The sequence below is a fragment of the Nocardia sp. NPDC041819 genome (genome assembly GCF_055590505.1).
The window spans coordinates 1-55,507 of the sequence record NZ_JBVJAP010000008.1 but is presented as its reverse complement, the minus strand read 5'-3'; the positions used below and the strand labels follow the sequence as shown (position 1 = coordinate 55,507).

General features: G+C 68.2%; 56 protein-coding genes and 1 pseudogene (1 of these 57 cut by a window edge). 21 read left to right on the top strand and 36 right to left on the bottom strand.

Annotated elements, in window-relative coordinates:
- The 6 genes from ACZ6DL_RS22585 to ACZ6DL_RS22560 all read right to left on the bottom strand — a co-directional run.
- Window positions 1-157, bottom strand: partial view of a 4Fe-4S dicluster domain-containing protein gene (locus ACZ6DL_RS22585; protein WP_043690033.1) — the 5' portion only. 71 nt of this gene lie to the left of the window's left edge; the window shows 157 of its 228 coding nt (coding positions 1-157); the start codon lies at window positions 155-157; its stop codon lies off the left edge, out of view.
- Window positions 158-913 (bottom strand): GntR family transcriptional regulator, encoded by a 756-nt coding sequence (locus ACZ6DL_RS22580; RefSeq protein WP_466053892.1) that lies wholly within the window; start codon window positions 911-913, stop codon window positions 158-160. It abuts the gene before it with no gap.
- A gap of 236 nt (window positions 914-1,149) precedes the next feature.
- A complete protein-coding gene (locus ACZ6DL_RS22575) occupies window positions 1,150-2,145 on the bottom strand; it encodes a 1-aminocyclopropane-1-carboxylate deaminase/D-cysteine desulfhydrase (RefSeq protein ID WP_466053891.1) in 996 nt (331 codons plus the stop codon).
- The gene (locus tag ACZ6DL_RS22570; RefSeq protein ID WP_466053889.1) at window positions 2,142-2,753 is read right to left on the bottom strand and encodes a QsdR family transcriptional regulator; all 612 of its coding nucleotides are present in this window, start codon (window positions 2,751-2,753) and stop codon (window positions 2,142-2,144) included. Before ACZ6DL_RS22570 ends, ACZ6DL_RS22575 begins: the two co-directional genes overlap by 4 nt.
- Window positions 2,754-2,799: 46 nt before the next feature.
- Window positions 2,800-4,593 (bottom strand): acyl-CoA dehydrogenase, encoded by a 1,794-nt coding sequence (locus ACZ6DL_RS22565; protein ID WP_466054319.1) that lies wholly within the window; start codon window positions 4,591-4,593, stop codon window positions 2,800-2,802.
- Window positions 4,594-4,764: 171 nt separating this feature from the next.
- Window positions 4,765-7,722, bottom strand: a complete 2,958-nt coding sequence (locus ACZ6DL_RS22560; RefSeq protein WP_466053887.1) for a helix-turn-helix transcriptional regulator — start codon at window positions 7,720-7,722, stop codon at window positions 4,765-4,767.
- A 424-nt stretch (window positions 7,723-8,146) separates the two neighbouring features.
- On the opposite strand from ACZ6DL_RS22560, the gene ACZ6DL_RS22555 reads away from it, so the two are divergent.
- Window positions 8,147-9,304, top strand: a complete 1,158-nt coding sequence (locus ACZ6DL_RS22555) for an epoxide hydrolase family protein (RefSeq protein ID WP_466053885.1) — start codon at window positions 8,147-8,149, stop codon at window positions 9,302-9,304.
- A 150-nt stretch (window positions 9,305-9,454) separates the two neighbouring features.
- On the opposite strand, the gene ACZ6DL_RS22550 is transcribed toward ACZ6DL_RS22555, so the two are convergent.
- Both ACZ6DL_RS22550 and ACZ6DL_RS22545 read right to left on the bottom strand, forming a co-directional pair.
- Window positions 9,455-10,030: a GNAT family N-acetyltransferase gene (locus tag ACZ6DL_RS22550; RefSeq protein ID WP_466053883.1), complete on the bottom strand. Its 576-nt coding sequence runs from the start codon at window positions 10,028-10,030 to the stop codon at window positions 9,455-9,457.
- A gap of 143 nt (window positions 10,031-10,173) precedes the next feature.
- Window positions 10,174-11,385 carry a helix-turn-helix domain-containing protein gene (locus tag ACZ6DL_RS22545; RefSeq protein ID WP_466053882.1) on the bottom strand — a complete coding sequence of 404 codons (1,212 nt, stop codon included), beginning with the start codon at window positions 11,383-11,385 and terminating at the stop codon, window positions 10,174-10,176.
- Between the two features lie 199 nt (window positions 11,386-11,584).
- On the opposite strand from ACZ6DL_RS22545, the gene ACZ6DL_RS22540 reads away from it, so the two are divergent.
- On the top strand, window positions 11,585-11,926 hold the full coding sequence (locus tag ACZ6DL_RS22540; protein WP_466053880.1) for a hypothetical protein: 342 nt from the start codon (window positions 11,585-11,587) through the stop codon (window positions 11,924-11,926).
- A complete protein-coding gene (locus ACZ6DL_RS22535; protein WP_466053878.1) occupies window positions 11,926-12,318 on the top strand; it encodes a hypothetical protein in 393 nt (130 codons plus the stop codon). The genes ACZ6DL_RS22540 and ACZ6DL_RS22535 overlap by 1 nt, the downstream gene beginning before the upstream one ends.
- 112 nt (window positions 12,319-12,430) lie before the next feature.
- On the opposite strand, the gene ACZ6DL_RS22530 is transcribed toward ACZ6DL_RS22535, so the two are convergent.
- A complete protein-coding gene (locus tag ACZ6DL_RS22530) occupies window positions 12,431-13,327 on the bottom strand; it encodes an SDR family oxidoreductase (RefSeq protein WP_466053877.1) in 897 nt (298 codons plus the stop codon).
- A 216-nt stretch (window positions 13,328-13,543) separates the two neighbouring features.
- Here ACZ6DL_RS22530 and ACZ6DL_RS22525 point away from each other — a divergent pair, with 216 nt between their 5' ends.
- Window positions 13,544-13,834, top strand: coding sequence for a hypothetical protein (locus ACZ6DL_RS22525; RefSeq protein ID WP_466053875.1), 291 nt, complete (start codon window positions 13,544-13,546; stop codon window positions 13,832-13,834).
- Here ACZ6DL_RS22525 and ACZ6DL_RS22520 read toward each other — a convergent pair whose 3' ends face one another.
- A complete protein-coding gene (locus ACZ6DL_RS22520; RefSeq protein ID WP_466053874.1) occupies window positions 13,835-15,355 on the bottom strand; it encodes an MFS transporter in 1,521 nt (506 codons plus the stop codon). It abuts the gene before it with no gap.
- Between the two features lie 75 nt (window positions 15,356-15,430).
- On the opposite strand from ACZ6DL_RS22520, the gene ACZ6DL_RS22515 reads away from it, so the two are divergent.
- From ACZ6DL_RS22515 to ACZ6DL_RS22500, 4 genes are all read left to right on the top strand, one after another.
- Entirely contained in the window at window positions 15,431-16,372 is a 942-nt protein-coding gene (locus ACZ6DL_RS22515; protein ID WP_466053872.1) for a LysR family transcriptional regulator, read from the top strand.
- A 278-nt stretch (window positions 16,373-16,650) separates the two neighbouring features.
- Window positions 16,651-17,205 (top strand): M48 family metalloprotease, encoded by a 555-nt coding sequence (locus ACZ6DL_RS22510; protein ID WP_466053871.1) that lies wholly within the window; start codon window positions 16,651-16,653, stop codon window positions 17,203-17,205.
- Complete coding sequence (locus ACZ6DL_RS22505; RefSeq protein WP_466053869.1) at window positions 17,202-18,338, top strand: hypothetical protein; 1,137 nt, start codon at window positions 17,202-17,204, stop codon at window positions 18,336-18,338. The genes ACZ6DL_RS22510 and ACZ6DL_RS22505 overlap by 4 nt, the downstream gene beginning before the upstream one ends.
- Before the next feature lie 4 nt (window positions 18,339-18,342).
- A complete protein-coding gene (locus ACZ6DL_RS22500; protein WP_466053867.1) occupies window positions 18,343-19,329 on the top strand; it encodes an FAD-dependent monooxygenase in 987 nt (328 codons plus the stop codon).
- A 19-nt stretch (window positions 19,330-19,348) separates the two neighbouring features.
- On the opposite strand, the gene ACZ6DL_RS22495 is transcribed toward ACZ6DL_RS22500, so the two are convergent.
- The 7 genes and pseudogenes from ACZ6DL_RS22495 to ACZ6DL_RS22465 all read right to left on the bottom strand — a co-directional run bounded on the left by ACZ6DL_RS22495 (window position 19,349) and on the right by ACZ6DL_RS22465 (window position 24,220).
- On the bottom strand, window positions 19,349-19,858 hold the full coding sequence (locus ACZ6DL_RS22495) for a helix-turn-helix domain-containing protein (protein ID WP_466053866.1): 510 nt from the start codon (window positions 19,856-19,858) through the stop codon (window positions 19,349-19,351).
- 228 nt (window positions 19,859-20,086) lie between these two features.
- Window positions 20,087-20,326: pseudogene (locus ACZ6DL_RS22490) on the bottom strand (adenylyl-sulfate kinase); the annotation flags it as partial.
- A gap of 76 nt (window positions 20,327-20,402) precedes the next feature.
- Window positions 20,403-20,837 carry a hypothetical protein gene (locus ACZ6DL_RS22485; protein ID WP_466053864.1) on the bottom strand — a complete coding sequence of 145 codons (435 nt, stop codon included), beginning with the start codon at window positions 20,835-20,837 and terminating at the stop codon, window positions 20,403-20,405.
- Window positions 20,838-20,900: 63 nt separating this feature from the next.
- The gene (locus ACZ6DL_RS22480; RefSeq protein ID WP_396985143.1) at window positions 20,901-21,233 is read right to left on the bottom strand and encodes a hypothetical protein; all 333 of its coding nucleotides are present in this window, start codon (window positions 21,231-21,233) and stop codon (window positions 20,901-20,903) included.
- A gap of 295 nt (window positions 21,234-21,528) precedes the next feature.
- Complete coding sequence (locus tag ACZ6DL_RS22475) at window positions 21,529-22,128, bottom strand: hypothetical protein (RefSeq protein WP_396985145.1); 600 nt, start codon at window positions 22,126-22,128, stop codon at window positions 21,529-21,531.
- 23 nt (window positions 22,129-22,151) lie between these two features.
- A complete protein-coding gene (locus tag ACZ6DL_RS22470) occupies window positions 22,152-23,483 on the bottom strand; it encodes a hypothetical protein (protein ID WP_466053861.1) in 1,332 nt (443 codons plus the stop codon).
- A complete protein-coding gene (locus tag ACZ6DL_RS22465) occupies window positions 23,480-24,220 on the bottom strand; it encodes an ABC transporter ATP-binding protein (RefSeq protein ID WP_466053859.1) in 741 nt (246 codons plus the stop codon). The genes ACZ6DL_RS22470 and ACZ6DL_RS22465 overlap by 4 nt, the downstream gene beginning before the upstream one ends.
- 203 nt (window positions 24,221-24,423) lie before the next feature.
- On the opposite strand from ACZ6DL_RS22465, the gene ACZ6DL_RS22460 reads away from it, so the two are divergent.
- Window positions 24,424-24,711: a hypothetical protein gene (locus ACZ6DL_RS22460; protein ID WP_466053857.1), complete on the top strand. Its 288-nt coding sequence runs from the start codon at window positions 24,424-24,426 to the stop codon at window positions 24,709-24,711.
- A 97-nt stretch (window positions 24,712-24,808) separates the two neighbouring features.
- On the opposite strand, the gene cysC is transcribed toward ACZ6DL_RS22460, so the two are convergent.
- The 3 genes from cysC to ACZ6DL_RS22445 are packed head-to-tail and all read right to left on the bottom strand — an operon-like array spanning window position 24,809 to window position 28,485.
- Window positions 24,809-26,644 carry an adenylyl-sulfate kinase gene (gene cysC, locus ACZ6DL_RS22455; RefSeq protein ID WP_466053855.1) on the bottom strand — a complete coding sequence of 612 codons (1,836 nt, stop codon included), beginning with the start codon at window positions 26,642-26,644 and terminating at the stop codon, window positions 24,809-24,811.
- Complete coding sequence (gene cysD / locus ACZ6DL_RS22450; RefSeq protein ID WP_393236120.1) at window positions 26,644-27,576, bottom strand: sulfate adenylyltransferase subunit CysD; 933 nt, start codon at window positions 27,574-27,576, stop codon at window positions 26,644-26,646. The genes cysC and cysD overlap by 1 nt, the downstream gene beginning before the upstream one ends.
- A 9-nt stretch (window positions 27,577-27,585) precedes the next feature.
- Window positions 27,586-28,485, bottom strand: a complete 900-nt coding sequence (locus ACZ6DL_RS22445) for a helix-turn-helix domain-containing protein (protein ID WP_466053854.1) — start codon at window positions 28,483-28,485, stop codon at window positions 27,586-27,588.
- Between the two features lie 84 nt (window positions 28,486-28,569).
- Between ACZ6DL_RS22445 and ACZ6DL_RS22440 the strand changes: the two genes are divergently transcribed.
- The 3 genes from ACZ6DL_RS22440 to ACZ6DL_RS22430 are packed head-to-tail and all read left to right on the top strand — an operon-like array spanning window position 28,570 to window position 31,682.
- Window positions 28,570-29,733 carry a hypothetical protein gene (locus ACZ6DL_RS22440; protein ID WP_466053853.1) on the top strand — a complete coding sequence of 388 codons (1,164 nt, stop codon included), beginning with the start codon at window positions 28,570-28,572 and terminating at the stop codon, window positions 29,731-29,733.
- Window positions 29,733-30,509, top strand: a complete 777-nt coding sequence (locus ACZ6DL_RS22435; RefSeq protein ID WP_040866449.1) for an SDR family oxidoreductase — start codon at window positions 29,733-29,735, stop codon at window positions 30,507-30,509. The genes ACZ6DL_RS22440 and ACZ6DL_RS22435 overlap by 1 nt, the downstream gene beginning before the upstream one ends.
- A gap of 9 nt (window positions 30,510-30,518) precedes the next feature.
- Entirely contained in the window at window positions 30,519-31,682 is a 1,164-nt protein-coding gene (locus ACZ6DL_RS22430) for a sulfotransferase family protein (RefSeq protein ID WP_466053852.1), read from the top strand.
- 91 nt (window positions 31,683-31,773) lie between these two features.
- Here ACZ6DL_RS22430 and ACZ6DL_RS22425 read toward each other — a convergent pair whose 3' ends face one another.
- Both ACZ6DL_RS22425 and ACZ6DL_RS22420 read right to left on the bottom strand, forming a co-directional pair.
- Window positions 31,774-32,532 (bottom strand): DUF899 domain-containing protein, encoded by a 759-nt coding sequence (locus ACZ6DL_RS22425; protein WP_466053850.1) that lies wholly within the window; start codon window positions 32,530-32,532, stop codon window positions 31,774-31,776.
- Between the two features lie 29 nt (window positions 32,533-32,561).
- The gene (locus ACZ6DL_RS22420) at window positions 32,562-33,326 is read right to left on the bottom strand and encodes an SDR family NAD(P)-dependent oxidoreductase (RefSeq protein ID WP_466053848.1); all 765 of its coding nucleotides are present in this window, start codon (window positions 33,324-33,326) and stop codon (window positions 32,562-32,564) included.
- Window positions 33,327-33,555: 229 nt separating this feature from the next.
- Here ACZ6DL_RS22420 and ACZ6DL_RS22415 point away from each other — a divergent pair, with 229 nt between their 5' ends.
- A complete protein-coding gene (locus ACZ6DL_RS22415) occupies window positions 33,556-34,524 on the top strand; it encodes an RNA polymerase subunit sigma-70 (RefSeq protein ID WP_466053847.1) in 969 nt (322 codons plus the stop codon).
- Between the two features lie 21 nt (window positions 34,525-34,545).
- Here the strand turns inward: ACZ6DL_RS22415 and ACZ6DL_RS22410 are convergent, their stop codons facing one another.
- Entirely contained in the window at window positions 34,546-35,223 is a 678-nt protein-coding gene (locus ACZ6DL_RS22410) for a PaaI family thioesterase (protein WP_466053846.1), read from the bottom strand.
- 200 nt (window positions 35,224-35,423) lie between these two features.
- Between ACZ6DL_RS22410 and ACZ6DL_RS22405 the strand changes: the two genes are divergently transcribed.
- On the top strand, window positions 35,424-36,074 hold the full coding sequence (locus ACZ6DL_RS22405; protein WP_040866452.1) for an HAD family hydrolase: 651 nt from the start codon (window positions 35,424-35,426) through the stop codon (window positions 36,072-36,074).
- Window positions 36,075-36,084: 10 nt separating this feature from the next.
- Here ACZ6DL_RS22405 and ACZ6DL_RS22400 read toward each other — a convergent pair whose 3' ends face one another.
- Entirely contained in the window at window positions 36,085-36,678 is a 594-nt protein-coding gene (locus ACZ6DL_RS22400; protein ID WP_466053844.1) for a TetR/AcrR family transcriptional regulator, read from the bottom strand.
- 21 nt (window positions 36,679-36,699) lie between these two features.
- On the opposite strand from ACZ6DL_RS22400, the gene ACZ6DL_RS22395 reads away from it, so the two are divergent.
- The gene (locus ACZ6DL_RS22395; RefSeq protein ID WP_466053842.1) at window positions 36,700-37,065 is read left to right on the top strand and encodes a hypothetical protein; all 366 of its coding nucleotides are present in this window, start codon (window positions 36,700-36,702) and stop codon (window positions 37,063-37,065) included.
- The gene (locus ACZ6DL_RS22390; RefSeq protein WP_466053840.1) at window positions 37,062-37,562 is read left to right on the top strand and encodes a hypothetical protein; all 501 of its coding nucleotides are present in this window, start codon (window positions 37,062-37,064) and stop codon (window positions 37,560-37,562) included. The genes ACZ6DL_RS22395 and ACZ6DL_RS22390 overlap by 4 nt, the downstream gene beginning before the upstream one ends.
- A 213-nt stretch (window positions 37,563-37,775) precedes the next feature.
- On the opposite strand, the gene ACZ6DL_RS22385 is transcribed toward ACZ6DL_RS22390, so the two are convergent.
- The 3 genes from ACZ6DL_RS22385 to ACZ6DL_RS22375 form a co-directional block, all read right to left on the bottom strand.
- On the bottom strand, window positions 37,776-38,273 hold the full coding sequence (locus ACZ6DL_RS22385) for a hypothetical protein (RefSeq protein ID WP_466053838.1): 498 nt from the start codon (window positions 38,271-38,273) through the stop codon (window positions 37,776-37,778).
- A 133-nt stretch (window positions 38,274-38,406) separates the two neighbouring features.
- Window positions 38,407-39,216, bottom strand: a complete 810-nt coding sequence (locus tag ACZ6DL_RS22380) for an ABC transporter ATP-binding protein (protein ID WP_466053837.1) — start codon at window positions 39,214-39,216, stop codon at window positions 38,407-38,409.
- The gene (locus ACZ6DL_RS22375; protein WP_466053835.1) at window positions 39,213-39,884 is read right to left on the bottom strand and encodes a FadR/GntR family transcriptional regulator; all 672 of its coding nucleotides are present in this window, start codon (window positions 39,882-39,884) and stop codon (window positions 39,213-39,215) included. Before ACZ6DL_RS22375 ends, ACZ6DL_RS22380 begins: the two co-directional genes overlap by 4 nt.
- Window positions 39,885-40,140: 256 nt before the next feature.
- On the opposite strand from ACZ6DL_RS22375, the gene ACZ6DL_RS22370 reads away from it, so the two are divergent.
- On the top strand, window positions 40,141-41,817 hold the full coding sequence (locus ACZ6DL_RS22370; protein WP_466054317.1) for a 2-isopropylmalate synthase: 1,677 nt from the start codon (window positions 40,141-40,143) through the stop codon (window positions 41,815-41,817).
- Between the two features lie 144 nt (window positions 41,818-41,961).
- On the opposite strand, the gene ACZ6DL_RS22365 is transcribed toward ACZ6DL_RS22370, so the two are convergent.
- Window positions 41,962-42,345, bottom strand: a complete 384-nt coding sequence (locus tag ACZ6DL_RS22365) for a nuclear transport factor 2 family protein (protein WP_466053833.1) — start codon at window positions 42,343-42,345, stop codon at window positions 41,962-41,964.
- An 88-nt stretch (window positions 42,346-42,433) separates the two neighbouring features.
- Here ACZ6DL_RS22365 and ACZ6DL_RS22360 point away from each other — a divergent pair, with 88 nt between their 5' ends.
- Window positions 42,434-43,219, top strand: coding sequence for a helix-turn-helix domain-containing protein (locus tag ACZ6DL_RS22360; protein WP_466053831.1), 786 nt, complete (start codon window positions 42,434-42,436; stop codon window positions 43,217-43,219).
- A 14-nt stretch (window positions 43,220-43,233) separates the two neighbouring features.
- Here ACZ6DL_RS22360 and ACZ6DL_RS22355 read toward each other — a convergent pair whose 3' ends face one another.
- Complete coding sequence (locus ACZ6DL_RS22355; RefSeq protein ID WP_466053829.1) at window positions 43,234-43,863, bottom strand: maleylpyruvate isomerase family mycothiol-dependent enzyme; 630 nt, start codon at window positions 43,861-43,863, stop codon at window positions 43,234-43,236.
- A 154-nt stretch (window positions 43,864-44,017) separates the two neighbouring features.
- Window positions 44,018-45,424, bottom strand: a complete 1,407-nt coding sequence (gene xylB, locus ACZ6DL_RS22350; protein WP_466053827.1) for a xylulokinase — start codon at window positions 45,422-45,424, stop codon at window positions 44,018-44,020.
- Between the two features lie 107 nt (window positions 45,425-45,531).
- Between xylB and ACZ6DL_RS22345 the strand changes: the two genes are divergently transcribed.
- Window positions 45,532-46,023, top strand: a complete 492-nt coding sequence (locus ACZ6DL_RS22345; protein WP_466053825.1) for a hypothetical protein — start codon at window positions 45,532-45,534, stop codon at window positions 46,021-46,023.
- On the opposite strand, the gene ACZ6DL_RS22340 is transcribed toward ACZ6DL_RS22345, so the two are convergent.
- The 6 genes from ACZ6DL_RS22340 to ACZ6DL_RS22315 form a co-directional block, all read right to left on the bottom strand.
- Window positions 46,014-47,024: a glycoside hydrolase family 172 protein gene (locus tag ACZ6DL_RS22340; protein WP_466053823.1), complete on the bottom strand. Its 1,011-nt coding sequence runs from the start codon at window positions 47,022-47,024 to the stop codon at window positions 46,014-46,016. The two genes, ACZ6DL_RS22345 and ACZ6DL_RS22340, sit on opposite strands and share 10 nt — an antisense overlap.
- Entirely contained in the window at window positions 47,021-47,413 is a 393-nt protein-coding gene (locus ACZ6DL_RS22335) for a thioredoxin family protein (RefSeq protein ID WP_466053821.1), read from the bottom strand. The genes ACZ6DL_RS22340 and ACZ6DL_RS22335 overlap by 4 nt, the downstream gene beginning before the upstream one ends.
- Window positions 47,414-47,463: 50 nt before the next feature.
- Window positions 47,464-48,945, bottom strand: a complete 1,482-nt coding sequence (locus ACZ6DL_RS22330) for an FGGY-family carbohydrate kinase (RefSeq protein WP_466054315.1) — start codon at window positions 48,943-48,945, stop codon at window positions 47,464-47,466.
- Between the two features lie 2 nt (window positions 48,946-48,947).
- Window positions 48,948-50,360 carry an L-fucose/L-arabinose isomerase family protein gene (locus ACZ6DL_RS22325; RefSeq protein ID WP_466053819.1) on the bottom strand — a complete coding sequence of 471 codons (1,413 nt, stop codon included), beginning with the start codon at window positions 50,358-50,360 and terminating at the stop codon, window positions 48,948-48,950.
- A gap of 120 nt (window positions 50,361-50,480) precedes the next feature.
- A complete protein-coding gene (locus tag ACZ6DL_RS22320) occupies window positions 50,481-51,359 on the bottom strand; it encodes a glycoside hydrolase family 32 protein (RefSeq protein ID WP_466053817.1) in 879 nt (292 codons plus the stop codon).
- A gap of 120 nt (window positions 51,360-51,479) precedes the next feature.
- A complete protein-coding gene (locus ACZ6DL_RS22315; RefSeq protein WP_466053815.1) occupies window positions 51,480-53,771 on the bottom strand; it encodes an ATP-binding cassette domain-containing protein in 2,292 nt (763 codons plus the stop codon).
- Window positions 53,772-53,834: 63 nt separating this feature from the next.
- Between ACZ6DL_RS22315 and ACZ6DL_RS22310 the strand changes: the two genes are divergently transcribed.
- Both ACZ6DL_RS22310 and ACZ6DL_RS22305 read left to right on the top strand, forming a co-directional pair.
- Window positions 53,835-54,803, top strand: a complete 969-nt coding sequence (locus ACZ6DL_RS22310) for a helix-turn-helix transcriptional regulator (RefSeq protein WP_466053813.1) — start codon at window positions 53,835-53,837, stop codon at window positions 54,801-54,803.
- A 111-nt stretch (window positions 54,804-54,914) separates the two neighbouring features.
- On the top strand, window positions 54,915-55,064 hold the full coding sequence (locus ACZ6DL_RS22305; RefSeq protein WP_466053811.1) for a hypothetical protein: 150 nt from the start codon (window positions 54,915-54,917) through the stop codon (window positions 55,062-55,064).
- Window positions 55,065-55,507: the final 443 nt, after the last annotated feature.

Genomic DNA, 55,507 nt, shown 5'->3' with positions numbered 1-55,507 from the left:
ACCAGCACTCGTCCACGTGCATGAAGGCCTTGCCGTTGTCGGGGTTGATGGCCAGGGAGTCGAGCGGGCAGATCTCGACGCACAGCGTGCAGCCCTGGATACACAGCGACTCGTCGATGGTGACGGGGATGTCGGCGCGCTGGTTCACGAGTGCCATCTAGAGGACCTTCCATTCGGGGGTGCTGCGGGTCAGGCTGCCGCGCATGGTGATGCGGTCGCCGCGCATACGGATGTACTCCAGATCGACCGGGCGGCCGTCGTCCAGCCGGGTCAGCCGTTCCAGCATCAGCAGCGGCGCGCCGCCGGGGACGTCGAGGGTGGAGGCGGTGTGCGGGTCGGCGGGCACCGCCTCCAGGGTGAGATCGGCCGAGCCGAGCGAGCGGCCGCTGATGCGTTCCAGCAGCACGAAGATGTCGGTGTGCTCGAGATCGTGGCCGAGCACCTCGGTGCCGATGTCGGGCACGAGGTAGGTGAGGTCCAGGCTCAACGGCAGATCCGCAAGGTAGCGCAGCCGCTCGAGATAGACCACCCGCTCGCCCGGCGCCAGACCGAGCCTGCGCGCGACAGCCGGCGGCGCGGCGACGTGCATCGCCGCGCGCACCTCGTTGCGCACGGTGCCGTGGCCTTTGAAGGTCTCCTGCAATCCGAGCAGGGCGTCGAGCCCGTGGTCGTACTTGCGGGTGGCCACGCGGGTGCCCACCTTGGGCGCCCGGTCGATCAAGCCCTCATCCTTCAACAGCGCCAAGGCGTCGCGGACGGTATTGCGCGAGGCGCCGTACTCGGCGGCCAGGTCCTGTTCGCTCGGCAGCGCGCCGTCGAACGCGCCCGCGTGCAGTTGGTGGCGCAGGATGTCGGCCACCCGCCGCGCCTGATCGGCGCGCAACTGCCGCACCGGCGTGGGTTCCGCTGCCACCGTTTCCGCCTTTCCATCGCTGACCTGCACGAATAGCGACGATAATGCGGATTGGGCGGCGTTTTCGCCCGCGCCGCCGCCGGGAAAAATCAGGGGATGTTATTGCGCCGGGTGTCCCGCCGCCCGACCTGGCGATATGCCCGGTTGTCCGGGCAATACGCCACGTCGGGCGCCGACGGTCGAATTTCGATCACGGCGATTCGAACGCGGCGGCGACCAGGCTTCGGCGCACCGATCTATGGTCGTGGGCCGTAGGTATTGAGGAACAGCACCGGTTCCGCGCCGAAGGCGCCCGCGCCGTCCATCGCGAGCAGCGCCGCGAGCGCTTTGGCGGTGTAGACGGTCTCCAGGCCCAATCCGCTCGCTTCGGCGCGCTGTTCGGCGTCTTGGGCGGCGGGCGTGGTGTGGCCGTAGCCGGGGCCGAGCCAGTCGGTCGTCATCGTGATGTCCTCGGGCCGAAGTCCGGTCGGCGCGAAGCGCGCTCCGCGCGTACGGAGCAGGCGTTCGGTCCGTTCGGCGAGGCGGACGATGTGCTTCGCGTCGAGGGGAAGCGTGTCGTTGACGACGACTCCGACGACGCGCGTACGCAGCCCGGCGAGCCGCAGGCCGAGCGCGAGGCCGGCCGCGGTGCCGCCGGATCCGACCGCGGTGACGAGGTAACCGGGCTCGGGAAGCTCACCCGCGGCGACCTGGGCCGCGAGTTCGCACGCCGCTTCGACATAGCCCAGCGCGCCGACCGGTGACGACCCGCCCGCGGGGAGGAAGTACGGACGCCTGCCGCCACGGATCCGGCGCAGATACAGCCACGGCGCCGCGAGGATCGTGCGCAGTTTGCTGTGCGTGTAATACAAAGCGGCGCCGGAATTCTCCAGTCGCCGCAGTTGTGCGCGCACGTGGTCGTCGACCGGCTGGTCCAGCAGCGCGAGAACGGTATCGATGCCGTGGGCGCGCCCGTACAAGGCCGTGGCCAGGCCCCAGTTGGTCCCCGTGCCGCCGACCGTGAGGATAGTGCGCGCACCGCGCCGTCGTGCCTCGGGCAGCAGCCATTCCAGCTTGCGGACCTTGTTGCCGCCCCATCCGCCGTCGCCGTATCCGCTCTCGTCCTTGCACCACAGCTCGGCGGCGGTGTCGAGGTCACAGCGGCGCACAGGCGTCGGAGCGGTGCCGAGCCGGAGGAACGGCAACGTGTCGGCCACCTCGGGAAAGCGCGCGTGCAGCAGCGCTCCGGTCACGGCGTGATCGCCTCGGGGATGCCCAGCAGCGCCGCCTGCACCTCGTGCAGCCGGTCCACGTCGCCGCGGATACCCGCGACGTTGTCGTTGTACAGGAACGCCTCGCCGAGCCGGACCAGTGCGTAAGCGAGCAGCGCCGGCTCCAGCGGCGGGTCGTAGCCGTCCTCCTCCGTGGCCCGGATGATCAGCTCCTGGACGGTGCCCACGACCAGCGGCTGTACCGGCCCGTCGCTCCCGGTGAGGATACGCAGCCCGGACAGCGGCTCGTTCTCGAAATAGCGCCGGAACGGTTCGTTGTCGGTCATCCACCGGTTGACCCGGTACAGCACGTCCAGGATGCGCCGCGCTCCGGTGGAGCGGCGGCGGGCGTCCGCCCGGCTGAGCAGCGCCTCGAACTCCCCGGCCAGGACCGCACCGAGCACTCCGTCGCGGGAGCCGAACCAGCGATAGACCGACGCGCGGCTGAGCCCGAGCTGTCCGGCGATCGCCTGGATGTCCACGCGCTCACCGGACAAGAACGCCCGGCGAGCGTGCTCGATGACCTGTTCCCTGGTCGCGGAGGCCGGTCGGCCGGGAGGGCGGGTGGTCCGCTGACTGGAATCGATCACCGCGGAATGATACATCTTCTGAGAAGTGTATCGAAACGGGCGGTGTTCAGAACCAGGCGTCGCGCATCCGCAGAGTAGTCGTGTCCAGGCTGGCGAGCAGATCCAGTGCCGGTGCTGTCTTGGGCAATTCGAAACGATAGAAGAACCGGGCCGCGTGCCGCTTGCCATCGTAGAAATCGCCCGCACGGTCCGCGGTGGCGAGGAACTGCTCGAGCCAGATCCAGGCCAGCACGGTGTGCCCGAAGGCTTCCAGGTACACCGAGCTGTTGGCCAGCGCGGCCTCGAAATCGCCGGAGGCGAACAGCCCCGCGGTGACCTCGACCAGCCGCCGCCACGCCGAATCCAGTTGTGCGGCCAGCTCGGCCGCCTCGCCGCCCGCCGCGCGAGCGGCGGTGATGGTCGCGTCGATCCGGGACCCGAGTGCGAGCAGGCTCGCGCCGCCCTGCTGGGTCACTTTGCGCCCGAGCAGATCCAGGCCCTGGATGCCGTGCGTGCCCTCGTGGATCGGGTTGAGCCGGTTGTCCCGATAGTGCTGCTCGACGTTGTATTCGCGGGTGTAGCCGTAGCCGCCGAGCACTTGGATGGCGAGGCTGTTGGCCTCCAGGCACCACTGCGAGGGCCAGCTCTTGGCGATCGGGGTCAGGATGTCCAGCAGTTGGGTGACCGCGCGGCGGTCGTCGTCGGACTCGGCGGTGCGCTGCTCGTCGACCAGCTGCGCGCAGTAGAGCACCAGCGCCAGCGCCCCTTCGGCGTACGCCTTCTGCGCCAGCAGCATTCGCTTCACGTCGGCGTGCTCGATGATCGGCCGCTGCGGCGCGGACGGGTCGGCGGGAAGCTTGGCCCGGCCCTGCGTGCGGGTGCGGGCGTAGTCCAGCGACTCGAGGTATCCCGTGTACCCGAGCGCGGTGGCGACCAGGCCGACGCCGATGCGCGCCTCGTTCATCATGTGGAACATGTAGGTCAAGCCGCGATGCGGTTCCCCGACCAGGTAGCCGACCGCGCCCGGCGCGCCGCCCGGCGTCCAGCGGCCCTCGCCGAAATTCAGCACGGTGTTCACCGTGCCGCGGAAGCCCATTTTGTGGTTGAGCCCGGCCAGGGCGACGTCGTTGCGTTCGCCGATCGCGCCGTCGTCGCCGACCAGGAAGCGGGGCACCACGAACAGCGAGATGCCCTTGGTGCCCGCGGGCCCACCGGGGATCTTGGCCAGCACCAGGTGCACGATGTTCTCGCCGAGCTCGTGGTCGCCGCCCGAGATCCACATCTTCGTGCCGAACAGGCGATAGCTGCCGTCGTCCTGCGGTTCGGCGCGGGTGACGATGTCGGCCAGCGACGAGCCTGCCTGCGGCTCCGATAGGCACATGGTGCCGAAGAAGCGGCCCGCGAGCATGGGCTTGACGAACTTCTCGACGTGCTCCGGGCCGTGGGCGAGGAGCAGATTCGCGTTGGCCACGGTGAGGAACGGGTAGCCCGCGGTGCCCGGGTTGGCCGCCTGGAACCAGGCGTAGCTCGCCTGCGCGACGGTCGCGGGCAGCTGTGCGCCACCGAGTTCGTAATCCATTGCCGCCGAAGGCAATCCGGCCTTGGCGAAGGCTTCCAGCGCCTGCCCGACCTCCGGGATGATGGTCACGCGCTCGCCGTCGAAGGTGGGTTCGTTGGCGTCGTTGAGCTTGTTGTGCGGCGCGAAGTATTTGGTCGCGAGCTGCTCGCTGAGGTCGAGCACGGCATCGAAGGTGTCGCGCGAGTGCTCGGCGTACCGCTCGCGTTTGGTGAGCCGCTCGACGTCCAGCCACTCGTAGAGCAGGAAATCGAGATCGCGCCGGGACAGCAAGGTCGACCGCATCAGCCCGTCCTTTCGAGACATGTTCGACGTACTGTATCTTACGGGTCGGTGGTCCGGTATCCACGGCCATCCCACCGTTCGGCCGCTGCGGAGTATGCCTGGTGGGTCGCGGCCGTTCTGCACACGCGGCGGTGCCGGACGATGCCGATCACGTCGCCCGCCGGTGGTCGGTCATCCGTCGGCGACGAGCACCCCGCGTTTCCGCGCCGTCGCGGCCGCTTCGGTGCGGCTGGACGCGCCGAGCTTGGCGAGGATCCGCGAGACGTGCACACCGGCGGTGTTGGCGCTGATGAAAAGCTCGGCCGCGATCTGACGGTTGCTCGCTCCCGTCGCCACCAGACGCAGCACATCGAGTTCCCGGGGGGTCAGGCCCGCGGTGTCCGGGCGTGAGGTCGTGGCAGGCCGGTTGCCGGATTGGGCGAGATCGATCCCGGCGCGGTCGGCCAGCTGCCTGGCTTGCTCGGCGAGTGGCACGGCCGCCAACTCGTCGGCCAGCTTCAGAACGGAACGCAGTGCGCCGCGTGCTGCCGCGCGATCACCCGCCGCCAATTCCGCGTCGCCGGATTCGAGCAGGCTGCGCGCGAGCTCGTACGGTCGGCCCAGGGCTCGCCAAGAGGAAACCGCCGCGGCCCAATCGGCGGGACGGCCACTGCGCACGGCGTGGCAGGAATTCCGATACGCGGTGTCGACGGCCGACGTCACCGGCAACTTCGCCGTGACGGAGTCGAGAACCAGTGGGGCGCGACGAGTTCGGGCGATCGCCTCGGCCAGTGCCCATGCCTCGTGGTGGTGCGCGGCCAGGTCGTCCGCGCTCAATGTCGCGGCGCCGATCTCGGCGGCGCGCTGTGGGTTGCCCGCCGCGTGCGCGATCTCGGCCTGCACGGTGTGCAGTTGGATCTGGTATTGCCTGGCCCAGCGGCGGTCTCCGAGCAAGGGCTGCGCGGTGGCCGCGCTCGTCGCCGCGGCCTGCTCGTCCCCACGCGCCAGCATGATCCGCGCGTGACACAGCAGCAGCGCGGCGGTGCTCAACGGGGTCAGCTGCTCGGTGAGCGATTCGTCGATCAGCTCGAGCGCTTCGTTCCAGCGGCCCAGCGCGGTGAGCGCCTGTGCCCATTTGACCAGCAGGATCGGTGCCGCCTCGGCGAATCGGTAGGTCTCGTGCGCGGCGCGCAGCCCCTGCTGGATCGCGGTGATGGCAGCCTCGTCGGCGCCCGCCGACACCAGCAGCGCCGATTCCCACAGCACCACCGTGAGCAAGGTGCCCGGATCTTGCGCGGCCTTCGCGATCGCATGCGCCTGTTCGAAGTGGGTCATGGCGGCCTCCGGCCGGTCCGCGGTTGCCAGCCCGAGATAGGCGTAGGCGCGCGCGGCCAGCGCCCCGGCGCGCCGATCGTCGCGTAAGACGCTCGAACGCGGCCACGCGGACGCGGCATCCGCACCGGCGGCCTCCGCGAGCGCACGCGGCGCAGCCATGACCGGAGATGTGTCGTCGGTGTTCGGCAGACTGCGTAACCGTTCGGCCACCTCGACGGCGGCACGCGCGTCGTTCTCGGCCGCGGCCGCCGCACCGCTGAACACCCGCGCCGCGGCGAGTTCGGCGAGCACTTCGCCGCGCAACAGGGTGGGCCGGTCCGAAGGAAGATAGGCCAGCGCCGCGAGCAGGTCGTCTTCACCGCCGCCGCTGCTCTGATTGCGCAGTCCCGCGCGGTAGTAGTGCAACCGGGCCGCGCGCTCCGGGTCGCTTCCCGCATCGATGACGGCCAGCGCCTCGTCGGCCGCCGCGATCCCGCGCTCGACGACACCGCCCCGGTAGCACGCGGCCACCACCGCTTCCACCACATCGATCCGGTCGGCGTCCACCCGGCTCGCCGCTTCCGGCACCCGCTCCCACGATTCGAGCACCTGGTCCAGGTAGTGCACGCGGACACGATGCGCCCCAACGTTTTCCGCTTCGGCCGCGGCTTCCCAGGCGGCCTCGAGTGCCAGCGGCAACTCTCCGGCGGCATGCGCGTGGTAGGCCAGCTCGCCGGAGGGGCATTCGTCCGGTTCCTGCTTGCGGAGCGCGGCCAGTGCGCGACAAAGATTGCGGTGCAGTGCTTTTCGCTCTGCCGGTAGGAGATCGTCGTACACGGCGTCGCGGATCAGCACGTGGCGGAACTGATAGCCGGTGTCGGTGGGCACCAAGAGCTGCTGGTCGATCAGCTGATGCAAAGCCGCGGTGAGCGCGTCCTCGGCGAGATCGGACGCGGACGCCAGCGGGGTGTGCCGGACCGGTGACCCGGCCGCCGCCGCGAGCCGCAGTACCGACGCGGTTTGATCGGGCAGGTCGGACAGGTGGCCGAGCAACAGCTCCGACAGCTCGGCGGGCGTATCCTCGGGTGCGGGACCGAGCGCCTCGACGAACAACGGGATTCCCTTGCTGCGCTCGAAGATTCGCCCGATCGTCCCTGGTTCCGGCTCCCGGCCGCGCAGCGCCGCCAGCTGTCTGCCCACCTCGTGCCTGGTCAGCGGCGCCGGAGAAAGCAGGCGGACACCCGGGTCGCGGCGCAGGCCCGCGACCAGCTTGCGCAACGGTCCGGAATCGGCCGGCCGGTAGGTGCCGACCAAGAACAGATCGCCTTCGGCGATGTTGGCCACCAGGAAGGCGAGCAATTCCAGGCCGGCCTCGTCGGCCCAGTGCAGATCCTCCAGCACCACCACCAGCGGTCTGGTCATCGAGCACTGTTCCAGCACGGTCAGGATCTCGCCGAACAACCGGATCCGATCGGTGTCGATCTCCGCCGCGCCGGACCGCGCCGCCAGTTCCGGAAGCCAGCGCGCCAGCGCGGGTTTCGCCGGGAGCAGCGCCGCTAGCACCGCCACGCCCTGCTCGCGCAGCAGTGCGCGCATGACCGCGACGAACGGAGTGAACGGCACCCCCTTCGCGCCGAATTCCGGGCACCGCCCGGACAGCACCGCCGTGCCGGCCCCCAGCCGCGTCCCGAACTCCGCGACCAGCCGCGACTTACCGATCCCCGCTTCGCCCCCGACCAGCACGGTATGCACCGCCGGGTCCCCATGGGCATCCTGCAATGCCGCAAGCTCAGCGGCCCGCCCCACGAAGGCGCCGCATACCGGAAGGCTGACCACGGCGCGATCATGCCCCTACCGCGAGGTCGGCGCCAATCGCGGGAGCCGAGGCGGAGTGCGGCGGACGGCACTTCCAGCAAGAGCGCCCACGTCTACACCAGGAAAGCCGCTCCCCGCCCTCACCCGAGCCGCGTCGAACGCCAGGCGCGGCGTCGACCGGGCGCGGACGCCGCCTGGAGTTCACGAGCGGCACACCATGGAGGGGTCTTCTCGGCTGATGCCGCAATGGTGTGCCACTCGTGGATAAGAGCGGTGGGGTTGGTGGCGAGGTATCGGCCGGGCCAGTGGAGGGCGCTCGTATGGCGGCCGAGGGTGGTGCGGCCGGATTAGGCGTCGTTCGTTACTTGTCGGCGGGCTGGGGGAGTAGGGAAATAATGAATTCTCGTGATTCGGCGGGCCCCTCTTTACCCGAAGTATCAATGGCATGACGAACACCGAGATCCGCCCCTTCCGCATCGACATCCCGCAGGCCCAGCTGGACGACCTTCGCTCGCGCCTGGCCCGCACCCGCTGGATCGACGACCTGCCCGGCGTCGGCTGGGAGCGCGGTGTGCCGACCGCCTACCTGAAGGAACTGGCCGGGTATTGGGCCGAGAAGTTCGACTGGCGCGCCGCCGAGGCGGAGTTGAACGCCTACCCGCAGTTCACTGCCATCGTCTCCGGACAGAACGTGCACTTCCTGCATGTGCGCTCGGCTCGAGCGGACGCCACCCCGCTGCTGTTGCTGCACGGGTGGCCGAGTTCGGTGGCCGACTTCCGCGACGTGATCGGCCCGCTCACCGACCCCGCCGCGCACGGCGCCCCGGACGCGCCCGCCTTCCACCTGATCATCCCGTCACTGCCCGGCCACGGTTTCTCTGGCCCGATCACCGAGCCGGGCTGGAACGACGGCCGGATCGCGGCGGCGCTCGCCGAACTCATGGCCCGCCTCGGCTACGACCGCTACGGCGTGCAGGGCGGCGACCACGGCGCCTTCATCGCCCCGGCACTGGGGCGGATCGATACCGAGCATGTCCTCGGCGTACACGTCAACGCGTTGGTGACCTTCCCGACCGGCGACCCCGACGACATGGCCGCCCTCACCGACGCGGAGAAGGCGCGCCTGGGCGCGATGAAGAAGTTCCAGGACGACGGTTCCGCCTACATGAACCTGAAGGGCTCCCGCCCGAACACCATCGCCCAGTTGCTCGCCGATTCGCCGACCGGCCAGCTCGGCTGGATCGTGGAGAAGTACCGCGAGTGGACCGACCGATCCCACGACCTGCCCGAACAGGCCGTCGACCTCGATCGCCTGCTGACCACGGTGAGCATCTACTGGTTCACCGACACCGCCCGCAGCGTCGCGAACCTCTACTACGAGCGCTTCCACGACGCGACCATGTTCGCCCCGAAACCGAAGGGCACCGTGCCCACCGGCGTCGCGGTATTCAAGGACGGTGACTACGCCATCCGCCGCTTCGCCGAGCACACCCACAACATCACCCATTGGTCGGAGTTCTACTCCGGCGGGCATTTCCCCGCACTCGAGGTGCCGGAGCTGCTGATCGGCGACGTGCGCGAGTTCTTCCGGTCGCTGGGCTGATTCGGGGGAGTCGGAGCGGGCAGGCAGTGGCGACCGCCTGCCCCACGACGGGGCGAGAAGACTAGTCCGCGATCTGATTGCACGAGCATTCTGGAACGGCGACGACGCGCTGCCCTAGGAGCCTCATTTGTCCAGCGTCGCTAGCTCGGGCTATCTCAGCTCACGAATCAAGACATCGAATATCGGTGCGTCCGGCCAACTCGGTTTCGTCACACCTACTCGGAACCATCCCCACCGCAGGTACGCCCCATAAGCGCGGTGATTCTCCGGCTCGACCAATAGCGTCGCACGCCGTTCCGCCCGGCTGCTCAACAGCGTATCGTGCAGCTTCCGCGCCAAGCCGCGACCGGTGTATTCGGCGCACACCATGATTTCCGACAGCGCGAATGTCCGGGCGCCATCCTCGGCGGTAAATGTAGCGCTGTCGCCGAACCCATCGTCCGGCTGAAAATTCTTCCACCACGCGGCATTCGGACGCAGCGTCCACCCCCACGTCTGCCCCGCGGGCGTCCCGCCGACATACGCCATGACCATCGCGAACACACTGCCGCCCGCGGGGGCGGTGTAGTTGTCGAATCGGTGCATGAACTGATCAGGCGCATCGAACGGATCACCGGAGGCGATCGCGTCGACGTAAGACCGGCGGTAGATGTCTTCGACCGTCGCTCTGAGTTCACGCGCCTCTACAGCGTCGAGATGTCGCCATTCGATATCCGGAAGGTTCACACCGTAATCCCTGTCTATGACGTGAGCGAAGCGGTTCCGGAACTCCCGACGTCCAGCAAGCAGGCACTGCGAAAGGACTCGCTGTGCCTTCGGAAAGGTTACCTAGTCGCGGGAGCACGGTCGCTCAGGCTCAACGAGCCCGGTCAGCCGCGATCGATTCCGCACCAAGCGGCAAGACCCCGCACACTCTCATTGCTCCGTGCGTCGTCGCGAGCGAGAACGCGAATCGTCTCGTGGACCATGGGGTGGTAGCGGGTCTGGGTCGGCGCGATCTCTTTGGCTTTACGCAAGGAGTTGAGAGCTTTGGTGCGGTCGCCATGGAGCAGGTATCCCCGGGCCAAGTCGATGTAGTGGTGGCCCGCGCGCTCACGTGGCGTCGTAGCCGGGAGACGCACACGTTCGGCGCGCTTCACCGCTTCGGTGCCGTCCATCATCTCGACGGCCAGCCCGACCGACCAGATGTCGACGTTCGTGACGCCGAAGCACAGTCGGTAGTCGTCCCGGTCGCCACCGATGCGGTCGGCGGTCTCTCGCGCTTCGGCGAGGTGATCGTCGGCGACGTCCCGCCGTCCCGCGCGGGCTGCGGCGAGACCCGATTTGAGGTGGAGGTTGCCCCACATGCTGAGAACAGCGGGGTCGTCGCCGGCGATGTCGGATTCTATTGCCGCGCGGCTGGATTCGAGGAAGCGCAGGGCAGTCGACCAGTCGGCCGTGCAGATCAGCTCGCCCGCGCGCTGATAATCACCCGCGAGCACGGCCAGTTGGTCGTCGGTTTGCGCGGCTGCCCATTCGTACCGCTCGACGCACAACGAGGAAAGGTCGATATAGCCGAGCTTGTACACGAGCTGTCCGGTCGCGGCGAACGTTTCGGCGAGAAGACCGAAGATGCGCTTGCGCTCGGCTCCGGTCGCGCAGTGCCATGCCACGCGGAGGTCGGCTAACAGGCCCGGCAGGAGCGTGCCGAGGTCACCGAGGTTGACCGAGTGCCGCAGTTTGGACGCCTTCGCGACGTCAGCGGCGAGTTCGCGCTCGGGCCGTGCGTTCATGGTGCCGTCCGGCTCGATCTTGTACGCGGCCAGTTCGCGTCGGATTCCGGCTACGCCGGCATGCACTTGCTGTTCGTCGCGAGTCTGGCGCGGGTAGGGCTGCTCGAGCAGGTCGGCCGGGTTCACGCGCAGAGCACGTGCGCATGCCGCGACGAACGCCGGGGACGCGGGCGCGCGGCCGCGCTCCACCTTCCGGACCAGACTCGCCGAGAAGTTGGCCTCCCGCGCGAGTTTCTCCTGGCTCCAGCCCGCCAGCTTCCTGGCTACGCGTACTTTGTCGCCGACACCGGACTCCTGGGTCATCGTCATCACGCATTCCATTCCACAGACTTCTTCATCCCCAGAGTGGCAAAACTTTTGCCGCTTCGCTGTGTTGTCGTTCCGTCACAGTCTGTTCCGGCCCCGGCGCCGGGCGAGCACATCCCTCGTCGACAGCGCCGACCGCGTTGCCACCGTCCGGGATCCCCGGCGCCGGGTGCCACACCACATCGACGGAAGAGGGGCGGACATGGCGGAAATCGCGCTCGGCTACATCCGGCTGGATCGGTCCGGCAGTGATCACGCGGGTGAGGAGCGCGCGATTCGGGCGCTAGCCGAGCGGAGAGGCTATCGCGAGCCGGAAGTGCTGGTGGTGGATCGGGATGCGCTGATGCCGACGCTGCTGCTCGTGCAGACGATCCGCCGGGTGGGCGCTTCGGTCGTCATCGCTCCGACTCGAGAGCACATCTGGACGGCCAGGCGCGGTCTCACGGAAGAGGTGACGCTGATTGTCGTCGCGCCCGAGCAGGTGTGGGAGCGGGGACATCGGTGGGCGCCGTTCGGCCCATCGGAGAGCGGGGTGGGGTCTTGATGTCCGGCTGGTCCGAGGTCGGCACAGCGCTGGTGGTGGGAACCGCGGTGGTCATGGTGCTGCTGACGGTCTTCTTCGCCGCGAGCAGATGGTGGCGCAGGCCGTTGCGGGGTCCGAGCGTCTATCACATCGCCGAACGGGTCGGCCATGAACAATTGTGCCTGCTGGGCTGGCCGCCGTTGGGCTGGCCTGCGGTAGAACCGAGAGACGGCCCGGAGTTCGGCCCCGGCGACGCGCACGCGCTCATGCAGGTGCATCTCGAGTGCGACGCGGAGGAGTGCTCGTGGAAATGCGCGGCGGTGGAGACCTTACGGACTGCCGGTCGCATGCGGCCGAGTAAGTACCCGCGCCGCCCGCGTCCCTCCCAACGCGGGAGCGAAGCGCTGCCGTAGAACGGTGAGGGGCGGGCGGATCGAGTGCCGCGTGACAGTTCGCATCCGCATCCTGGTGATTCTGGTGAGAATCCCGCACTCGATTCGCCTCTGCCCGGCAACAGCATCTGGCTCAGCGGTAGTAGCAGCCGCTGTCGAGGTCCTCGACGAGACCGGGCCCGCTGGGCGTCCAGCCGAGCAGTGAGCTGGTGGCGTCACTGCTCGCGGCCATGTCCGCTCCGAAGAACCTGCCGAGCCAGCCGAAGTGCTCGCCGCCCTGCTCCGCCGGTATCGAGACGACGGGCAGACGGAGCCCCCGTCCGATCACGTCGGCGATGTCGCGGGCCGGGATGCCGGTCTCGGCGGTGGCGTGCAGGACGGTGCCGCCGGGAACCCGCTTGTCGAGCGCCAGCCGCACGATGCGCCCGGCATCGCTGCGATGGATCGCCGCCCAGCGGTTGGTCCCGTCGCCGAGGTAGGCCGAAACCCCTTCGGCGCGAGCGGCCGCCACGAGTCCGGCGATGAAACCATGGTCACCCTCGCCGTGCACGGTAGGAGCGAAACGCACGACGACTGTGCCGACGCCACGCTCCACGAACTCCAGCGCGAGGTTCTCGCTGCCTCCGCGCAAGGAATCGAGACCGTGGGCCGGTGAGCGGTCTTGTTCGGTGGCCACACGGCCGGGAGCGAGCAGGGCCAGAGCGGAGGCGAGCACGAACGGCCGGTGCGAACCCGCGAGGACGTCGCCGATGGCCTGCACGGCGTTGCGCTCGGTCCGGTTGGTCAGGGCAGGATTCGCGAAGTCGTGCTTGTTGGCGAGATGAACGACGGCGTCGGCCTCCGTAGCGCCGGTGCGGATGCTGTCGAGATCGTCGAGGCCGCCGCGCCGCGCCCGGGCTCCTTTCCGCTCCAGCGCGGCGGCCGAGTCGCCCGAGCGGGCGAGTCCGGTGACCTCGTGACCGGCCTCCAGCAACTCGTCGACCACGGCCGAACCGATCCACCCGGTCGCTCCGGTGACGAAGACGTCCATGTCGATACTCCTTCGTGTAGGTCCGCGACTACCTCGCGGATTCGATCCGGCGGCTCGAAGCCACCGGTGTTCTGTGGTGCAGGCGGACGCCCGTCACTCCCGGAGATTCGATCGGCGTGCGGGGTACCCGCTGGTCGGCTGGAGGCGCTGATAGGGCGACCGGTGGTTGCGCCGGCGCATTGGGCGAAGCACCGAATCGGCTGGGATATTGACCTCATGGCGATTATTTGGGGGAAAGCCGTCCGATGGGTGTCGGACTATCAACCGGGCGTCATCGAGGTCGAATTCACCGACGTCGACGGTGTCACGCACAGCCTGATCGACAAGCTGCCGATCTTCGGCGCACCTGACGACCTCGGTCCCGATTCGGCGTACCCGGTGCCGGTCGAGATCGGTGTCACCGTCGTCGAACAACTCGGTGACGCGACGGTGATCGACCTCGGGTCGGAGGCCCAGAACACCGACCGCACCCGATACGTCGTCGCGAGCGCGGATATCGTCCCCTGATCAACCGACGACCGGGCTACTCCGCCGGGACAGCAGCGACTGCAGTACGACGAGCCCGCCGAGGACGAGTACGGTCACGCCGATCACGCGGAATCCGGCGTCCGCGCCCGAGACGAACGCCGTGACGACCTCGCCGGCGCGATCGGGTGCGGTCGTGGCGAGGGCTTCGGCCACGGTGTGCGGGGAATGGTCGGCGCGGATGTCCGGTGGTAGCGCGGCGGCGAACCGCGCGGTGAGCACCGTGCCGATGACCGCGACCCCCAGGGCGCTGCCGAATTCCCGTGTGGTGGCTTGCAGTCCCGCTCCGACTCCGGCCTGCTCCGGCGGCAGCGAACCGGCGATGGCGCCGGACAGCGTCGGAAGTGCCAGCGCTACACCGATTCCGGTGATCACGAGCCACGCCGCGTATGCGAGGTAGGATGTCTGCGTGCCGCTCGCGGACAGCCCCAGCAGCCCACATCCGACGAACGTGAAGGCCAGTGCGATGGTCGCGTCGAGGCCGATGCGTCCCGACACGCGTCCGGCATGTCGTGCGCCGAGGATGATCGGGACGGTCAGCGGGACGATGCCCAGCCCGGTGCGCAGTACGCCGAACCCCTTGCCGTACTGGAGGAACGACGCGTTGACATAGAACAGCGCGAACATGCCGAAGAAGACCGCCGTCATGCCGAGGCAGGCGCTGCGCAGGCCGGGCACGCGGAACAACCGGGGATCCAGCAGCGGATGCTCGACCTTCAGTTCCACGACCGTCCACGCGGTGAACAACAAAGCGGCACAGGCGAACCCGGCGACGACGACCGTGCTGTTCCACCCCGCCTCCGGCCCTTGGACGATGCCGAGCAGCAGCGCGACCGACGCACCGACGAGCAGGACCGCGCCGAGCGGATCGAGGCGGCGATCATGGCGCGCCGACACCGGCGCGATACGTCCCACGAGCGCGGCGAGAACCAGCGCGATCGGCACGGCGGCGGCGAACAACCACCGCCACGAGCCGCCCGACAGGATCGACCCGCCGCCGACGTTGCCCACGACTCCGCCGATGCCCGTCATCGACGCCCAAGTGGCGATCGTCGCGCCCTTGCGTTCGGCGGGTACGGCGTGCAGCAGGACCGACAGCGTGTTGGGCAGCACGGCGGCGGCGCCGACACCCGTGATCGCGCGGCCCGCCAGAAGCACGGGCACACCGGGTGCCGTCGCCGAGATCAGCGCGCCCACCGCGAACAGCGCCAGACCCGTGAGCAGCACTCCCTTGCGCCCGAAGCGGTCCCCGGCAGCTCCACCCGGGATGACGAGGCAGGCGAACACGATCACATAGGTGTCGACGATCCACACCAGCGTCGACGCGGACGGACGCAGCGTGCTCGAGGCGAGCATCGGGACGGCGAGGTTGATCGCGGCGACCATCCCGACGACGAGGACTACGCAGGCGCACATGATCGCGAGCAGACCACGCTGTGCGGCGGGACGGGACGGGTCTCGCGACAACGCAACGCGATCCCGGAGCATGACATTGAACGGCATGTCCCCGACGGTAGGGATCTCGATGAACTTCGTGCCACGCAACTTCGACAATAGATACTTGCGTAGGATGCAACTATGCCCGAGCAGCTGGATCTGAACCTCCTGCGGGTGTTCGACGCCCTGCTCCGGGAAGGCGGCGTCACGGCGGCTTCCGAGCGCTTGCATCTGTCCATCCCCGCGACCAGCCGAGCGCTGGGCCGGTTACGACGGGCGATGAACGACCCGATCCTGGTGCGCGCCGGGCGTGGGATGGCTCCGACGCCGTTCGCACTGCGCACCGCGCCGCGGGTGCGGTCACTGCTCGACGAAGCGTCCGCGTTGATCAGCGCCGATCGCGAGATCGCGATCGGCGAGCTCGAGCGCACCTTCACCATTCGCATCAATGACGGCGTCGCCGCGACCTTGGCGACGACGGCGGTCGATGCCACGGCCGCGCTCGCCCCCGGCGTGGTCCTCCGTTTCGTCACGGAGGGCAGCGAGAGCGCCGAGGCCCTGCGCGACGGTTCGGTCGATCTCGACATCGGCGTCGGTGAGGCCGCGGCTCCCGACATCCGCACCGCCGTGCTGTACCGGGAACGAATGGTCGGCATCGTCCGCGCCGACAGTCCGCTGGGCAGGCGCCGTCGCCCGACGTTGCGGCAACTGTGCGGGCATCCCCACGTCTCGGCCTCCCGCCGTGGACGCGCTCGCGGACCGCTCGACGATGCGCTCGACGCGGCGGGCCTGCAACGCCACGTCGCCGCCGTCGTCCCGACTTTCGCTGTCGCCGCGCTCCTGGTCTCCTCGAGCCGTTACGTCGGACTGGTCCCACAGCGACTCGCCGAACAATACGGCCGGACGCTCGGCATTCGCTGGTTTCCCCTTGCCGCGGACCTGCCGGAAGTCGAAGTGCGCCTGCTCTGGCATGCCCGGCTCGACGCCGATCCGGCCCAGCGCTGGCTGCGCGACACCATTCGCGACGCGTTGTGCGAGCCCGGCGGCGGGAAATCGGCGGGGGCCGTTCGCACGCCCGAGTGACACCGTGTCGTCGCCTCCGAGCAGGTGCGGCCGATGCACGACAGCCGAATCGACGCGAATGCGGGGTGCCAGGAGGATTCGAATCAATGCCGTCCGGTCGCGGCGGTGATACTTTGAACGCCGAACCGGCCGGGCACGGGAGTTCTGTGACCACGATGGTCGATCAGGCGCGGCGCTCGGCATCGTTTTAGTACCGTTCGACGGACCGGTTGCCGACTGTCGGGGCGGTGGGGCGGGCAGCGGGGTGAGGTCTGATGAGTTCCGTATGGCGCGGGCGCATGAGACGCTCGGCGCGTGACATGGCGGGGTCCGCCGACAGCGCGCGGGACGGAAACGCTCGCTTCGTCCCGAGTCCGGCGCGGGTTCGCGAGGTCGAGCATCGCACCCGCCTGCTGCTCCAGCGCATGAAGGTGCGTGAATTGCCGACCATGCGCCAGCTGATCGAGCGCTATTGCGAATTCACCGGCGCGACAGTGCTTCTGCAGGAGAAGTTGCTGCCGGTCGATTGCTTCTTCGCGATCACGTTGAAGCTTTCGGCGCCGCCCGACACCTACGTCATCGCGTATCAGAAGGCGACACCCGCCTGGCATCAGGACCACGGGATCGGGCACGAGTTCGGGCACATCATCGCCGGGCACTACGAGACCGGGAACGTGCACCGCCATTCGGCGATGTCTCCGGAGCGGGAATGGGAGGCGGAGTACACGGCGAACCTGCTCGCGCGGTGGGGGTACGAGGTGGGCAGGGTGCTCGATCGGCAACGCGCGCTGCGGCCCTTACAGCGGGCCGAAGACCTGTCACTGCCGTTGCAGGAGAGAATGGGCTGGCTGTGATCTACATACCGCACGGGTGGCTCATCGCGGCGTTCGCCGCCGCCATGATCTGGAAGTCGAGTCAATACCGCCGCAACAAGGACGTCGCTCTTCTCGCGGTCGTGGGGGCCTTCTTCTTCCTCGCGTCGGGGTATGCCTTCGGCGAGTACGTCCAGAACCGCCCGGACCCGTGGTTGCTGAGCGCGATGGGTTACGAATTCGTCGGGACCGTCCTGCTGGTGGGAGCCAAGGCCTGCATCGTCGCGTTCTTCGTGCTGGCCTCCCGGCACACCGCCCAGACGAAGAAAATACTGGTCGGGCTCGGTATCCCGCTTGCCGCGTCGATCATCGTCATGGCCGTGTGCGCGGTCGTCGCGGGCCCCGGCGCGAAACCCTACGGATTCGCCGACCCCGCCGTGGTCGGCTTCAATCTCGGGGAGAAGGTGAGCACGTTGCCGATCGGGATGTTGATCGTCTTCTACTGCTTCGCCTATCTGCGTTTGCTCTCGGGGACGCCGGCCCACGGAATCGTGCTCGCCGCGATAGGTGCGGTGTCGATGCTCGCCGCCACGGTGACTTTCACCGTCCAGCTCGGGTACTACGCGGCATCGGAACGGCCACCGCGAGCGCTCGTCGCGCTAGGGCGGTGGGAGGTCTATCTGGGGCAGCTCGTATTCCTTCTGGGTGTGTCCTGGTATGGCTTGGTGATGCGGATACGAGCGGTGGCCGTCGGCCTCGCGGCATTGCGTGACGTTCTGTTGCTGTGGCGGCTGTGGCGTTTCGCGGTCGGCGTGATCACCCGGTTTCTTCCGGAACGGCGGATGCCCGCCTTCCGCGTCCGGCAGCCTTTGGCGGCCGTCATGGAATGGCGGCAGGCGATGATGGTCGACATTCGTGATGCGCTGATGCTGCTCAGCCCCCAGATCGATCCGACATCGACCGCCACCGTCTCCGGTTACGCGCGTGAACTCCAGCGCGTCGCCGCGGCCAATCGCGAGCGGCCGGTGCTGTACGGCGAACCACACCGCGCGGCCGTGGACCAGGCTGATACGTTCGATGCCGACCGCAAACTGCTCGTGGACTTGGCGGCCCGCCTGGGGGAGAACATGGTTCGGGTGCGTCGGCAATGGGCTCGGCCCACGGCGAAGGTGTGACCGCATGTTTCGAGCGGAGATCATCGGTTGCGGTGTCGGAGGGGCGTGCGCGGCCCTGGCGATGGCGAAAGTCGGTGCGCGGGTGCAGGTCTATGAGACCGCGGCGCGCACTGCCGAGGTGGGCGGGTGGGTCACCCTCGGCCCCGCGGCGTCGACCGCGCTCGATCAGATCGGCCTGGGCGAAATGGTCAGAGCGGCCGGATTCCCGGTCGTCGGCGTCAGCACCGTCGACACGCTCACCGGGCGAACGAACTCCTTCGCCCGGACCGAGCCCGGTCATCGCTGGTCCAGCACCCACATCTGGCGCAAGGATCTCCTGGCCTTGTTGCGAGAACGCTTGGACGAAGCGGACATCCCGTGCGAATACGGAACGCGGGTCGATCCCGGCTCGCGCACGGCTGATCTGCTGGTCGGCGCGGACGGTGCTCGTTCGGCCACGCGGCGCATGCTCGGTGATGCAAGAGAGCCCGCCTACACCGGCCAATCGATCCGCTACGGTCATTGCCCGGTCGTGGTGCCCGGGCTCCCGACGCACGTCCTGCACTTCTGGTCGCACCCCGAAGGGGTAGCGGGCTATGTGGGGGACGACCGCGATGGATCGTTCTGGTTCAGCAGGCGCAGCGTCGCGTCCGGCACGGCGGTCGACCCGGAGGTGTTCCTCGACGCGCTGCGGGCCACCCCAGTGGTGCGGGTGCTGGAGCGTTCCGAGGTGAGCGCTCCGATCGCACTGTACGAACTCGAACCCGAGGGGAGCTGGCACAACGCCGACACCGTCCTGATCGGCGATGCGGCGCATGCCGTTTCGCCTGCGGCGGGGCGTGGCGCGACCTCCGCCATCGAGGATGCGATCGTTTTGGCGAAGACCCTGCGCAGCGCGGACTCCATTGCCGCGGCGCTGGAGGCCTATACGGAAGTTCGCCGCCCGATCGCGCAGGCGACCTATCGGCCGGGCCCCGCTCCGAAAGTCTCGGCTGCGGATCTGCGGCTCTGACACGAGCGACGGCCGACCCTCAGCCCTCGGTTTTCTCGTCGTCCTCCGCGGCGGCCGGTCGGCGATAGAGTTCGTGCTGCTGGAGATCGCGCAGGATGTTGCCGACTATGGCGCCGAACGTCGACCTGCCGAGTTCGTTCAAGGTGCCGAGTTCGGACAGGCGGAAACCGATCGCCTCCACGCCCGCCTCGGAGAGCTCCGCGGCCAGCCGCGATTCGACGTCCGCTTGCTGCGCGGCCGCGCCGTCGAGGAATTCCCGAACGTCGACGCCCAGTGCCACGGAAATCCCCTCGACCGTGCGGAAACTGGGGTTGCGGACTCGTCCGAGCCGGATGTGCGAAACCTGGGCCGGGCTCAGTGGATAACCGAGCGCGGTCGAGCGCTCGGCGATGTCTTTGTTGGAGTAGCTGCGTGAATCCCGCTGCTGGGCAGCGGCGATCACCCGATTCAGGTGCCGCGCGATGGGGCCGGCGTCCTCCGTCGGCTCCTCGCTGGTCTCATATCCCTCGCCGGACACGACCTGTGCCACCAACCTCCCGATTCGGCCCCGTCACCGTGCGAACATGGTATCCGCCGGTAAAGGATCAGAGCGCAGCGGCTAGTCGCTTAGCGCTTTACAATCGGATCCTATCGCTCTACGCTCGTATCCGAACCGATTACGGAGATGTCACCGGAAGCCGGCTTCGTGTATCGACTGTGGAGGGGATAGCCGATCCACGAAGCCGGCGGCGACGAATCGGGGAAGCCGAAGGCATGCTCAGTCCATACGACTCAGCCGGGCGATGATGGTCGCGGCCATCGAGGCCGGGTCGCCATGGTCGGGCCGTAGGACGATCTCGGCTTCGCTGGGTGCTTCGTAGGGGTCGTCGATGCCGGTGAAGCCGCGGATCTCGCCCGCGCGGGCTTTGGCGTACATGCCCTTGGGGTCGCGGGCTTCGCAGACGGCCAGTGGTGTGTCGACGAACACTTCCAGGAACGGGATGTCTGCCGCCTGGTGGCTGTTTCCGATCATGGTCTAAACCGGTCGGGTCGGGTCGGGTCGGTACCGATGACGGAAACGACCCGACCACATATCAACCCACGCGCTGGGCGAGCCTCAGCTCGACACGTCGGAGTTCTGCCTTGTAATTCTCGAGAGTCATCGGTTCGGCGGGAGCAATCTCGAAGTGTTCTTTGTCCCGCCCAGTTTCACGCTGGGTGATCCTCAGCGTCGAGGGGATGCTCATCACCGCGTACGCTCCACCGAAGCGTTCGACCTTCGACGCGTCGCGGTGGATTGATACACCATGAGTCACTTGTACCAGGCCGTCCCGAATTTTTACGTCCATGTCCCTGGGCTCCAAGCTGGACCCGCCACGGTAGTAACCCAGACCGACGGGATAGTACCCACCGGCCGCGACGAAGGGTGGTCCGTCGACACCCGGTGCCGCCAGTGCGGGGCCTTGTGTCGATCCGGTGGTGACGAAGGCGACGAGAAGTAGGATCGTCGAAAGGATTTTCCGAATCATCTAATCTAGCTCATCCTCGGTCGCGTGGTTGGCCGTGTCTATGCATGCGTGGATATCCACTGCTCATTGGATAACCTCGTATTTGAACGTGCCGCGTGCGCTGCCCGGCTTCTTGCACGACAGCGTGACCCGAGCGTCGTCATTCCTCGAAATGGTGAACACATGGCTCGGGTCGGGTTGATATGAGCAGTCGATCGAGACCCTGATGCGGTAGGTTCTTTCAGAACTGAGGTTGTAGCATCTCACCTCTATGTCGGTGTCGCTCTTGCGATCCGACTTGCACTCGAACGGTGATGGAACTGGCTGTGCGACAGCCTCCTGCGCCGTAGCTGCTTCGCCCCCGAATGCCAGTGCGGCGATACTGCAGAAAATCGCAATAGTACCGATGACTTTCATCAATGCCCGCCTTCACGTGTGACGTTTACGCAGAAGGTCGATCATCGGCGAACCCCCCCGTAAACCCTCCCAGTTGACACGCCCCGGCAAGAGGCGTCGAAAATGACGGTATCGCAGGTCCGGTTGACTGTCAATCGAAATGTATTGCGGGCCAGAATTTTCGAATTAATGTCCCGATCGAGAAGGATGGAATCCGGCGTCTCTGCGTGCCTGGGTTCGAGTCGACGTCACGTGCGAGGAGGGGTATCTGGAGCATTCCAGTCGCAGAGCCACTCGAAGACATTGAAGGCATTGCCTAGTATGCCCATCGCTCCCAGCGTACGGAGTGAGCTCGGGGCACCTGAGTGAGCCACAAAATCGAGCCGAGACCGAACGTGAGCAACGAGATCGATCCGAGGGCGATGGGTGTGGTGAACCCCCTCATATCAGTCCACGTCGCCGGCGAGAAAGTCCACCACCACGGCAGCGTCTGGATCGTCCATGATGTAAGCATGGATAATGCTAGTGCTACCAGCCTGGGCAGATATACGCAAGCCAACAGGCCGATTCCGAAGAAGAGCGAGGTGTCGAAGCCTGCGCGTACGACCCCTCCCAGTGGGATGCCTTGAAGACGGATCGCGCAGATTATCGGAGCCGCCAGAGCGACTGCTAGTGACACGACTTGCGCGCGTTCTCGCACAAACCGTTTGCTGGATATCGTGTGTTCATGCGATTCGCCGAGGCGTGAGCCTGTGGCGACGATCAACGCTCCGGCCAAGATGATCGGGACGAGGCGGGCAGGACTGATGCCGACGCCGTGTTCCAGTCCGTACAGCCTCGGTATTTGTTGATTCGCAAGCGCGATCAGCGGAAAACATGCAATGACGAAGGGCGCGGCATCGATCGTCGTTCGCATGCGGAGGTACTGGCCAAGTGGCATCACCGATGCCCAGCGCTTTCGAGCAAGCTGGGCACCGATGTGGCGTCGCAGTCCACGATGGCTCGATATGCTTTCGACATATAAGCGAACTGGTTCTCCAGCGGCCAACCGCGCACACGCTCAGCGGCAAGGTACTCATCCGTTGGTCTTCCATCGCTGTAGCGTGAGACCAGGCCCTCGGCCTCGAGCGGAAAATTGGTGAGCCATCGCATGTAGATCTGGTTCAGGGCCAGGTAGTCCGCCCGAAGCGCGGCATCGCCGGGGCATTGTTTCGACTGGTCCGAGCCGATACACGAAGTACTTTCCACCGGTACCCGACTCAGTATATTGACGATACCTTCTTGCACCGTGCGGAACGGACAGATCTTCGCCGTCGCGTCGGTGGTCGCGCCGGATACGCTCAGTCGTCGGGGGGGTGGGTAGCCGGTGTTCCGCATAGCCGTGGTAAGTCGGGGTAGCGCATGCTCCAATGCGGCCAGCCGCTGAGTGTCCTCTGCCCAAGAGCACACTTGCAATTCTGTGCCGACACAGATGGGTTCGGCCGCGGCGGCCCGAGGTTGCAGCCAGGCGCTACCGCCAGTGACTACCGAGGCTGCGATCGGGAGCACGACCGCGACCGATAGTGCCGCACCAATGGTTGCCCACGAACGTCGGCGCAGGGTAGTTGCGGCGAGGATCGAGACTACGACGAGGAAAGTGGTGACGATGCCGGCGACTGTCACCGCTGAATCCGGCGACAGCTCGACGGCATAGGATGGCAGCGAGGCCAGTTGCCGACCGGCTAGCAACGGAAATCCGATATGCCCGTCATTGGCCATGACCGACCCCACGGACAGTAACAGCATGGCAGCCGTCGCGATGAAGACCGCAGCAGCCTTGCGTACCACGGTGCCGACTGCCCATCCCACCGTAACGCAGAACAAAAGCCACACAGCACCGTCGATCACGACCGGAATCTTCGGAGATCCGGCGCCATCGCCGGTGAAGCGGTAGACGACTAGAATCGCGTAGTCGATGAAGAACAGCGCCATGACCACCGCGTACAGGCGGATCAGGTCGCGCAGCGCGATCTGCAATCCACTTCGTGCCGATGCCTCCATGCGAAGTCGGAGTGGCCATCGTTGCGACACCCACGCCGAAATTGCGGCGACTCCAACGCCGACCATCAGGGTTCGGCTCGCAGTTGAGACATCGATACCGGGCCAGTACCCACTGAATTGTTCGATGGGGTCGGCGATTTGCATGAAGGCGAGAGACAGCGCAAACAGCGCAAGAGTCGCCGATGCGGGAATCGGGCGTGCACCTGCGAGGTAAGTCACGAGATTTCTCACGCGGACACCGCTCCAGCGTCTTCCTCGTCGGATGCCAGTTCCATGTATGCCTGCGAGATCGAACCGTACGTTGCTTGGAGACCGGCCGGTGTGTCGTTGGCAACCAATAGTCCGTTGCTGATGATGCCGACCTGGTCCGCTGCTTCGGTGTCCTCGGAAATATGGGTGGATACCAATATGACAGCCCCCTCGCGGCCGTAGGCGCGGATCATCGTGTTCAGGGAATGGCGATGCTTCGGATCCAGCCCAGCTGTCGGTTCGTCGAGGATCAGAATCGACGGTGAATGCACGATCCCGGCGGCGATCAGCGCCCGGCGTTGCATGCCACCGGACAGGTGTCGAATCCGGTCGTTCGCGCGCGCTCCGAGATCCATCCGCTCCAGCGCTCGGCTTGCTGCCGCGACTGATTCCCGACTGGACATGCCGCGTAACCATCCGCAGTAGGACACGAATTCGCGTACACGCATCGCGCGATCCACGTCCAATGCCTGGGGCACCCACCCGATGCGCCGCCGGATGGCTTCCAGATCGCTTGGGTCGGACCAAGAACGTCCGTCGGCGGTGATGCCGCCGGCCGTCAGAGCGAACTTGGTTGCGACCAGTCCGAGTAATGTCGACTTGCCTGCGCCGTTGGAACCGAGGAGCATCGTCACACCTTGCTCGAGCTCCCACGTCACGCCGCGCAGCACCGATCGAGCTCCATAAGAGAAGCTCACATCATTGATCAACAAGCTCATGATTGCACACTATCCCCCATACCAACCCCCACGATTCGCTGAAAGCACAATAGCGCGAGGAATTCCGGATGAACAGCCTATACGAAAGTATTGCCCTCGGTGGCTGTGATCGGGGATCCGCTGGTTGGCTGCGGGGACCACCCGGCGGCCGGCGGAAGCGTTCGCCGTTTCGTGCCGCGGTGGATCGCTGGCATACTGATCAAATGGCCATGATATGGGGGAACGCCGTTCGATGGGTGTCGGATACTCAGCCTGGCGTCATCGAGGTACAGTTCACCGACGCCGATGGTGTTACGCACAGCTTGATCGACAAAGTGTGGATCTTCGGCGCCGACGACTTGAGGTCGGACTCGGCCTACCCAGTGCCCGTTGAGATCGGCGTGGACCTGGTCGAACAGGTCGGTGACTCGACGGTGGTCGATCTCAAGGCGGAGCCGCACAACACCGACCGCATCCGGTACACCATTCCGAGCGCGGATATCGTCCGCTGACTGCGAGGGCGCCGTGGTCCTCAGAGCTGAAGCGGTAGATCCGGAGATCAGCGCCCGAACCGCTGCTGATCTCCGGATAGTCTGCGCCGAGGCGGGATCAATCCAATCGTGTCAACCGGGCGATGATCGTCGTGGCCATCGAGGCCGGGTCACCGTGGTCGGGCCGTAGGACGATCTCGGCTTCGGTGGGTGCTTCGTAGGGGTCGTCGATGCCGGTGAAGCCGCGGATCTCGCCCGCGCGGGCTTTGGCGTACATGCCCTTGGGGTCGCGGGCTTCGCAGACCGCAAGTGGCGTGTCGACGAACACTTCCAGGAAGGGGATGCCTGCCGCTTCGTGGGCGGCGCGAACGCGGTCGCGGTCGGCGCGGTAGGGGCTGATCAGTGAAACCACCGCGACCACGCCGGCTTCGGCGAACAGTTTCGCCACTTCGCCGACGCGGCGGACGTTTTCCTCCCGGTCGGCCGTGCTGAAGCCGAGATCCGAGTTGAGGCCGTGGCGCAGGTTGTCGCCGTCCAGGAGGAATGCCGGGCGGCCCGCGGCGACCAGCCTGCGCTCCAGTTCCACCGCGACGGTGGACTTTCCGGACCCGGACAAGCCGGTCAGCCAGACCGTCAGGCCGCGGGTGGCGCGCTCGTCGCGCTCGACGGCCGTGGAGTGCCAGACCACTCGGGTGGAGGGCAGGCTCGGGCCGGTGATCATGCCCGCGGCGACGGTGTTGTTGGTGGTGTCGTCGACGAGGATGAAGCTGCCGGTGGCACGGTTGCGGCGGTACGGGTCGAACAGCAACGGTTGCCGTGTGCGCAGCTGGACGCGACCGATCTCGTTGAGTGACAACGACTCCGCGTGCTCGTCGCGATGCAGCGTGTTGACGTCCAGCCGGTAGTCCAGCGAGCGCACCTCGGCGGTCGCGGCGCGGGTGCTGTGCCGGATGGTGTAGGTAGCGCCGGGTGTCAGCTGGGCGTCCTCGGCGAACCAGCACACCATCGCGTCGAGATCGCGACCCGCGGTCGGGCGGTTGTTCGGACGGCAGATCAGATCGCCGCGCGAGATATCCAGCTCGTCGGCGAGCTGGATGGTGACCGCCTGCGGCGGAAAGGCTTCCGCGACCGGCGCGCCGCCCGGCCCCCAGATCGCCTCGACCGTGGTGGTGAAACCGGACGGCAGCACCGCCACCTCGTCGCCGGGCTTGAAGACTCCGCCCGCCACGGTGCCCGCGTACCCGCGGAAATCCTGCGCGTGGCTGCGGGTGACGTACTGCACCGGGAACCGCGCATCGATCAGGTTGCGGTCCGAGGCGATGTGCACCTCTTCCAGGTGGTGCAGCAGGGGAGTGCCCTCGTACCACGGCATGCTCGCGCCACGGTGCACGATGTTGTCGCCGTGCAGCGCCGACACCGGCACGAAGGTCAGGTCGGAGACGTCCAGTTTGGACGCGAATCGCGCGAACTCCTCGCGGATCTCCTCGAACCGCTCCTGCGACCAGTCCACCAGGTCCATCTTGTTCACGCACAGCACCAGGTGCGGGATGCCGAGCAGGCTGGCCAGGAACGCGTGCCTGCGGGTCTGCTCCACCACGCCCTTTCGGGCGTCGACCAGGATCAGCGCCAGGTCGGCGGTGGAAGCGCCGGTCACCATGTTGCGGGTGTACTGCACGTGCCCCGGAGTGTCGGCGATGATGAATTTTCTTCTCGGCGTGGCGAAATAGCGATGCGCCACGTCGATCGTGATGCCCTGTTCGCGTTCGGCGCGCAGGCCGTCGGTGAGCAGGGCGAGGTTGGGATAGTCGTCGCCGCGGTCGCGGCTGGTGCGCTCCACCGCGGCGAGCTGATCGGTGAACAGCGTCTTGGAGTCGAACAGCAGCCTGCCGATCAGCGTGGACTTGCCGTCGTCGACGCTGCCCGCGGTGGCCAGGCGCAACAATGTGGTCGTCATCAGAAGTAGCCTTCGCGTTTGCGGTCTTCCATGCCTGCCTCGGAGATGCGGTCGTCGGCGCGGGTGGCGCCGCGCTCGGTGACCCGCGCCGCGGCGACCTCGGCGACCACCTCCGCGGGTGTGGCCGCGGTGGATTCGACGCAGCCGGTGCAGGTCGCGTCGCCGACCGTGCGGAACCGCACGGTGGACTCGTAGGGCTCCTCGCCGTCGAGCAGTTCGAGAAAGCGGGTGTGCGCCAACAGCATTCCGTCGCGCTGCACCACCGGCCTGCGGTGCGCGTAATAGAGCGGGGGCAGCTCGATGCCTTCGGCGGCGATGTAGCTCCAGATGTCCAGCTCGGTCCAGTTCGACAGCGGGAACACCCGGATGTGCTCGCCTGCGCGGTGCCTGCCGTTGTAGAGGTTCCACAGCTCGGGGCGCTGCCTGCGCGGATCCCACTGGCCGTACTCGTCGCGGAAACTGAACACCCGCTCCTTGGCGCGGGCCTTCTCCTCGTCGCGGCGCGCGCCGCCGAAGACCGCGTCGAACGCTCCTTCCTGGATCGAGCGCAGCAGCGTCGTCGTCTGCAATCGGTTGCGGGAGGCGCGCGGCCCGGTCTCCTCGACCACGCGCCCCGCGTCGATGTCGTCCTGCACTCGCCCGACCACCAGGCGCAGGCCCAGCCGTGCCACCGTCTGGTCGCGGTAGGCGATCACCTCGTCGAAATTGTGCCCGGTGTCGATGTGCAGCACCGGAAACGGCAGCGGCGCCGGCCAGAAGGCCTTCGCCGCCAGGTGCAGCATCACCACCGAGTCCTTGCCGCCGGAGAACAGCAACACCGGGCGCTCGAATGTCGCTGCCACTTCACGGAATATGTGCGCCGACTCGGCCTCGAGCGCGTCCAGATGGGGCAGCTCGTAGGTGCTCGCCGTCGACTTCGCGTACTGGCTCACATCGCAAAACTAGAACACGTTTCGGTTATCGGTCAATGGTTTGCGCCCGCCCGAATTCGCCGTCACCGCGTCGGCGGCCGCCACCAGCGCCGCGCCACGGCGCGCGATCTCGGCCCCGGTGACGGAACGGCCGACGTACATCGTGAGCACCATGTTCTGCCTGCCGTCACCGTCGTAGGTCGGCGCGGCGAGCAGGCTCACCGCGTGTTCTTTGCGTGGCCGCAGATCCGAGCCGAGATACACCCGCTCGCCCAGGCTGGTCACCAGCTCGCCGACCAGTTCGCGCAGCTCGGGCGGCAGATCGCGGTCAGCGACGCCGGCCAGCAGCGAGTACAGCCGCCGCCCGGCCGTGGTCATGCTCTCCACCAGGAATCCGCGCTCGCGGCATTCGGCGACGACCTGGCGCAGTCGCTCCTCGTCCTGTCGCAGCGGCACCGCCGGGGGTTTGGCCAGCCAGGCGTCGAACGCCGCGTCGGCGTCCCAGAGCACGTACATCAGGCCGACCGGCGGCGCGAAATGGTAGGCCGCGCCCACCTTCACCAGGCCGGGTCCGGTGCTCTCCAGCACCATGATCTGCTCGCCGACCACCGCCGACGCGGTGCAGGTGGTGTGGTAGCGCGCGGAGAGTTTCTCCAGCTCGACGCGGGCGAGCGCGGAAATCGCGAAGCTGTCCTGCGCCACCCGGCCCGCGGCGATCAGCGCCGGCCCGAGCCCGTAGGTGACCGTGCCCGCATCGCGCACCAGGTAGCCGCCCGAGGTCAGCTCGGTGAGGATGCCCAGGCAGGTCGGCTTGGCCAGGTCGAGCTCGCGGGCGAGCTCGGAGAGCCCGAAGCGTTTCCCGCGCTGTTCGACGAAGAAATCCAGGACCTGAACCACCCGGGCGGTGGGTGCGGACCGTCGGCCGACCATTGACCACTCCTAGAACACGTTCTAATCTTGCCTCTATCGAAATGTACCAGAGTGGTACATATTTGGAACACCGGAGAGAGCCTCTTGCTGACACAGCCGTTCGCGGACGCCATCGCCGCCGCCGAGCAGATCATCACCGGAGCCGCGCACATCCGCACCGAACAGGACCTCGTGGAGGGCTACGACTATCTGGCGGGCAGCATCCGCGCGTCGTTGCAGATGGCCTGGGCCTACGAGCGGGACTTCCCGTTCTTCGTGATGTCCACCGGCCCCTACACCAAGATGGGCCTGGACAACCCCGACACCCTGTACTTCCACTCCTATCTGCGGCCGGACGCGGAATACGTGGTGACCGGCACCCGCGGCACCACCCGCGACCTGAGCTTCCAGGTGCTCAACGGCAACTACTCGCCGGTGGACGTACCCGACAGCCTCACCGCCTTCGACGACCGTGAACTCGACATCCGCCCCGACGGGTCCTACGAGATCCGGTTCGGACCCGGTGAAGCCGGACCCGGCTACGTGCACCTGGGCGCCGACGCGGCGATGCTCGTGGTCCGGGAGGTGCACAGCGATTGGACGACCGAGAAGGCGGGCACGATCCGCATCCAGCGGGTGGACCGGATCGGTGACGCGCCGCCGCCGTTGACCAAGGACGTGATGACCAAGCGGTACGGCGTGGCGGGCAAGATGCTGGTGTCGCGGTTGAAGACCTTCCTCGCCTTCCCGGAGTGGTTCTATCTGAACCTGCCGGTCAACACGCTGACCGAGCCCAGGCAGACTCCGGGCGGATTGAGCACGCAGTTCTCCTCGGTCGGTCACTACGACCTGGACGACGACCAGGCCATGATCATCACGGTGCCGAAGTCCGACGCGCCCTACCAGGGCTTCCAGCTGGGCAGCATGTGGTACCTGTCGCTGGACTACATCAACCACCAGACCAGCCTCACCGCCGACCAGGCGCAGGTGGACCCGGACGGGATGATCCGGCTGGTGGTGAGCGAGCGCGACCCCGGCGTGGCGAACTGGATCGAGCGCACCGGGCACGCCAGGGGATACCTGCAGTTCCGCTGGCAGCGGTTGTCCCGGGAGATGAAACCCGACGACGGGCCGACCGTGGAACTGGTGCCGGCCGCCGACCTGCCCGCCCGCTTGCCGTTCTACGAGCAGGCGCGCGTCACGCCGGAGCAGTGGCGGGCCCGGATCGCGGCGCGTCAGGTCGCCGTCGCGGAGAGGATGCTCGGCTGATGTTGTTGCAGGACAAAGTGGTCGTCGTCTCCGGCGTGGGGCCGGGACTGGGGCGCGCGATCGCCGTGCAGAGCGCGAAAGCGGGCGCGGACGTCGTGCTCGCGTCCCGGACCGAGTCGCGACTGACGGAGGTGGCGAAGGAGATCACCGAACTGGGCAGGCGCGCGGTGGTGGTGCCGACCGATATCAACGACGAGGCGGCGGCGGCCCATCTGGTGGAGGCCGCGCACAGCGCGTTCGGCAAGGTCGACACGCTGGTGAACAATGCCTTCGCGATCCCGCCCATCGTCGACCTCGCCGACGTCGACCTGGACCAGGTGCGCGCGGGCTTCGAGACGAACGTGCTGGCCGCGCTGCGCCTGACCAGGCTGTTCGTGCCCGCTCTCGCGGAGACCAAGGGTTCGGTCGTGATGATCAACTCGGCGGTGCTGCGCCACTCGCGGCGGACCTTCGGGCCCTACAAGATGGCCAAGGCCAGCCTGCTCGCGCTGGCCCAGAGCCTGGCCACCGAACTCGGGCCGAAGGGCATCCGGGTGAATTCCGTCGCGCCGGGCTACATCTGGGCCGACAACCTGAAGTGGTATTTCAACTATCTCGCGCAGCAGCGCGGGATCACTTCCGAGGAGGTCTACGCCGAGACCGCGAAGACCACCGACCTGCGCAAGCTGCCCGAACCCGACGAGATCGCCGACGCGGTCGTGTTCTTCGCCTCCGCCATGGCGCGCGCGATCACCGGCGCGTGCCTGGACGTCAACGCCGGCGAATACCACCACTAGGAGATGACCGTGATCGGTAGGGACGACGTCGGAACCATCGACGATCTGCACGCCTCGGCGACGAAGGTGGTCGGGCTGGAGGATTTCGGCACCGACGACTACCGCGAGGGACTCGGGGTGCTGCTCGAGTCCTATGCCCGAGACGCCGAACTCACCCCCTTCGGCAACAAGGTCAACCGCGCCTTCCTGCGCGGCGCCTTGATCGCCCGGCTGCTCAGCGAGGCCGCCTGGAAGCAGCACCCGCGGCACGCCGACGTGGCGATCGAACGGCCGATCTTCGTGACCGGCCTGCCGCGTTCCGGAACGACGGCGGTGCACCGCCTGCTCAACGCCGACCCGGGCCACCAAGGCCTGGAGATGTGGCTGACCGAGATGCCGCAGCCGCGCCCGCCGCGGGAGACCTGGGCGAGCAATCCCGTGTACCAGCGTCTCGCGGCCGCCTACGACAAGCACCATGTGGAGCATCCGGAATTCATGGGCGTGCACCACATCTCGGCAGACCAGGTGGAGGAGTGCTGGCAGCTGCTGCGGCAGTCGGCCATGTCGGTGTCCTACGAATGCCTGGCCTACCTGCCCACCTATTCCGAGTGGTTGCGCGACCGTGATTGGACGCCCGCCTACCGCAGGCACCGGCGCAATCTCCAGCTGATCGGGCTGCCGGATGCCGGAAAACGATGGGTGTTGAAGAACCCGAGCCACCTGTTCGCGCTGGACGCCATCTTCGAGGTCTATCCGGACGCACTGGTCATCCAGATGCATCGCGATCCGCGCACCATCATCGCGTCGGTGTGCAGCTTGAACGAGCAGGCGACGGCGGGCTGGTCGGAGAAGTTCCGTGGTCCCGTGGTCGGCGCGACGCAGCTGGATCTGTGGGCGCGCGGCGCGGAGCGGTTCCTCGTCGACCGCAAGCGCCACGACGCGGCGCAGTTCTGCGACGTCGACTACGACGCCTTCGTCGCCGACCCGATCGGCACCGTCGAGTCGATCTACCGGCATTTCGGGCTGCCGCTGACCGGCGAGGCGCGCGCGGCGATGGCCGCGTTGCATTCGGAGAGCACGTCGGGCGCCGCTCGTCCGGCGCACCGCTACACCCTGGATGATTTCGGGCTCACTTCCGAGCAGGTGGACGCCCGGTTCGGCGCGTATCGGGAGGCCCATTTCCCGGGGCGGTGACCCGCTCGGCCACCGGCGTCGCCGTCACGACCCGCACCAGGGAGTGCGCGGTCGTGACGGCGAAGCGCCTACCGGCGCACGGCGCCGTCGATCATGGGCAGGCGCAGCCCGGCGAGTCTGCGCGCGGCGGCCGTTGGTCGTCGGGATTGTCCGGATCGGGGTCGCCGAACCACCGCGACGGCGTGTGCCTGCCGTAGGTGTCGTGCCAGTCCCACCATTCGTAAGGCGGGGTCTGCGGGTAGCCCTCCGGTGAGTCCTCCCAGCGCTCCTGGCGTCCCAGCGCGGTCATGTCGAGGTAGCTCCACGTGGTGCCCAGCGCCTCGTCGCCGCGGTTGTTGATGAAGTAGGTGCGGAACACGCTGTCGCCGTCGTGGATGAACGCGTTCGTGCCGTGCCATTCGTCCACGCCGAAGTCGGCGTCGAAGTCGTCGGTGATGGTGTACCACGGCATCTGCCAGCCCATCCGGGCCCGCACGCGCTCGATGTCGGCCTGCGGCGCCCGGGATGCGTACACGAGGGTGGTGTCGCGGGCGTTCAGGTGGGCCAGGTGGGGGAGATGATCGGCCATCATCGAGCAGCCACGGCAGGCATGGTCGGGCCAGCCGCTCACGCCGGGCTCGAAGAAGGCGCGGTAGACGATCAGCTGACGCCTGCCCTGGAACAGGTCGAGCAGGCTCGCCTTGCCGTCGGGTCCTTCGAACGCGTACTCCTTGTCCACGGCCTGCCATGGCATCCGCCGCCGCGCGGCGGCCAGTGCGTCACGGGCGCGGGTCCACTCCTTCTCTTTCACCAGCAGCCGCTGCCACGCTGCCTCCCACTCCTGTGCCGAGACGATCGACGGTGTGTTCATCGTGTTGGGCTTCCTTTCGATTGCGTGGTTCAGGCCAGCGGTGATATGCCCGCGGCGGTGAGCGTGTTCGCGTGGTGGACCGGGTGCGCGGCGGTCGCGATCTCGAGAACCGACTTGCCCACCTGCTCCGGGGTGAGGGCGGGTCCCATGGACCGCGCGAACGTGTCGGCATCGACGCCTTGCCGTTCGGCGTAGGCCGCCACCGCCGCGGCGCCCAGATCGGTGGCCGGCGTCAACTGCGGGAGAACGGACACGAACCTGATCCCCAGCTCCGCCCGTTCCGACTCGACGGCGGCATAGCTCGTGATGAGCCGCACGGTGGCCTTCGCCCCCGCGTAGCCGCCGCTCAGCGGCGACCCGTTGATCGCGGCCCCGCTGGAGATCGCGATCACCGAGCTACCCGGCGCCAGCGGCCGGCGCAGCGCTTCGCGAATCCAGTGGAACGCTTGGGCCACGTCGACATTCCAGTTCTCGCTGAAGGTCTCCCACGTCTGATCCTGCACGGGACTCATGCGCGGAACGGCGCCCGCGCACAGGACCACCGTGCGCGGGCGGTACTCGTGGAGGAGCCGGCTTGCGGTCGCGGGGTCGGCCGCGTCGGCGGCCACGGCGGTGAAGCGGCCGCCGAGTTCGTCGCGCACCGCATCGAGCTGCGCGCCGGTGCGGGCCACGCCGACGACCTGCGCGCCGGCAGCCGCCAGCGCCCTGGCGATACCTCGGCCGAATCCACGGCCTGCTCCGGTCACGATCGACGTGGTGCCCTGTAGGTCGCCGGGTTCGGTTGTTTCGTTCACGGTCGTCTCCACTTCTGTCGGTGATGTGCTCGAGGTCCTCACCAATTCGGATACGTGGAGCCGCCGCGATTCATCGGTGCGGCGCCGACCGATCGATCTCCGGGTCCACGACGCGGCCCGCTTTCCCGGGGTAATCGGTGACGAGCCGACCGATGAATTTCGTCCGCCGGACGTATCAGTACTGGTAGGGGTGCCCATCCCCGCCACGTCGAGACCTAGGAGTACGACCGTGCCGGTCCAGGAGGATTTCATCGAGCAGGCGGCGCCGTTGCGCGCCGAACTGATCGCGCACTGCTATCGCATGCTCGGTTCGGTGCACGACGCCGAGGATCTCGTCCAGGAGACGTACCTGCGCGGCTGGCGCGGCTATGCCGCGTTCGAGGAGCGGGCGGCGCTGCGCACGTGGTTGTACCGCATCGCGACGACCGCGTGCCTGCGCGCACTGGAGAATCGTGCGCGGCGGGTGCTGCCCGCCGGTCTGGGCGCCGGCTCGGCCGACCCAGACGCGGGTCTCGACCGCGATGGCGGGACATATGAATGGATGCAACCACTGCCGGACGCGTTGACACCGGAAACGGCATTCGTCACCAGGGAAAGCATCCGGCTGGCCGTGGTGACGGCCATGCAGGAGTTGCCCGCGCGTCAGCGGGCCGTGTTGATCCTGCGCGACGTCGCACAGTTCAGTGCCGCCGAAGTAGCGGAGCTGCTCGAAACGACGCAGGCCGCGGTGAACAGCGCCCTGCAGCGGGCCAGGGCACGACTCGCCGAGGTCGCCCCCACCGGCGACAACGCGACCGAACCGGAGGACGCCGACCGCCGCGAACTGCTCGACCGTTACTGCGCGGCCTTCGAGAACGCAGACCTCGCCGCGCTCACCGAGCTACTGGCGGCCGATGTCCGGCTCGAAATGCCGCCGGTGCCACTGTGGTTCACCGGGCGCGAGGCGGTGACCCGGTTCCTGGCCAAGCGTGCCTTCGCCGAGCCCGGCGATCTCGTGCTGATCCCGACGGCCGCGAACGGACAACCCGCTGTGGCGGAATACCGTCGCGGCGCGGGCGGCCTCCTGGAAGCCCATTCGATCCACGTGATCACCACCGGCGCCGACGGGGTCGCCGCGATCACCGTCTTTCTCGAACCAACGTTGTTCGACGCTTTCGGCATGCCGCCGACCCGCCTCGCGGAGCGCTCGGGCAACTGACCCGGCGGCGGAGCGCGAGCCTCAGGGCTGGCCAGGCTTGAGCACGATGAACAGCCCGTTCGCCTCGGCGCACAGCCGGTCGCCGTCGTGCAGGGTGGCCCGCACGTAGACCTTGCGGCCCTCCTGCCGTTCGGCCCACGCGCGCACCTTCAGTTCGGTGTTCAGCGGAGTGATGGAGCGGTAGTCGACGGTGAGCGACGCCGTCCTGGTCACCGCGCCCGAATGCACGGCCGCCGCCATGCCGAGCAGGTCGTCGAAGGCGATGGCGATCTGGCCACCGTGGGCGGCGCTGTTGCCGCCGAGATGGAAGGTGCGGAAGGTGAGCCGCGCGTCGACGCCCCGCTGGGGGTGGACGTGGTCGATGAAGAACGGCGGCAGGGTGATGTTGCCGCGGGCGGGCAGGTCGAAGCGGGTCCAGTTGGGCGTCGACCACTCGTCCACCGCGGCGGCGTCGAGCTTGTCGTTCAGCTCCTTGAGGATGCCGATCGCCTCCACCGCCAGTTCGTCGGAGGGCGAGGCCAGCCGGACACGGTCCATCAGGCCGCGCACCTGCTCGATGAACTGCCCGTAGTGCGGCCCGCCGCGGGAGATGTCGTCCTTGGCGGCCTCGTGGGCGGCGATCAGCTCGGTCATAGGCCGGAACCCGCCCTCGTGGTGCTCCTTGCTCGGCAGCGAGTCGCCGGCCTGCGGTTCGTTCATAAGAACAAGTTATCGGTTGCCCGGGGAATGCTCGCCGGGCGGGTGCGGTGTCCGCCGCCGCGAGCCGTCACCGCCTAGGCTGGTGCGCGACCGGATATCGCCGCTACCCCGGTGATACCGGCACGGTTCCCCGCGGCCGGAGACGCGATCCGGCCGCGCTCGATCTGTGACCGCTTCGGCTGGCGAAAGGCATTGTGCGCATGGGTATCACCGCGGTCGTGTTCGACATGGACGGCGTCCTGATCGACTCCGAGCCGGTCTGGGAGCTGGTGCGGCGCGGCTATGTCGCGGAGAAGGGCGGGCGGTGGCTGCCCGACACCCAGCAGCGGCTGATGGGGATGAGCACCGGTGAGTGGTCGGCCTACCTGAGCGGTGAGCTGGGTGTGGGCGAGCCGCCGGAGACCGTCGCGCGGGAGGTCATCGAGCGGATGGCCGAGCGCTACGACGAGGGCGTGCCGGTGCTGCCGGGCGCGGTCGAGGCCGTGCAGCGGATCAGCGAGCACTGGCCGCTGGGGCTGGCCAGCTCCTCGCCACGCGCGCTCATCGACGCGGTGCTCGGCCGGACCGGTCTGATCGAGTACTTCTCCGTGACCTTCTCCACCGAGGAGGTCGACCGCGGCAAACCCGCCCCGGACGTGTACGTGACCGTCGCGACGTTCCTGCGTCAGCGGCCTGCCGACTGTGTGGCCGTGGAGGATTCGAGCAACGGCCTGCGCTCGGCCCATGCGGCGGGGATGCGGGTGATCGCGGCGCCACGCCCGGAATACCCGCCCGCCTCCGATGCGCTGGCCATGGCCGCCAAGGTGATCTCCGGCCTCGACGAACTCACTCCGGCGCTGATCACCGGCTGAGGCCGGCTGGTCAGGGGTGGTAGGAGGTCAGCAGGGTGCGGGCTGCGGCGGTCAGGTCGTCCTCGAGCCACGCGGGCAGGACCGCGGCGTGGGCGTGACGGCGCAGCGCCGCGTAGGGCAGATCCACGACCGCTCGCGAGACCGCCTCGATCTCGCGTTCGCCGTCCCCGCCGAACACGCCGTCGGCGATGCGGCGCAGGTGCTCGATCAACGGCGCGTTCATGCCGGCCAGGGTGGTGCGGAACTCGGCATCCGGCCCGCCGTCGAGAAGATCGCTGGGGCGCAGCTCGAGCAGGAGCTTGGCGTCCTCGGGTAGTTCGCGCCCGAACCGCAGGGCGGCTCGCACCATCTCGACCCCCGCCTCCACCGGGTCCGGCCGGTCGGCGGCGGCGAGGGTGCCGTCCTGGAAGCGGCGCAGCGCCCGCAGCCACGCGGCGGCGAGCACGCCGTTGCGGTTGCCGAAGCGGTGATACAGGGTCCCGACCGGGGCTCCGCTGGCCTCGGCGATGGCCGACACGCTGGCCGCGCGAGGTCCCTCGGCGAGCACCAGGGTGCGGGCTGCGTCGAGGATCACGTCGGTGTCGTGCTTGCGGGGTGGTGCCATGTACTAGTACGGTCCTTCTATATGGAGCGTTTGTCCTATATAGATGAGCATGCCAGATCGGTCGAGGCGAATCGCGAGCGGGCGTGGAAAGCGGTGCTGAAAGTCGTGTGCCACGACTCGCACGAGCCGTCGCCGCCGAGCGGGTTCGTTGTCGATTCCCTCGCGGAACCGCGCCGTTTGGCGCTGCGCGGACAGCACTGGTTCTCGAAGTACGCGCTGATCTTCGAATTGGACGAGGAGGGGCCGAGCCGGACCCGCGTCCGCGCCCGCAGTTACGGCGACTTCCCTGGTCTGCACGGCCGGATCTACCGTGCGCTGGTGGTAGGGACGGGCGGTCACCGCCTGGTGGTGCGTCAGATGTTGCGGCGGATCGCGGCGACGGCATGATCCCGGGGACGGTGTGGGGCGCCACCGAGGCCGAGCGCGAAGCGCCCCTGCCGTGCGACGACCGGCTACCCGACGGCTTCCATGCCGACCGGGCGATCAGCGTCGACGCGCCGCCCGCGCTCGTCTACGCCTGGCTGTGCCAGCTGCGGATCGCTCCCTACAGCTACGACCTGCTGGACAATTTCGGCACACGCAGCCCGCGCCTGCGCGACCCGGCGCTCACCGAACTGGCGGTGGGGCAGCGGTTCATGTCCCAGTTCGAACTCGTCTCCTTCGTCCCGGGCGAGCACATCACTCTGGTCGCGGGCAAGGTGTGCGTCACCTACGCGGTGCGGCCCGAAGGCGCGGGAACCCGGCTCGTGGTCCGGATACGCTGTAGCGCACCGAAATTCGTCGCTATAGCGCTCGCCCTCGGCGACCTGCTCATGATGCGCAAACAACTGCTGACGCTGAAGGAACTCGCCGAAGCCGAACACCGCACCGCCTCGACGGCCTAGTTCTCGTTGCCCGCGCATTCCGCGCTCAGCGGTGGCGCAGGCCGATCGACCTGCACCTGAGGTGGGCGACGTGATGACGCTGGTCATCGCAACGCCGTCGCCACGATTCGCACCGCCGCAGTCATCGGCTCCTTCCGTCTATGCCGCTGCTCGGCGACGACCGTGGTCGCCGGGTCGGAGCTTGTCCACGCGGGCGCCGAGCGGTGATAGCGCTCAGGGGAGGCGTTCGACCAGGTCGAACTTTCGTTGTTCGAAGCCCTTCGGCACGGTGTCGCGCACCGAGATCAGGGCGTGTGCCCAGGAGCCGAGGAGAGTGTGGTCGCCCACCGTGCGGCCGGGGTCCGGTGTGGGGTCGGCGGTGAGCAAAGGCAACGGGTGGATGCGGTGCCGGGCCTCGTTCTCCAGCACTGTCGCTTTGTCCACGAAGATCCGCATGTCGTGATTGAGCAGGTACCGGCCGACCGCCCCGTGTTCCGGGGGTAGCAGGGCGGCGACCGAACCGACTGTGTGATAGAGGTTTTCGATCTTCGGCGACCGTGGCGCACTCCGTCCCGCCCAGGTGACCCTGGCCGGTTCGGCGAGTAGTCGCTCGATTCCTTGGACCAGGTGGTGGCCGATCCTTGCGTGTTCCATGAGCCTGGCGCCCAAGTCCACATAGCCGAGCACCCGGTGATCGTCGGTGCGGAGTACCGCTCGATACAGCTGCCACACGTAGCCGTATTCCCTTCGGTGGTAGACGATTTCGTTGCATGCTCACACGCGATTGCGGTGTGGCGATTACAGCGGCGTTACCACCGTGGTGCGGACGGGCGGCCTCCTCTGGACGGGCGAGTCGTCTACGGGGCTAGCCCGACGGCCATGCGGTGGGTTTGCGTGCCGCCCGCGCGGTCCAGCGGCCGTCGTCGTGGCGGACTTCCACCGGGTGCGCGAACGCCGCGGTGACGTTCTCGGTGGTGATCGTCCGCAGGGCCGGACCCGACGCGACGGCGTGACCGTCGGCGATGAGCAGTGCGTGGGTCGTCGTGCTGGGAAGTTCCTCCAGGTGGTGGGTGACCAGGATGGAGGCGACGTCGGGGTGCGTCCGGTCCAGGGTGTCGAGGGTGTCCAGGAGTTGTTCGCGGGCGGCGACATCCAATCCGGTGGACGGTTCGTCGAACAGCAGCAGCCGCGGCTGCGCGATCAGCGCTCGGGCGATGAGCGTGCGGCCGCGCTCACCCTGGCTCAGCGTGGGCCAGAGCTCGTCCGCCTTTCCGGTCAGTCCGACCGTGTCGATCATCGTGTCGGCCCGGTCGCGCTGGTCGGCTGTCGGCGTCCAGCGCATGGGGGTGTCGATGGTCGCGGTCAAGCCGGTCAGCACGACCTCGCGGATGGTCAGCGCGGAGCGCAGCGGGTGGCGCGGGTTGACCTGACCGATGCCCCGGCGCAGCCGTTGAAGTTCGACGCGGCCGAGTTCCGCGCCGAGTACCCGCACCGACCCCGAGGTGGGGAAGGTAACCGCGCCGCAGAAGCCCAGGAGTGTGCTCTTGCCCGCGCCGTTCGGTCCCAGCAGGGCCCAGCGTTCGCCCGCGCGCACGGTCAGCGAGATCCCGTTGATGATCTTCTTGCCGTCGCGGCGGAAGGTCACATCGGTCAGTTCGAGCACCGGTTCGGTCACGTGAAAGCCTCTTTCAAGGTGGTCAGGTGGGCGCGGCTGTACTCAGCGGCGGCGGCGGGATCGCGGGCGGCGATCGCGTCGGCGAGCCGCTCGTGCGCCGCGTGATCGGCCGGCTCCGACGGCACCGGGCGGATCTTCAGCATGTCGATCATCGCCAGGCGCAGCCGCGGCAGGAAGCTGTCGAACAACTGGGTCAGCACGTCGTTGTGGGCGGCCACGAGCACAGCCCGGTGGAACGCCATATCGGCATCGACGTGCTCGGCCACCGGCCCGCCGTGCGCCTCGCGCGCGGCGAGCGTTCGGCGAATGGCCCGCAGGTCGGCGGGGGTCCGCCGCTGGGCGGCCAGGGCGGCGGCCTCGGCCTCGATGGCGATGCGCGCTTCGATCACCGAGGCGATCGTGGCGCGGCGCAGCACCGTGTCCCACTCCTCGGTCGCATGCAGAGCGGTCACGAAGACGCCCGCGCCCTGGCGGCTGTCCAGCACGCCTTTCCCGGCAAGTTCGCGAATGGCCTCCCGCAGCGTCGAGCGGCCGACGCCGAGCTGTGCGGCCAGCGTGGTCTCACCGGGCAGGCGGTGACCCAGCGGCCATTCGCCCGCCTGTATGCGGGCCAGGAGTACCTCGGCCGCCTGCGCGGCCAGCGGATGACGCCGTACCTGCGAGATCATCGGTACCTCTCTACTTGTCTGAGGAGTCGGGTACAGTCTAGCCATCATGCGCACCATGCTTCTGCTTAGCCGCCACGGCGGGGCCTGAACGACCGGCCGCCCGCCGTGGGGCTTCGTCGTGGCCGGTCACCTCTCGTCGTGACGGCCGCAACGGCCAGGAAGCAGACCCATGACCAGCGCTTTCCCCACCATCGATACCCCCTCGGGCGACATACCGGATCAGGCCACGGCGTGGAATCGCCAGCGGCACTCCCGAATGCCCTCGCACCGCTACCGCGACATCTACCAGCGCGTCGAGGTCCCGCTCACCCGGCGGCAGTGGCCCGACGCGAGGATCACCCGAGCCCCGCTGTGGGTGCCCGTCGACCTCCGCGACGGCAACCAGGCACTCGCCGAGCCGATGGACCCGGCGCGCAAGCGGCGCTTCTTCGAACTCCTGATCGCCATGGGCTACAAGGAGATCGAGGTCGGCTACCCGTCGGCGTCGCAGACCGACTTCGACTTCGTCCGGCTCATCGCCGAGGACGATCTGGCGCCCGAGGACGTCACCATCGTCGTCTTCACCCCCGCCCGCCGCGATCTCATCGAGCGCACCGTCGCCTCGATCCGCGGCATCCCCAACGACGTGGTGATCCACCTGTACACCGCCACCGCTCCCGCTTGGCGCGACGTCGTGCTCGGCAAGGACCGTGCCGCGCTGCGCGAGCTGATCCTCGACGGCGGCCGCGCCGTGCTGGACTGCGCCGGGGACCTGCCGAACGTCCGGTTCGAGTTCTCACCCGAGGTGTTCAACCTGACCGAGCCCGACTACGTGCTCGACATCTGCGACCGGATGACGACCCTGTGGGACGCCACCGCGCGCAGGCCGGTCATCCTGAACCTGCCCGCCACCGTCGAGGTCGCCACCCCGAACGTGTACGCCGACCAGATCGAGTACATGCATCGCAATCTGGCCCGCCGCGACAGCGTCATCCTCTCGGTGCACCCGCACAACGATCGCGGTACCGGCGTGGCGTGCGCCGAGCTGGCGGTTCTCGCGGGCGCCCAACGCGTCGAGGGCTGCGTCTTCGGCAACGGCGAGCGCACCGGCAATGTCGACATCGCCACGCTGGCGCTGAACCTGCACGCGCAAGGCGTCGATCCGATGATCGACTTCTCCGACATCGACGAGATCCGGCGCACCGTCGAATACTGCACGCGCATGCCGATCCACGAGCGCCACCCGTACGTCGGCGACCTGGTGCACACCGCGTTCTCCGGCACCCATCAGGACGCGATCAAGAAGGGAATGGCCGAGCATCGCGTCCGCGCCGCCGCGACGGGCATCGCGGAGCGCGCGCTCGACTGGCAGGTGCCCTATCTGCCCATCGATCCCGCCGACCTCGGCCGCAGCTACGACGCGGTGATCCGGGTCAATTCGCAGTCCGGTAAGGGCGGCATCGCCTACCTGCTGCACACCGAGTACGGCATGGACCTGCCGCGGCGCCTGCAGATCGATTTCGCCCGGCGCGTCCAAGCGCTCGCCGACGACACCGGTGCCGAGGTCACCGCCGCCGAACTGCGCGATCTGTTCGAGGCGAGCTATCTCGACGACCCGTCGTGGCTGGGGTTGAAGGACTGGCGCAGCACCGTCGACGGCGCGGAGACGAGCACCGAGATCACGCTGACCGTCGACGGTGTCACCCACCGCACACGGCGTCCGGGCGACCCGCTCGCGGTGCTGACCGAGGCGCTGGCCGACGCCGGATGCCCGATCGAGGTACTGGGTCTGACCCAGCAGTCGATCGGCTCGGACGACGACAGATCCGCTCTCGCCTACCTGGAGTACCGCAGCGGCGAACACACCGGATGGTCCTGCGGCCGAGCCGAATCGGCCGTGGCGGCGGCACTGGCCGCGCTCGTACGCGCCGCCGGACGCTCGGCGCGACGATGATCGTCTGACACGGTCGGTCCAGCGCTGGTGAGCCGATCGAGGTGCTCGGCCGGTCCGGCACCTCGATCGGTCCGGCGGCGCGATCCTGGTCCCGCGCTCGCCCATATCCCCGCTTCGATCGGCCGAGCACCCGGATTTCTGTCGTCAGAACATGCCGTGCGGTATCTGGACGGGGTCGGGCACCGGTTGCATGACGTCCCAGTGCTCGACGATCTTCCCGTCGACCATCCGCCAGATGTCGACGACCGCCTGGTCGGGCTCCGTTTCGCCGGGCAGGATCATGCGGTAGTGCATGACCACGTACTCGTCGTCGGCGATCACCCGCGCGAGCTCCAGCGTCGATCCGGCCACAGGTGCCTGTGCGATGAACTCGAGGAAAGCTTCCTTACCCGAGGGGTTTCCGGGGCTGTGCTCGAGGAAGTCGTCGTGCAGCAGCGTCCGCAGCGCGTCTATGTTGCCCGCCGCGAATTCCGCGAAGCCACGTATGGCCAGTTCCTTGTTGCGCAGTGCCGTGTTGTCGTTCGTCATGCCGCCGAGATTGACAGCGGGTGAACCGGGGTGTCGATTACATGGCAGGTAATGGCGGGTATGACCCGGTCGTCGGGATACTGGGCCGGTGAACGGTGATCGACCGGTCGGCGAGCTGCTGCGGGAGTGGCGGCACCGGCGGAAGCTGAGCCAGCTCGATCTGGCCATCCAGGCGGACGTGTCCGCCCGGCACGTCAGCTTCGTCGAGACCGGCCGCACGATACCCAGCCGATCCATGGTGCTGCACCTGGCCGAACAGCTGGACATCCCGCTGCGCGAGCGCAATCGCGTGCTGATCGCCGCGGGCCACGCTCCCGAGTTCCGGCGCCGCGAATGGACCGACCCCGCGCTGCGGCGCGCCCGCGACGCCGTGCAGCGGGTCCTGCGTCTACACGAACCGTATCCGGCGCTGGCGGTGGACCAGCGCTGGAATCTGGTGCAGGCCAACGACTGTGTGGGCGTGTTCTTCGACGACGTGGATCCGGATCTGCTCGAACCGCCGATCAACATGATGCGGCTCGGTCTGCATCCCGGCGGCTTCGCGCCCCGGCTTCGCAACCTCGACCAGGTCCGGGCCTTCCTCCTGCCCCGGCTGGCCCGCCAGGTCATGGCGACCGGGGATCCCGGACTGGCCGCGCTATACGAGGAGTTGCGGTCCTATGGCTCCCCGGGCGATGCGGACAGCGACCCGGCGGATATCACGTTGCCGATCCGGTTGTGTCACCGCGACGCGGAACTGTCGTTCTTCAGCACGATCACGACCTTCGGCGCGGCCTTCGACATCACGCTCGACGAGATCGCCGTCGAGGCGTATTTTCCAGCCGACGACGAAACCGCTTCCTACCTGCGCGGACTGGCCGCACCAGGCCGGTGAGCGCCGTGCCGGGGTCAGCCGCGCGCGGTGAACCGCTCGGCGGGTTCGCCCCGCAGGTATCCGGCGGGCAGCTTGCGGCCGCACAACACGAGCAGCAGGTCCTGGGCGCGGCCCGACAGCACCGTGCCGGAGCCGTAGCGGAAGTCCAGATCGTCGGCGCGCAGTTCGATGCCCCCGAGTTTGGCGCCGAACAGCTTGGCGGTCCTGGGCTCGATCGTGTCCAAGACCATGCGCATGCGGTCCTCGGGCACCCGGCGGTCCAGCCCCAGCGCCACGGTGATGTCCAGCCCGTGGATCACATCGTGGCTCAACGCGTTGGAAAGCCCGCCGCCCGGCGGCCGCCACGGGTGATCGACGTTGTCCCACAGCGATTTCAGCAGGTCCGCCGTGCTGAGCGTTGCGGCGTCCACCCGGGCGGTGCGGTCGGCCATGCGGTTGAAGTTGCCGAACGCCGCGAGCATCCCCAGCGTGAATCGCGCGCTCGACAGGCGATACGGCATGGTGATGTGCGCGACTACTTCGCGTACCCGCCAGCCAGCGCACAGGGTCGGCGCATCCCAGCTCGCGGCATCCAGCCCGGCCAAGAGTTCGGCGAGTTCCGTCCGTTCCGCCGTCACCGCCCTTCGCACCTGGGTCTCGGTCATTCGTCCACCTCTCTTCGACGAGGGTGATCAAACCCCGCACGCCGTCGAGGCGCCACCCGGCGACGAAAATCGGCGGCCCGAGAGCGGGGCACGCGAGGTTCCCGGATCGAGGCCGGACGGGTCCGGTGGACTGGTTTCGCGACGAAGACCGTGGTCAGCCGTAGAGGGCCCGGCGTGCCCGCCGGTACTCGGCGCGGATCTCTCGCCCGGTCGCGGCGTCGCCCGGTGCCGGAATCTCCGCGACCGAGCGCGCCGGCCAGGACGGCGGCCGGGATGCGCCGCTCAGCGCCCATGCCGCTTGCCGGGCCGCGCCGAGCGCGACGTATTCGGCCGGTTCCGGGATCGTCACCGTGACGCCGAAGACCTGCGCGGCGATCAGCGCGATCAGTCGCGAGCGCGCGCCGCCGCCGATGAGCAGCACGCGCCGCGGTGTCACCCCGATGCCGGTGAGATGGTCGAGCGCGTCGGCGAGATGGCACAGCACACCCTCGAAAGCGGCACGGGCCACCGTGGCGGGGCGCATGGCCTCCGGCCGTAAACCATGCAGGCTGCCCGCGGCGTGCGGAAGGTTGGGTGTGCGTTCACCGGCGAGGTAGGGCAGCAGGACCACGCCGTCCGCCCCCGCGGGCGCGGACGCGGCGAGTGATTCGAGTGTGGGCAGGTCCACGCCGAGCAGATCGGCGGTCGAGGTCAGCACGCGCGCGGCGTTGAGCGTGCAGACCAGCGGCAGGAATGCGCCGGTGGCGTCCGCGAAGCCCGCGACAGCGCCGCCGGCGTCGGCGGCGGGGCGGCCTGCGCGAGCGAAGACCGTCCCGCTGGTGCCGAGCGAGACCACCACCTCGCCTTCCGCGATGCCCAACCCCAGCGCGGCCCCGGCGTTGTCGCCCGTTCCGGCGGCCACGAGTGTGCCCGACGGCGTCCGTCCGGCGGACTCGTCCGGGCCGAGGACCCGGGGCAGGGCCGGGCTGCGACCGCGCGAGGCCAGGGTGAGCAGATCCTCCCGATATCTTCCGAAGGCGGGTGACCAGTAGCCGGTGCCGGATGCGTCGCCCCGGTCGGTGGTCGGCTCGGGTATGCGTCCTCGTCCGCCGCCGCGCAGCCGCCAGGTCAAGTAGTCGTGAGGCAACAGGACGTGCGCGGTGCGGTCGGCGAGTTCCGGCTCGTGGTCGGCCAGCCAGCGCAGCTTGGCGACGGTCAAGGCCGCCACCGGCACACTGCCCACCGCATCGGCCCAAGCTTGCGGCCCGCCGAGGTCGGCGATCAATTCCTCCGCCGCGCCGGCGGAGCGAACGTCGTTCCACAGCAACGCGTCCCGCACCGGAACGCCTGCGGCGTCCAAGGCGACCAAGCCGTGCTGCTGCCCTGCGACGGCGATCGCGTCGACATGATCGAGCAGTCCCGCGCCCGCCGCGCGCAGCGCGTCCCACCAGGCGTCCGGGGCGACCTCGGTCCCTTCGGGATGCGGCGCCTGCCCCCGCCCGAGAATCTCGCCGCTGCCCGCGTCGCAGACGACGACCTTGCACGACTGGGTGGAACTGTCGACTCCCGCGACCGTCGTCATCCGGCCTCGATCGTCTCGCGCACTCCCATACCGACCACCTTGCACCCGATCCGTCCCGCACCGGCGCATTTCGGGTATTCGGCCGCCGTATCGGGCAGACTGTCGCGGTGAGCATCGACCCCACCGACGTGCGCATCCGCACGGGAGACGGGACGCACCTGCCGGAACTGACCGAGGACGCGCTCGGCGACCTGCTCGACGAACCGGCCGGGCCGGAACACGCGATCCTCGAGCTCAGCCGCGCCGACCAGCACGAGATCCGCGCCAAGTTGCTGCCCGACGGCGTCTACGAGCTCGAGTACCGGGCCGGTTCGGCGACGGAGTCCTTCCAGATGTACACCTCCGACCCGGTGCTGGTCCGCGATGTGCTGTGGTCTTGGCTATCCGACGATCCGTGGTGGCACGATTCCGTCGCATGGTTCCCGATCGATCCGGCGATCGCGGAACTGCGCGCCGTGCAGGACGAACTCGCCGGGTTGCTCGACGGCCTGAGTGTGATGGACGATCTCACCGCCGGCATGGACGCGGCGCTGGCACGCGCCGACGAACTCCTCGCGCTGGACTTCCCCTCGAATCCGGACGACCCCGATCAGGCCTGATACCACCAAGCGGTGGTCGCCACCTCGGCGTCCTCCAACGGAAGATAGGTCTGCGCGTCCTGCCATCCGAGGGCCTGCACGGTGACGCGCAGTTCGCGTTCGAAACAGATCGGATCGCGCACGTGCCAGCGGTACATGCCGAACCGCTGATCGGGTCGATAGATCTGCTCCGGCGGCAGCACCTGGTGCAGGCCGAGATACGGCGTGGAATACGTCCGATACATCCCGTCGAGGTCGAAGTTCCAGGCGCCGCCGAAATAGTCCTCGGTGCCCGTTCCGCAGATCGTGGGATGCTCGGCGTCCCCGTCGAGGAAGAACTTGACTTCGCCCTCGCCCCACCATCCCGGCGCGCCAGGGCGGATGGCGAGGTAGGTGCCGACGTAGCGGCCGGGCCCGGGCACCGTGTCGAGAATCGTGTGCACGGCCGGACTGCCCAAGCCGGTCGTTCGCGTCCACCGCGTGTGCAGATACCCCGCGTCGTCCGGCACGTCCTCTTCGGTGAAGGTCGCCTGGTAGTACACCGGAACTCCACGGCCGCAACGATTCTCCAGCGTGATGCGCGCTCGGTGCCGGAACGGCATGGGCCAGTAGCTGTTCAGGCCGCCCGCGGGCGCGACGACCACCATCTCCGAACTCAGCAGGGCCGTCTCGCCCCATCCGTTGCAGAAGAAGTCGCCGAGCGGCGCCTCGATCGCGGGCCGCGGCGCGTCGTCCCAAGTCATCCGCAGTGTCAGGTCGCGAAGGACGGAACGTTCGGTGGTCAGCCAGAAATGTCTGAACACGCCTGGGCCGGAAACGTCGGCCAGTGTGGCGGTCTCCCCGTGGGCGAGCGCGATCGAAGGCGAGATCTTCCATCCCGGGCCCAGCAGCCGCGCCGCGTGTGCTCCGGTGCCGTCGGTCGCCCGCGCGCCGGCGCCGGGCGCTCCCGTCGGGTTCTCGGCGCTGACCGACCGCGTTCGCGTGCCGTCCAGCCGCCACAGTTCCCCGCCCGGCGCGGTCACAATCCCGGCCACCCGTCTCGGGGCGCGGTCGGCGCGAGCCCGGCCCTGCGCGCGGAGCCCGGCCCGCCGGCCGCGGCCGGTTGCTCGGCGTCGGCTCGCTGGGCGAGTTCCCGGCGAACCCGATCCATGTCGAGCCACAGAATCTGCTGCACCAGATCTTCCAGTGCGTCCGGTTCCAGAGCGCCCGCCGCGGAGTAGACCAGCACACCGTCCCGGAACGCCATCAACGTCGGGTACCGGGTCACCCGCGTGGTGGCGGTCAAGGCCGCTTTCGCTTCGGTGTCGACCTTGCCGTGCCCGCACCATCCGGCCCACCAATCCACGAGCACGATGGAATGTGATGCGACGACGGAGTCGAAATTGTCCTGGGCCGGCGTGATCGTGGGCATGAAATCCTCGTATCGTTCCGCGAACCGACTCCGCATCGTCGCACGGGCGTTCAGGAGGACGCACCCGCACGGCGCTGTTCGGCCGCGAGGAAATGCGCGATATTTGTCGTGCGATCGTAGAGATCCCGGTAGTGCCGGTAGTACTCCTCGTATTTCGCGACGCGTTCGGGACGTGGCAGCACGATGTCGACGACCGGATTCCACGCGGAGGTGTCGACTCCCGCGGCCTCGGCGGCGAGCAGAGCGTCACCGAGGCTCGCGCCGACGGTCTCGGCGGGCAACTGCTGGGGCAGCCCGGTGACATCGGAGACGATCCGGGTCCACAGGCCGCCTTTGGTGCCACCGCCCACGGCGACCAAGCGCGCCGCCCGCCCGCCGGCTTCGGTCATGGCCTCGAGATTGTGCCGCACGCCGTAGGCGATGCCCTCCAGTACCGCGCGGTAGAGCTCGGCCCGGCCGTGCCCGAGGGTGAGTCCCGCGACGATGCCACGCGCGTCCGGGTCGAACAGGGGAGTGCGCTCCCCGGCGAAATAGGGCAGCGCCAGCAGCCCTCTGCTGCCCGCCGGCACGTCGGCGGCCGCGACGATCAAGTCGGCGAACTCGCCGCCCACGAGTTTGCGCAGCCAGTCGGTGACCGCGCCGGAGGTGGCCATGCCCGCGGCGAGGGTGTACGTGTCCGGCCAGGTGCCGCAGGTGCCCCAGAGGCCGGGATGCGGACGCGGGTCGGTGAGCACCTGCACCAGGAACATCGTGGTGCCGTACATGATCATCGCGTCACCCGGAGCGCGGACACCGACGCTGGCCGCCTCGGCCCAGGCGTCGATGGTCCCGGTGGTGACCGGCAGCCCGGCCGGAAGGCTTGTGGCGGCCGCCGCTTCCGCGCTCACCCGTCCCACGATCTCGGTGGGCCAGGCCAGCTCCGGCAGCGTCCAGCCCGGCACGATCCGCTCGGCCCAGTCCGTCGCCCACGCGCGTTCGCGCAGGTCGTACAGCGGTACGCACTGACTGGCCGATTGGTGGTCCAGAACGTACCGGCCGGTGAGCCGGTACACCAGGAAAGAGCTCGCCATCAGCAGCAGTTCGGTGTGTGCGGCGATGTCCGGCTCGTGCCGGGCCAGCCACCGCGCCTTCGGGCCGACGGCCTGGCTGGTCAGTGGCGATCCGGCGCGGTCGAGCACGGCCCGCGCGCCGAATTCCTCGTTCAGCTCGTTGATCTCGGCCCCGGCCCTGGTGTCGACACCGTAGAGGATGGCGGGGCGCAGCGGCCTGCCCCGGGCGTCGGCGGGCAGCAGGCACGGACCGATGCCGGATACCGCCAGACCGTCGAGCATGGCGCCGTCGGCCGCCGCCACCAGGTCGCGGGCGAGTGCGACGAAGTCGGCCCACCACACCGTCTCCGCGTCGTGCTCGACCCATCCGGGGTGCGGCATGGAAACCTCGTGCGCCCGCTCGGCCCTGGCGAGAATCGTGCCGCGGGCGTCGGTGAGCACGCCTTTGGAACTCGCGGTCCCGATGTCGATGCCGAGGAACATCGTCACCGCGTGAACTCGTCCACCGTGACGTCGAGCAACTCGCACGTCGCGCGGACGGCCGCCCGGTGGTCGCCGGGCACCGCGTGGATGTGGTTGGCGCCGAAGCGGTTCAGGAAGTCCTCGACGCGCGCGTCCAGCCGGGCGAACGCGTGCGGCCACTCCCGGGTCGACTGGTTCATCAGCACCTCGTTGGTCTGCTGGTCGTAGTGCTCGAACTCGCCGAGCATCAGATGCATGCGGTAGTCGCCGTCGAGACGGGTGAGCCGCGCGAGGGTCATCCGGCCCGGGGCGGCCAGATGGTGCACCGAGGCGCCGCCGGCGGGAAAGAAGAAAACCTCCGGATACAGGTGCACCTTCGCCAGGTTCTCGGCGGGATCGGCGCTGCGCGCGGCGAACCAGGTGGCGTGCTGCCCGGAATTGCAGAGGTCCCAGATGTCGCGATCGGCGTGATAGTGCCGGACATCGGCGAACAGCACCGGGGTGCCCGCGATCCGCTTGAGTAGTTGCATGGTCAGCGCACCGTCCATGTCCGCCTCGGTGGCGCAGACGTGCGGTTCCTTCGGGCCGTTCCAGTCGTAGGGATCGTTGAGGAACGCCTCGGTGACGTCCATGGTGGCGAAATACTGGGTGAGTTCGGGCTGCCCCTTGATTCCCGAGAAGTCCAGCCGCCATTCGGCGATCAATTCGCGTACCGCCAGATAGGACCGGATCTGGCGTTCCAGGAGTTGCGGGGTGAGCTTCGCCCCGTCGTAGTGCACGCCCGCGGTGTGCCGCTCCAGCCACTCGCGTGCGGCCCGCGCCTCGCCCGCGTCGGCCAGTTCGGCGCGCCGCACGATCTCCCACTGATCGATTTCCTCGACGTCGATGCCGAACTGCCGTTGCCACTGATCGGTATTGGCGACCGCGGTGTTCATGCCCATCGGCCGCCCGCCGAAGCGCCCGAATGTCGAACCGCGCAAGCCCGATACGGCTGCCGCGGCCCGCGCACGCACGCCGATGGCCTCGACGAGCTCGGGATCGGACGGATCACCCCACAGCCTGCTGTGCCTGCGCCCGATCTGATCCAGCGCGCCGCCCGCGGCGAGCATGCCAACCATCCCGGGCTGCACCGGGTCGATATTCGACAGCAGCAGCAGCGGCCCGGGGATGGCGCCCGCCGCGAGCATGGTGAAATGCGGGAACGCCCAGACGGCATAGTGCAGGACGGTCAGATCGACGCCCGCCGCCGCGACGGTGCGCCCCACCGATGTAGCCAGCGCGTTGTCGCTGATCGGCGCCGCGCCGCGGACCACATCGTGCCCGGCCGCCGCCAGCGCGGCCACCAGCCGATCCTCGGTGGAGGCGATGAAATCGGCGATGCCCGCATGCACATAGTCGCGGCCATCGGAAACACTGATAACGCCGATACGGGCCATGCCGGTCCCTCCCGTAGGTGGGGTGATCGGAGAGTTCGACTCGATCAACAGATACCAGCCGCGACCGAGCCCGGAGACGCCTTTCGCCGAATTCGCGCTCGGCCCCGCGCTTCGGACCGCTTAGCGCGGAACCGTTTTGACCACGCGCGACTGCGGAAAGTCGAGCGGCGCCAGATGGACGCCGCCCCGGCCCCAGCCCGCACTGGTGATCCACCAGCGGCCGTCCGCGCCGATCACTTCGGCGGCGTGCGCCGCTATGTGGCCGACCTTGTCTCCGATGCGGAAGCGAAAAGGACTGTCACTGCGGAAGACGTCGGTGCCGACGTAATGCGGGCGCGGGCCGATGAACAGGTACCACCATCCGTCGTGCCGCAGGACGTAAGGCGATTCGGTGTTGCCCGCCTCGGTGCCTTTGGTCGGGTCCGTGTACGCGATGTGGCGCTCACCCCAGTGCACGAGGTCGGTACTGGTGCGATAGGCGACGACGTGGTGACCGCCCGTCGGGGCGCTGGTCGCGCAGTAGTACATCACCCATTGGTCGCCCACCCGCACCACCATCGGGTCGCGAGCGTCGTATCCGTCGCGGAACAGCGGGCCCGCGGGCGAACGGGTCCATCGGAAGAGATCGCGCGATGTCGCCAGGTTCATCGCCGCGGCGGTGCGATCGGCTCCGCCCGCCGCGTAGAACATGTAGTACCGCTCGTGGGCGCCGACCACGTAAGGCGCCCACAGATGCGTTTCGCCGTAGTTCCGATCCACCAGCAACGCACGGTCGCGCGTGGTCCACGGCCCGTGCAGCCGGTCCGCGGTGGCGTGGGCGAACTCGGTCTCGTCGAACGGGTCGGCGGGCTCCGGGTGAGTGATGCCGAAGAGGTGCCAGCGCCCGGCGTCGTCGCGGACGATCGTGTGATCGTTGATGTACCAGGCTTCCGATTCGCCGACGCCCGGGTCGTAGATCCGCGCGAAAGCTCCCGCCCGGACCACCTCCCGTGTCGTCATAGGTTCATGATGCCGCCGCGGTAGACGTCCCTGTGCGGTATCGGTCCGATGGAACTCGGCTGCTCGATGCTTCGGCAGCCGAGATCCGTGCGATGGCGCGATGAGTTCTCCGCGGGGCGGTCAGGCACGGACGCCGACGCTGCGCCGCAGGTACTCCGCGGTCAGCGACCGGGCGTCCGCCAGCAGGGCCGCCGGGGTCCCGGCGAAAACTATTTCGCCGCCGTGCTTTCCGCCGTCCGGTCCGAGATCGATCACCCAGTCGGCCCGGGCGACGACGTCGAGATCGTGTTCTATGACGATCACCGTGTTACCCGCGTCGACCAGCCGGTCCAGCAGTCCGACCAGCGTGTCGACGTCGGCCATGTGCAGTCCGGTGGTCGGCTCGTCCAGCACATAGATACCGGCTCCGGTGCGCCGCTGGAGATGATCGGCCAGCTTGATGCGCTGGCGCTCGCCGCCGGACAGCGACGTGAGCGCGCGGCCGAGGGTGAGATAGCCGAGACCGACGTCGAGCAGCGCCCGCAACGGCGTGTGCACGCGCCGGTCTCCGTCTTCGGCCCAGAACTCCAGCGCCTCCTCGGCGGGCATCTCCAGGACGTCGGCGATCGACGCCCCGCGAATCTCGTAGGCGAGCGCTTCCGGGCGATACCTGCGTCCGTGGCAGGCCCGGCACACCGTGGTGACCGGATCCATGTACGCCAGGTCGGTGAAGATCACTCCCGCGCCGTCGCATTCGCCGCAGGCGCCGTCGGAGTTGAAACTGAACAAGCCCGGCCGCACACCGTGCCGCTTGGCGAAGAGCTGACGCAGCGGGTCCATGATGCCGAGATAGGTGGCCGGGCTGGAGCGCCGGGAGGCGGCGATCGCCGCTTGGTCCACCGCGATGACCTGCGGATGCGCGGCGACGAACGCGCCGGAAACCAGCGTGCTCTTCCCGGAACCCGCCACGCCGGTCACCGCCGTGAGCACGCCCGTCGGAAACCGCGCGGTGAGGCTCTTCAGGTTGTAGGCGTCGGCATCGGTGACGGTCAGCCATCCCGTCGGCTCGCGGACGTCGTCCTTCACCCGCCGCGCCCGGCGCAATCCCGCACCGGTCGCCGTCGGCGCGGTCCGGAGCTGATCGACCGTGCCCTGGAACACGACCCGCCCGCCGCGCGAACCGGCCCCCGGCCCCATGTCGACCACATGGTCGGCGACGTCGATGACGTCGGGGGAGTGCTCCACCACCAGAACGGTGTTCCCCTTGTCGCGTAGCCGGCTCAGCAGAGTGTTCAGCCGCCCCACGTCGCGCGGATGCATGCCGACGCTCGGCTCATCGAAGATGTAGGTCATACCGGTGAGGCTGGAGCCCAGATGCCGGACCACCTTCAGGCGCTGCGCCTCGCCGCCGGAGAGGGTCGCGGTTTCCCGATCGAGCGACAGGTAGCCGAGCCCGACCTCCTCGATCCGGCGCAACCGCCCGATGGCCGCCCGCGCGATCGGTCGAGCCACCGGATCGTCCAGCCCCGCGAGCACCTCGATGAGATCGGTGATCTCCAGCCTGCCGTAGTCGGCGATGCCGAGGCCATCGATCCGGCTCGCCAGCGCGTCGGCGTTGAGCCGGGCGCCCTCGCAGTCCGGGCAGATCTCCTCGGTGACCACGGCGCGGGCGGCCGCGCGATTCCGGTCCGACAGCGCGGTCAGATCGCGCTTGATGTAGAGGCGGTCGAACCGCTCCAGCAGACCCTCGTAGGCGTTGTTCCCCGCCGATCCGTTCCGGTTCTTGCGCGGCACTCGGAATCCCTTGCCGTGCAGGAACAACTGCCACTCCTCCGTCGTGAAGTCCCGCAGTGGCTTGTCCGGGTCGAACAGTCCCGACTCGGCGTAGAGCTGCCATTGGAAGGATCCGACCGCGAACGGACCGAAGGTGATGGCTCCCTCGTTCAGCGACTTGCCGGTATCGATGAGCTTGCCCAGATCCGGGCGCACCACATGGCCCAGACCGCCGCACGCGGGGCACATGCCCAGCGGGTCGTTGAACGAATAGCGCGTCGCCTCGCCCGCGCTCGGCACGCTGTGCCGGGAGAACAGCACGCGGATGATCGACTGGATATCCGTCATGGTCCCCACGGTGGACCGGGAATTGCCGCCGATCGGCTTCTGATCGACGACTACGGCGGGCGCGAGATTGTCGATCGCGTCCGCCTCCGGCCGCTCGTACTTGGGCAGCCGGTTGCGAATGAACCAGGTGAAGGTCTCGTTGAGCTGCCGCTGCGATTCGACCGCCACGGTCCCGAAGACGATCGACGACTTCCCCGAACCGGAGACGCCGGTGAAGACCACGATCTTGCCCTTGGGGATCGTCAGCGACACGTCCCGGAGGTTGTTCTCCCTGGCCCCGACGATCCTGATGGTGTCTCGATGAGGATGCACGAGCCTCACGCTAGGAGGCGATGAGGTCAGGTTCTGTCCTCCTTCTCGGCCATAATGGAACCCGTGACCCAGACCGCCGCGCGCCTGCTCCAGCTGCTGTCGCTGCTGCAAACCCGCCGCGAATGGAGCGGTCCGGAACTGGCCGCGCGGCTCGGGGTCACCGTGCGGACGGTGCGCCGGGATGTGGAGCGCCTGCGCGAGCTGGAATATCCCGTGGTCGCCTGCCTCGGCGCGATAGGCGGATACCGCCTGGAAGCGGGCGCCGCGCTGCCGCCGCTGCTGCTCGACGACGAGGAGGCGGTCGCGATCACCCTCGGGCTGCGTGGCGCGGCGCAGGGCGCGATCGCGGGTATCGAGGAGTCGGCTGCCCGCGCCCTGGTGAAACTGCAGCAGGTGCTGCCGTCGCGATTGCGCCGCCGGGTCGACGCGATAGACACCACCACCGTCTCGCTCGGCGGGCCACCGGCCGGTCCGATGGTCGATCCGGAGGTGCTCGTCGCCTTGGCCGCGGCCGCGCGCGACGGCGAACGGATCCGCTTCCGCTACCGGGACAAGGCCGACGCGGAAACCGGCCGTCTCACCGAACCGCACAGTCTGGTCTCCGCCGGTCGCCGCTGGTACCTGGTCGCGTGGGACGTCGATCGCGCTGATTGGCGCACCTTCCGGGTGGATCGGCTGACGTCTCCGCAGCCCACCGGAATACGGTGCGCGGCCCGAGCACTGCCCGCCGAAGACGCGGCGACCTTCGTCGCTGGCCAATTGGCTCGCACCAGGCCGGTCCGCCGAGTGGTCCTGCGCGTGCACGCGAGCGCCGAGAGCCTCGCCGACGCCTTCCGCGTGCGCGCGGAGGAGATCGAACCGCTGGATGCGCACACCTGCCTGCTGCGCACCTCGGCCGATTCCCTGGAATGGACCGCACTGCGCATCGCGCACCTGGACCTGGACTTCGAGGTCGTCGAACCCGCCGAGATGAGAGATCTCCTCGCCGGCCTCGGCGCGAAATTGCTTCGTGCGGCCGCTATCCCGCAATGAGTCGAAGCACGCGGCGTCACCGCCCTGCGCGAAGCGGCGCTCGCGCTCGGCGACGCGAATCCGGTCGGACACCACGTCACCGATGTCCTCATCACCCAGAACGACGCGGGCATGGTCGCGGTGCGGTCCAAGGGAATCGGCAGCAACGCCGACGGCGATTGCGGGAGCGTGACATACGAAGACGTCGTGGTGCGGGAATCCGCCGGATGGCGGATCTCCTACCGCAAGGTCGCGCCGCGTCGATCTCCATTGGGCGGCTGATCGGGGATTGCCGTACGAGCATCTAAACGATCTTGTCGTGGCCTGAATCACATTTGTGTCATTCCGCCGGGTGCACGCCCTTCGGCGCACCTCTGACCTGCGAAAAGACGCGCTGGACAGGCGATTTGACGTAGCGTTTTCCGCCGCGTAACTTTATCCAAGTCAGAGCGACACGGACACCGACCCGGAGCCGAGAAGCAAGGCGGAGACGCCGAGCGGATGGACCGGGAAACGAGGTAGGACGAGGAGCGCCTGGCCATCACATGGCTCGAACGGGAGCCCGATTTTGATCGGGTGAACGAATGGGCTAAGCTTGAAAAGTTGCCTCACTGAAGTTCCGAGAATGTTCGGGTTGGATGTGTGTGCGTGTGTTCTTTGAGAACTCAATAGTGTGTCGATGAATGTCAGTGCCAAATGTTTTATTTGGTTCCGGCTCTTCACCC

What these genes read in the sequence shown, in the direction of transcription:
- ACZ6DL_RS22565 (WP_466054319.1), bottom strand. Translation starts at nt 4,593, where the DNA reads ATGCGGTCGACCTTGCTGTCCCGGCGCGATCTCGATTTCCTGCTCTAC.
- cysC (WP_466053855.1), bottom strand. Translation starts at nt 26,644, where the DNA reads ATGACGACCACATTGTTGCGCCTGGCCACCGCGGGCAGCGTCGACGAC.
- ACZ6DL_RS22410 (WP_466053846.1), bottom strand. Translation starts at nt 35,223, where the DNA reads ATGAACGAACCGCAGGCCGGCGACTCGCTGCCGAGCAAGGAGCACCAC.
- ACZ6DL_RS22395 (WP_466053842.1), top strand. Translation starts at nt 36,700, where the DNA reads ATGGAGCGTTTGTCCTATATAGATGAGCATGCCAGATCGGTCGAGGCG.
- ACZ6DL_RS22545 (WP_466053882.1), bottom strand. Translation starts at nt 11,385, where the DNA reads ATGACGATGACCCAGGAGTCCGGTGTCGGCGACAAAGTACGCGTAGCC.
- ACZ6DL_RS22465 (WP_466053859.1), bottom strand. Translation starts at nt 24,220, where the DNA reads ATGAGCTTGTTGATCAATGATGTGAGCTTCTCTTATGGAGCTCGATCG.
- ACZ6DL_RS22500 (WP_466053867.1), top strand. Translation starts at nt 18,343, where the DNA reads ATGTTTCGAGCGGAGATCATCGGTTGCGGTGTCGGAGGGGCGTGCGCG.
- ACZ6DL_RS22555 (WP_466053885.1), top strand. Translation starts at nt 8,147, where the DNA reads ATGACGAACACCGAGATCCGCCCCTTCCGCATCGACATCCCGCAGGCC.
- ACZ6DL_RS22460 (WP_466053857.1), top strand. Translation starts at nt 24,424, where the DNA reads ATGGCCATGATATGGGGGAACGCCGTTCGATGGGTGTCGGATACTCAG.
- ACZ6DL_RS22305 (WP_466053811.1), top strand. Translation starts at nt 54,915, where the DNA reads ATGGTCGCGGTGCGGTCCAAGGGAATCGGCAGCAACGCCGACGGCGAT.
- ACZ6DL_RS22425 (WP_466053850.1), bottom strand. Translation starts at nt 32,532, where the DNA reads ATGAACACACCGTCGATCGTCTCGGCACAGGAGTGGGAGGCAGCGTGG.
- ACZ6DL_RS22530 (WP_466053877.1), bottom strand. Translation starts at nt 13,327, where the DNA reads ATGGACGTCTTCGTCACCGGAGCGACCGGGTGGATCGGTTCGGCCGTG.
- ACZ6DL_RS22535 (WP_466053878.1), top strand. Translation starts at nt 11,926, where the DNA reads ATGTCCGGCTGGTCCGAGGTCGGCACAGCGCTGGTGGTGGGAACCGCG.
- ACZ6DL_RS22435 (WP_040866449.1), top strand. Translation starts at nt 29,733, where the DNA reads ATGTTGTTGCAGGACAAAGTGGTCGTCGTCTCCGGCGTGGGGCCGGGA.
- ACZ6DL_RS22320 (WP_466053817.1), bottom strand. Translation starts at nt 51,359, where the DNA reads ATGACGACACGGGAGGTGGTCCGGGCGGGAGCTTTCGCGCGGATCTAC.
- ACZ6DL_RS22375 (WP_466053835.1), bottom strand. Translation starts at nt 39,884, where the DNA reads ATGATCTCGCAGGTACGGCGTCATCCGCTGGCCGCGCAGGCGGCCGAG.
- xylB (WP_466053827.1), bottom strand. Translation starts at nt 45,424, where the DNA reads ATGACGACGGTCGCGGGAGTCGACAGTTCCACCCAGTCGTGCAAGGTC.
- ACZ6DL_RS22540 (WP_466053880.1), top strand. Translation starts at nt 11,585, where the DNA reads ATGGCGGAAATCGCGCTCGGCTACATCCGGCTGGATCGGTCCGGCAGT.
- ACZ6DL_RS22525 (WP_466053875.1), top strand. Translation starts at nt 13,544, where the DNA reads ATGGCGATTATTTGGGGGAAAGCCGTCCGATGGGTGTCGGACTATCAA.
- ACZ6DL_RS22515 (WP_466053872.1), top strand. Translation starts at nt 15,431, where the DNA reads ATGCCCGAGCAGCTGGATCTGAACCTCCTGCGGGTGTTCGACGCCCTG.
- ACZ6DL_RS22365 (WP_466053833.1), bottom strand. Translation starts at nt 42,345, where the DNA reads ATGACGAACGACAACACGGCACTGCGCAACAAGGAACTGGCCATACGT.
- ACZ6DL_RS22520 (WP_466053874.1), bottom strand. Translation starts at nt 15,355, where the DNA reads ATGCCGTTCAATGTCATGCTCCGGGATCGCGTTGCGTTGTCGCGAGAC.
- ACZ6DL_RS22335 (WP_466053821.1), bottom strand. Translation starts at nt 47,413, where the DNA reads ATGCCCACGATCACGCCGGCCCAGGACAATTTCGACTCCGTCGTCGCA.
- ACZ6DL_RS22370 (WP_466054317.1), top strand. Translation starts at nt 40,141, where the DNA reads ATGCCCTCGCACCGCTACCGCGACATCTACCAGCGCGTCGAGGTCCCG.
- ACZ6DL_RS22510 (WP_466053871.1), top strand. Translation starts at nt 16,651, where the DNA reads ATGAGACGCTCGGCGCGTGACATGGCGGGGTCCGCCGACAGCGCGCGG.
- ACZ6DL_RS22325 (WP_466053819.1), bottom strand. Translation starts at nt 50,360, where the DNA reads ATGGCCCGTATCGGCGTTATCAGTGTTTCCGATGGCCGCGACTATGTG.
- ACZ6DL_RS22480 (WP_396985143.1), bottom strand. Translation starts at nt 21,233, where the DNA reads ATGAAAGTCATCGGTACTATTGCGATTTTCTGCAGTATCGCCGCACTG.
- ACZ6DL_RS22445 (WP_466053854.1), bottom strand. Translation starts at nt 28,485, where the DNA reads ATGGTCGGCCGACGGTCCGCACCCACCGCCCGGGTGGTTCAGGTCCTG.
- ACZ6DL_RS22400 (WP_466053844.1), bottom strand. Translation starts at nt 36,678, where the DNA reads ATGGCACCACCCCGCAAGCACGACACCGACGTGATCCTCGACGCAGCC.
- ACZ6DL_RS22390 (WP_466053840.1), top strand. Translation starts at nt 37,062, where the DNA reads ATGATCCCGGGGACGGTGTGGGGCGCCACCGAGGCCGAGCGCGAAGCG.
- ACZ6DL_RS22475 (WP_396985145.1), bottom strand. Translation starts at nt 22,128, where the DNA reads ATGCGAACGACGATCGATGCCGCGCCCTTCGTCATTGCATGTTTTCCG.
- ACZ6DL_RS22330 (WP_466054315.1), bottom strand. Translation starts at nt 48,945, where the DNA reads ATGTTCCTCGGCATCGACATCGGGACCGCGAGTTCCAAAGGCGTGCTC.
- ACZ6DL_RS22405 (WP_040866452.1), top strand. Translation starts at nt 35,424, where the DNA reads ATGGGTATCACCGCGGTCGTGTTCGACATGGACGGCGTCCTGATCGAC.
- ACZ6DL_RS22485 (WP_466053864.1), bottom strand. Translation starts at nt 20,837, where the DNA reads ATGATTCGGAAAATCCTTTCGACGATCCTACTTCTCGTCGCCTTCGTC.
- ACZ6DL_RS22355 (WP_466053829.1), bottom strand. Translation starts at nt 43,863, where the DNA reads ATGACCGAGACCCAGGTGCGAAGGGCGGTGACGGCGGAACGGACGGAA.